Source organism: Aeromonas sp. 603607 (genome assembly GCF_049171595.1).
Lineage (GTDB): Bacteria > Pseudomonadota > Gammaproteobacteria > Enterobacterales > Aeromonadaceae > Aeromonas > Aeromonas veronii.
The window spans coordinates 1-57,671 of record NZ_JAAKOV010000019.1; the positions used below are offsets into that span (position 1 = coordinate 1).

44 protein-coding genes and 3 tRNA genes (1 of these 47 running past the window's edge) are annotated in these 57,671 nt (G+C 57.2%); 19 read left to right on the top strand and 28 right to left on the bottom strand.

Features of this window, described 5'->3' with window-relative positions; translation table 11 throughout:
• The 7 genes from G5315_RS16895 to G5315_RS16925 form a co-directional block, all read right to left on the bottom strand.
• A partial coding sequence (locus G5315_RS16895; RefSeq protein ID WP_421333496.1) for a retention module-containing protein occupies positions 1 to 1,184 on the bottom strand: 1,184 nt, incomplete at its 3' end.
• 269 nt (positions 1,185 to 1,453) lie between these two features.
• Positions 1,454 to 3,379 (bottom strand): EAL domain-containing protein, encoded by a 1,926-nt coding sequence (locus G5315_RS16900; RefSeq protein ID WP_216953336.1) that lies wholly within the window; start codon positions 3,377 to 3,379, stop codon positions 1,454 to 1,456.
• A 3-nt stretch (positions 3,380 to 3,382) separates the two neighbouring features.
• Positions 3,383 to 4,135, bottom strand: coding sequence for a transglutaminase-like cysteine peptidase (locus tag G5315_RS16905; RefSeq protein WP_421262937.1), 753 nt, complete (start codon positions 4,133 to 4,135; stop codon positions 3,383 to 3,385).
• Between the two features lie 138 nt (positions 4,136 to 4,273).
• Positions 4,274 to 5,599, bottom strand: coding sequence for a TolC family outer membrane protein (locus G5315_RS16910; protein ID WP_216953335.1), 1,326 nt, complete (start codon positions 5,597 to 5,599; stop codon positions 4,274 to 4,276).
• A 37-nt stretch (positions 5,600 to 5,636) separates the two neighbouring features.
• Positions 5,637 to 7,070, bottom strand: a complete 1,434-nt coding sequence (locus G5315_RS16915; protein WP_266135587.1) for an HlyD family type I secretion periplasmic adaptor subunit — start codon at positions 7,068 to 7,070, stop codon at positions 5,637 to 5,639.
• Positions 7,063 to 9,207 (bottom strand): type I secretion system permease/ATPase, encoded by a 2,145-nt coding sequence (locus tag G5315_RS16920; protein ID WP_266135586.1) that lies wholly within the window; start codon positions 9,205 to 9,207, stop codon positions 7,063 to 7,065. The genes G5315_RS16915 and G5315_RS16920 overlap by 8 nt, the downstream gene beginning before the upstream one ends.
• A gap of 351 nt (positions 9,208 to 9,558) precedes the next feature.
• Positions 9,559 to 10,488, bottom strand: a complete 930-nt coding sequence (locus G5315_RS16925; protein WP_421262819.1) for a TIGR01212 family radical SAM protein — start codon at positions 10,486 to 10,488, stop codon at positions 9,559 to 9,561.
• A 611-nt stretch (positions 10,489 to 11,099) separates the two neighbouring features.
• Between G5315_RS16925 and gltB the strand changes: the two genes are divergently transcribed.
• The 4 genes from gltB to G5315_RS16945 all read left to right on the top strand — a co-directional run bounded on the left by gltB (position 11,100) and on the right by G5315_RS16945 (position 19,372).
• The gene (gene gltB, locus G5315_RS16930; RefSeq protein ID WP_421333498.1) at positions 11,100 to 15,557 is read left to right on the top strand and encodes a glutamate synthase large subunit; all 4,458 of its coding nucleotides are present in this window, start codon (positions 11,100 to 11,102) and stop codon (positions 15,555 to 15,557) included.
• A 12-nt stretch (positions 15,558 to 15,569) separates the two neighbouring features.
• On the top strand, positions 15,570 to 16,985 hold the full coding sequence (locus G5315_RS16935) for an FAD-dependent oxidoreductase (RefSeq protein WP_042056188.1): 1,416 nt from the start codon (positions 15,570 to 15,572) through the stop codon (positions 16,983 to 16,985).
• 342 nt (positions 16,986 to 17,327) lie between these two features.
• The gene (locus tag G5315_RS16940) at positions 17,328 to 18,623 is read left to right on the top strand and encodes a DEAD/DEAH box helicase (RefSeq protein WP_005337380.1); all 1,296 of its coding nucleotides are present in this window, start codon (positions 17,328 to 17,330) and stop codon (positions 18,621 to 18,623) included.
• Between the two features lie 98 nt (positions 18,624 to 18,721).
• Positions 18,722 to 19,372, top strand: coding sequence for a DUF2913 family protein (locus tag G5315_RS16945; RefSeq protein ID WP_100646143.1), 651 nt, complete (start codon positions 18,722 to 18,724; stop codon positions 19,370 to 19,372).
• A gap of 94 nt (positions 19,373 to 19,466) precedes the next feature.
• Here G5315_RS16945 and G5315_RS16950 read toward each other — a convergent pair whose 3' ends face one another.
• The 3 genes from G5315_RS16950 to G5315_RS16960 form a co-directional block, all read right to left on the bottom strand.
• A complete protein-coding gene (locus G5315_RS16950) occupies positions 19,467 to 19,706 on the bottom strand; it encodes a FeoC-like transcriptional regulator (RefSeq protein ID WP_064339967.1) in 240 nt (79 codons plus the stop codon).
• Entirely contained in the window at positions 19,703 to 21,976 is a 2,274-nt protein-coding gene (feoB, locus tag G5315_RS16955) for a Fe(2+) transporter permease subunit FeoB (protein ID WP_421333501.1), read from the bottom strand. The genes G5315_RS16950 and feoB overlap by 4 nt, the downstream gene beginning before the upstream one ends.
• A 128-nt stretch (positions 21,977 to 22,104) precedes the next feature.
• Positions 22,105 to 22,332 carry a FeoA family protein gene (locus G5315_RS16960; protein ID WP_005337384.1) on the bottom strand — a complete coding sequence of 76 codons (228 nt, stop codon included), beginning with the start codon at positions 22,330 to 22,332 and terminating at the stop codon, positions 22,105 to 22,107.
• Positions 22,333 to 22,451: 119 nt separating this feature from the next.
• Here G5315_RS16960 and G5315_RS16965 point away from each other — a divergent pair, with 119 nt between their 5' ends.
• The 8 genes from G5315_RS16965 (at position 22,452) to G5315_RS17000 (ending at position 28,791) form a co-directional block, all read left to right on the top strand.
• A complete protein-coding gene (locus tag G5315_RS16965; protein ID WP_139428489.1) occupies positions 22,452 to 22,781 on the top strand; it encodes a translation initiation factor in 330 nt (109 codons plus the stop codon).
• Between the two features lie 259 nt (positions 22,782 to 23,040).
• On the top strand, positions 23,041 to 23,598 hold the full coding sequence (locus tag G5315_RS16970) for a TMEM165/GDT1 family protein (protein ID WP_421258514.1): 558 nt from the start codon (positions 23,041 to 23,043) through the stop codon (positions 23,596 to 23,598).
• A 163-nt stretch (positions 23,599 to 23,761) separates the two neighbouring features.
• The gene (locus G5315_RS16975) at positions 23,762 to 24,700 is read left to right on the top strand and encodes a DUF2157 domain-containing protein (protein ID WP_421333503.1); all 939 of its coding nucleotides are present in this window, start codon (positions 23,762 to 23,764) and stop codon (positions 24,698 to 24,700) included.
• Positions 24,693 to 25,697 (top strand): DUF4401 domain-containing protein, encoded by a 1,005-nt coding sequence (locus tag G5315_RS16980; RefSeq protein ID WP_421333505.1) that lies wholly within the window; start codon positions 24,693 to 24,695, stop codon positions 25,695 to 25,697. Before G5315_RS16975 ends, G5315_RS16980 begins: the two co-directional genes overlap by 8 nt.
• Positions 25,694 to 26,212, top strand: coding sequence for a GDYXXLXY domain-containing protein (locus tag G5315_RS16985; RefSeq protein ID WP_421333507.1), 519 nt, complete (start codon positions 25,694 to 25,696; stop codon positions 26,210 to 26,212). Before G5315_RS16980 ends, G5315_RS16985 begins: the two co-directional genes overlap by 4 nt.
• A gap of 71 nt (positions 26,213 to 26,283) precedes the next feature.
• On the top strand, positions 26,284 to 27,030 hold the full coding sequence (locus G5315_RS16990; RefSeq protein ID WP_005359739.1) for a substrate-binding periplasmic protein: 747 nt from the start codon (positions 26,284 to 26,286) through the stop codon (positions 27,028 to 27,030).
• Positions 27,031 to 27,152: 122 nt separating this feature from the next.
• Positions 27,153 to 27,908: a substrate-binding periplasmic protein gene (locus G5315_RS16995; RefSeq protein ID WP_421252354.1), complete on the top strand. Its 756-nt coding sequence runs from the start codon at positions 27,153 to 27,155 to the stop codon at positions 27,906 to 27,908.
• A 127-nt stretch (positions 27,909 to 28,035) separates the two neighbouring features.
• On the top strand, positions 28,036 to 28,791 hold the full coding sequence (locus tag G5315_RS17000; protein ID WP_421333509.1) for a substrate-binding periplasmic protein: 756 nt from the start codon (positions 28,036 to 28,038) through the stop codon (positions 28,789 to 28,791).
• Positions 28,792 to 29,182: 391 nt separating this feature from the next.
• Here G5315_RS17000 and G5315_RS17005 read toward each other — a convergent pair whose 3' ends face one another.
• Genes G5315_RS17005 through G5315_RS17015 form a run of 3 tightly spaced genes read right to left on the bottom strand, consistent with a single transcriptional unit; the run spans position 29,183 to position 34,294 of the window.
• Positions 29,183 to 31,168, bottom strand: coding sequence for an MtrB/PioB family decaheme-associated outer membrane protein (locus tag G5315_RS17005; protein ID WP_421333510.1), 1,986 nt, complete (start codon positions 31,166 to 31,168; stop codon positions 29,183 to 29,185).
• 11 nt (positions 31,169 to 31,179) lie between these two features.
• A complete protein-coding gene (locus G5315_RS17010) occupies positions 31,180 to 32,154 on the bottom strand; it encodes a DmsE family decaheme c-type cytochrome (RefSeq protein WP_421206407.1) in 975 nt (324 codons plus the stop codon).
• Positions 32,155 to 32,209: 55 nt separating this feature from the next.
• On the bottom strand, positions 32,210 to 34,294 hold the full coding sequence (locus G5315_RS17015) for an OmcA/MtrC family decaheme c-type cytochrome (RefSeq protein WP_421206409.1): 2,085 nt from the start codon (positions 34,292 to 34,294) through the stop codon (positions 32,210 to 32,212).
• 246 nt (positions 34,295 to 34,540) lie between these two features.
• Here G5315_RS17015 and pdsA point away from each other — a divergent pair, with 246 nt between their 5' ends.
• The 4 genes from pdsA to nrfD all read left to right on the top strand — a co-directional run bounded on the left by pdsA (position 34,541) and on the right by nrfD (position 37,614).
• Positions 34,541 to 35,152 (top strand): periplasmic diheme shuttle PdsA, encoded by a 612-nt coding sequence (gene pdsA, locus G5315_RS17020; protein WP_421206411.1) that lies wholly within the window; start codon positions 34,541 to 34,543, stop codon positions 35,150 to 35,152.
• A gap of 153 nt (positions 35,153 to 35,305) precedes the next feature.
• Positions 35,306 to 35,926, top strand: a complete 621-nt coding sequence (gene nrfB / locus G5315_RS17025) for a cytochrome c nitrite reductase pentaheme subunit (protein WP_005346804.1) — start codon at positions 35,306 to 35,308, stop codon at positions 35,924 to 35,926.
• Positions 35,923 to 36,591 carry an Nrf-like electron transfer protein NetC gene (netC, locus tag G5315_RS17030; protein ID WP_421206413.1) on the top strand — a complete coding sequence of 223 codons (669 nt, stop codon included), beginning with the start codon at positions 35,923 to 35,925 and terminating at the stop codon, positions 36,589 to 36,591. The genes nrfB and netC overlap by 4 nt, the downstream gene beginning before the upstream one ends.
• Before the next feature lie 69 nt (positions 36,592 to 36,660).
• The gene (nrfD, locus tag G5315_RS17035) at positions 36,661 to 37,614 is read left to right on the top strand and encodes a cytochrome c nitrite reductase subunit NrfD (protein WP_421333513.1); all 954 of its coding nucleotides are present in this window, start codon (positions 36,661 to 36,663) and stop codon (positions 37,612 to 37,614) included.
• A gap of 177 nt (positions 37,615 to 37,791) precedes the next feature.
• Here the strand turns inward: nrfD and G5315_RS17040 are convergent, their stop codons facing one another.
• The 4 genes from G5315_RS17040 to G5315_RS17055 form a co-directional block, all read right to left on the bottom strand.
• Positions 37,792 to 41,226: an ImpA family metalloprotease gene (locus G5315_RS17040; protein ID WP_421333515.1), complete on the bottom strand. Its 3,435-nt coding sequence runs from the start codon at positions 41,224 to 41,226 to the stop codon at positions 37,792 to 37,794.
• A 297-nt stretch (positions 41,227 to 41,523) separates the two neighbouring features.
• Positions 41,524 to 42,279, bottom strand: coding sequence for a UDP-2,3-diacylglucosamine diphosphatase (lpxH, locus tag G5315_RS17045; RefSeq protein ID WP_421333516.1), 756 nt, complete (start codon positions 42,277 to 42,279; stop codon positions 41,524 to 41,526).
• Positions 42,276 to 43,085, bottom strand: a complete 810-nt coding sequence (locus tag G5315_RS17050) for a DUF4269 domain-containing protein (protein ID WP_421333518.1) — start codon at positions 43,083 to 43,085, stop codon at positions 42,276 to 42,278. The genes lpxH and G5315_RS17050 overlap by 4 nt, the downstream gene beginning before the upstream one ends.
• The gene (locus tag G5315_RS17055; protein WP_005337417.1) at positions 43,075 to 43,572 is read right to left on the bottom strand and encodes a peptidylprolyl isomerase; all 498 of its coding nucleotides are present in this window, start codon (positions 43,570 to 43,572) and stop codon (positions 43,075 to 43,077) included. Before G5315_RS17055 ends, G5315_RS17050 begins: the two co-directional genes overlap by 11 nt.
• Positions 43,573 to 43,784: 212 nt before the next feature.
• Here G5315_RS17055 and cysS point away from each other — a divergent pair, with 212 nt between their 5' ends.
• Positions 43,785 to 45,161 (top strand): cysteine--tRNA ligase, encoded by a 1,377-nt coding sequence (cysS, locus tag G5315_RS17060; RefSeq protein ID WP_041208491.1) that lies wholly within the window; start codon positions 43,785 to 43,787, stop codon positions 45,159 to 45,161.
• Positions 45,162 to 45,280: 119 nt separating this feature from the next.
• A complete protein-coding gene (locus tag G5315_RS17065; protein ID WP_421333520.1) occupies positions 45,281 to 45,922 on the top strand; it encodes a hypothetical protein in 642 nt (213 codons plus the stop codon).
• A gap of 184 nt (positions 45,923 to 46,106) precedes the next feature.
• On the opposite strand, the gene G5315_RS17070 is transcribed toward G5315_RS17065, so the two are convergent.
• Both G5315_RS17070 and G5315_RS17075 read right to left on the bottom strand, forming a co-directional pair.
• Positions 46,107 to 47,804: an ATP-dependent DNA helicase gene (locus G5315_RS17070; protein WP_421333522.1), complete on the bottom strand. Its 1,698-nt coding sequence runs from the start codon at positions 47,802 to 47,804 to the stop codon at positions 46,107 to 46,109.
• 236 nt (positions 47,805 to 48,040) lie between these two features.
• Positions 48,041 to 48,808 (bottom strand): hypothetical protein, encoded by a 768-nt coding sequence (locus tag G5315_RS17075; RefSeq protein ID WP_421333523.1) that lies wholly within the window; start codon positions 48,806 to 48,808, stop codon positions 48,041 to 48,043.
• Between the two features lie 1,290 nt (positions 48,809 to 50,098).
• Between G5315_RS17075 and G5315_RS17080 the strand changes: the two genes are divergently transcribed.
• On the top strand, positions 50,099 to 51,454 hold the full coding sequence (locus G5315_RS17080) for an 8-oxoguanine deaminase (RefSeq protein WP_227342422.1): 1,356 nt from the start codon (positions 50,099 to 50,101) through the stop codon (positions 51,452 to 51,454).
• A gap of 538 nt (positions 51,455 to 51,992) precedes the next feature.
• Here G5315_RS17080 and G5315_RS17085 read toward each other — a convergent pair.
• The 9 genes from G5315_RS17085 to lpxK form a co-directional block, all read right to left on the bottom strand.
• Positions 51,993 to 52,079: transfer RNA gene (locus G5315_RS17085), tRNA-Leu, on the bottom strand.
• Positions 52,080 to 52,120: 41 nt separating this feature from the next.
• Positions 52,121 to 52,194: transfer RNA gene (locus tag G5315_RS17090), tRNA-Cys, on the bottom strand.
• A gap of 35 nt (positions 52,195 to 52,229) precedes the next feature.
• Positions 52,230 to 52,305: transfer RNA gene (locus G5315_RS17095), tRNA-Gly, on the bottom strand.
• 181 nt (positions 52,306 to 52,486) lie between these two features.
• A complete protein-coding gene (pgsA, locus tag G5315_RS17100; protein ID WP_031227442.1) occupies positions 52,487 to 53,041 on the bottom strand; it encodes a CDP-diacylglycerol--glycerol-3-phosphate 3-phosphatidyltransferase in 555 nt (184 codons plus the stop codon).
• A 199-nt stretch (positions 53,042 to 53,240) separates the two neighbouring features.
• Complete coding sequence (gene uvrC, locus G5315_RS17105; protein ID WP_042081980.1) at positions 53,241 to 55,094, bottom strand: excinuclease ABC subunit UvrC; 1,854 nt, start codon at positions 55,092 to 55,094, stop codon at positions 53,241 to 53,243.
• Between the two features lie 127 nt (positions 55,095 to 55,221).
• Positions 55,222 to 55,866, bottom strand: a complete 645-nt coding sequence (gene uvrY, locus G5315_RS17110) for a UvrY/SirA/GacA family response regulator transcription factor (RefSeq protein WP_005337448.1) — start codon at positions 55,864 to 55,866, stop codon at positions 55,222 to 55,224.
• A gap of 212 nt (positions 55,867 to 56,078) precedes the next feature.
• Positions 56,079 to 56,828, bottom strand: a complete 750-nt coding sequence (gene kdsB, locus G5315_RS17115; RefSeq protein WP_058058109.1) for a 3-deoxy-manno-octulosonate cytidylyltransferase — start codon at positions 56,826 to 56,828, stop codon at positions 56,079 to 56,081.
• A complete protein-coding gene (locus G5315_RS17120) occupies positions 56,825 to 57,013 on the bottom strand; it encodes a Trm112 family protein (protein WP_005347033.1) in 189 nt (62 codons plus the stop codon). Before G5315_RS17120 ends, kdsB begins: the two co-directional genes overlap by 4 nt.
• A 121-nt stretch (positions 57,014 to 57,134) precedes the next feature.
• A protein-coding gene (gene lpxK, locus G5315_RS17125; RefSeq protein WP_421206435.1) for a tetraacyldisaccharide 4'-kinase crosses the window boundary here: on the bottom strand, positions 57,135 to 57,671 show its 3' portion. The gene runs 459 nt beyond the window's last position; the window shows 537 of its 996 coding nt (coding positions 460-996); its start codon lies off the right edge, out of view; it ends in the stop codon at positions 57,135 to 57,137.

The following is a 57,671-nucleotide window of genomic DNA, read 5'->3' on the forward strand; positions in this document are numbered from 1 at the left end:
GTGGTCGCCACCACGGTGTAACTGATGGGCGCACCGGTGTTGTTCGCACTGCCCGACACCCCGGCCGTCGAATAGTCCGCCGGGAACACCAGCCCGAATGCCGGCGGCAATGCCCCCGCCACCACGTTCACTGTCAGGACGTTACCCACCAGGGTGCCACCCACTGCAGTGGTATTCGCAGGCAAATTGTTGAAGGTATACACCAGGCTGGTCCAGGTCTCTGACCCGTCGCCATCGCTGATACTCACCGTGTTGGTCAGCAGCACCTGTACCGTGCCATCCGTTTCGGTCGCACCCGCATTCAGGGTCTCGACGTTGAAGTCGATGTCACCTTGTGGCGTCACTATCAGCGTCAAGGTCGAAGTAACAACATCAGAACTATCGGTGACCAGATAACTTACTGTAGGAACTGCACCAGAATAGTCAGGAGCGGGGGTAAAGGTGAAAGAGCCATCACTGTTGATGATCAGCGTACCAATGCCAGTAAGGGTCGATGTAACACCTGCGGGAACATCAATATTACTACCCCAGCTATAGCTGATGATGGATTGAGCCAAGGGACCATCCGGGTTGGAGCTATTGGCCAAAAGATCACCACTGACAGGGTTATCTTCATCCATCGAAAATACTTCACTCTCATCCAACAAGAGATTAGTTAGTGGCTCCGGTTCTAACAGTGGTTCAGCCGCTTGCTCAGTGTTGATAATGGGTTCAGCCTGATAATTGGTATCAAAACCGGCCTCGGCAATGGTCGCATCACCGGTTCTATCAATGGTGACAAAGCCACCATTGCCGCTTGCTCCTGCTACCCCGCCAATACCACCGCCACCACCGGCAGCAGGTGCACCACCTGCTGCTGAAGCCTCAAAGTTTTGCGTCGGGTCAACGCCTTGCAAAATTGACTCTTGCAATGCAGCAATGTCAGAAGGAGTGCCCTCCGTGCTGGCACCACCTTGCGGTTGTCCCGGTTCTGCTAATTCGGAACCGGTGGGTACATTCTGCGCTGGTGTATCGTCATAGGGGGAAAGAACAAGCTTGGCATCATCCGCTATGGTCAATTTGGCACCGGGCTGGAGTATTTCCCCCTTTTGCAGGGGGCGACTGCTGCCATCAGCCAGCACAATCTCCACATTCCCTTCGATAGCTGAGACAACCACGGACTTGTCGATGATTTGGGTACGCATATCCATTGCTCCAACGTGACAGATCTTGATGTCTACACCGTAGAGGGAGATAACGTGCTTTTCCGTTGCAATAATCTATAGGTTTGACTGCCCTCAAACCGATATAGAGAATAAAATCGAAAGGTTATTTTTTCTTCATTAAAATCATAACGATATAAATGGAACCAAATAACACCCATATTAATTTGATAATAAAAAAATCAAAAAATATATTGTATTGATATAAAAAATGACCCCATTCGGGGCCATTTCTACACTGCACATATCAATCAAGACAAGGGGAAAGCAGGATGCACAAATCCCTGATAACCATCGATATGCAACTTGGAAAGCAGTTCCACTTGATGTTGATCTTCGACGCGGGTTGCAATGGTGGTCACACCGGCATTGTGTGCAGCTCGGCACACTGCAGCCAAGAATGAGGTGTCAGCACCCGGCTCCATGACCTGACTGGTATAACCGTGATCCACCTTGACATAGGCAGGCGCTAACTCCTCCAGATAGCCCAGTGACTGGAAGTGACGGCCGTAGTGGTCAACCCCCCACTGGAAACCATGGACCTGCAATGCGCCTACCAAAGCGGCCACATGATCTTTGTGCTTCATAATGGCTGCCTCGGGTATCTCGAATAACAGCCGTTCTTTCAATTCGCCATGTTCGACCAGATAGTGCGTCAGCCAGGTCAAAAACTCATCCGAACAAAGCGAACCTGCCGTTATATTAATTGCCAGCACTAGATCCGCTTGTTTGTGCAGTAAGGGAACACATGCATCAAGTATTGCCTGATCAAAATCGCCCCCCAATTTGAACTGTTCGATGGCAGGCAAAAACTGACCGGCAAAATAGTCCGTGCCATCGCGAGAGATAGATGCAAACAACTCGGCATGCAACCTGGCCCCGTTATCAAATCGGCAAGCTGGCTGAGCCTTGAATCGCCAGAGGTGATGCGAAATAGCATCCTGAACCAAATCACGCCATGCCAAGCGCCCCATCAACCCCTGCTCGGCTCCCCCTTCCATGACAACAGCACCACGGCGTTCATTACGCGCCTTGCCGAGTGCATTATCCGCTTTAGTCAACAGGACTGAGAGATCATCATTACCATCACGACCTGCAATACCAATGACGGAGAGAGGATTACCCTCCGCCATTGGGTTCACGACCAGATCAGCAATACGAGAATTGATAATTTCTGCCAACTCCTTAAGCTGACCCAAATCATCTGTCGGGCAGAGCAGAGCATATTCGGTCGCTGATATCCGCGCCACAGCTGCACCATCCCATCCCTTAAGCTGTTCGCGTAAGATTTGTGCTATAGATTTGACCATATTATCACGGGCAGCAAAACCTTCATCACGGTAGATATCATCGAGCATATCTACCGCAACCAACATGATGCCCCCTTGGCCAGATTCTGCAATCCAGGCATTAACCTGACCAACAAAATAGGCTCGATTACCCAAGCCAGAAACGGCATCCACATAAACTCGTTCACGCAGTTTCTCCGCCTCGTCGGCCTGCTCTTTGAATTGCACCGCCAACTTTCCGGATAAGATGTTGATCGCTTGTACAACCTGCTTCAATTCATAGGTCTTGGGCTCTGGAATGGTATGCCCAAAATGATGCAATTCAATCTCGACGGCCTGCTCACAAATCTGCTTGAGCGGTTTTAACAGGAAATTAAGTGCACGCATAAGCAAGATCGTGGTTACCAAAAATCCAATCACAAACCAGGTCGCCAGTTCGCTCATCCCTGCCCACAGTTCGTGATAGGCTTGTCCTGGGTGGCCCACCACCTTGAGCTTGCCAAGTTGCAGCCAGCCAGACGTCAGAATTGACTCATTGGATACTTCCGGAAACAAGCCAAGTTCAATAAACCAGTCAGGTACACCTTGAATACGGCTGCTGTTTTCTTCTTCAATCACATCTTTCGACGCAAGCAGGTCAAGACGAACCATACGGTAATAACCACCATCAAATATGGCCTTAATCACCGACTCAGCTCCCACCTTGTCGCCATTTTCAAGATAAGGAGTTAATGCCAGTCCCAGTGACGTAGCGGTGTTGATTACCGTTGTCTCCTGCTGTTGTGCCAGATAAGTTCGTGTCGAATTGAATTGCACCCAATACGTAGCTGCAAACAACAGTCCAAACAACAGCAACATGGTGGCCAATAACTGTCTATAAAGCGTCATAGGTTAATCATCCAAATTCACCACAGGCCTAGCCAATCGCCCCGATGTCATGCGATTGCGTAAATCATTCCATAATCCCAAGCGAGATGATTGGCCAGCCAGCTCCCCTTGGCCTCGCGCCTTCATCAACCACAAGTGACTACCGTTAAAACTATAGATAGGTACCAAATCTCGCCGTTGGGTAGCTGGTCGAATAGAGCCTATCAAATTATCCAAAATAACCGGAACAGAAGAGGGGGTCTCATAATATGCCACCACCATGTGGAACTGGTTGTAATCAAGGGCCTTGACATAAACCATCCGCATTTTTTCATCCGGGATCCCCAATTCCAGTAGTGTGGAATATTTGGCAATACTGAAATCTTCGCAATCTCCTCCGGCAGCCCCCAGAAACTCGAGCGGGGTTGCCCAGTAATCTTTCTTGCGCCACAACTTGATGTCATCAACAAAGCGCATTTGATTAAAAAAGTTGTTCACTCTTTCGAGCTTTTTCGCCTCGCTCAGTGCCTTTCCCTTCGTTTCCATCACCAGCATGCGCCAACTGGTTACACGCTTGCCGGCTCTGGCACCATAGGTCTGCTCCGCCCGCTTGATCAAGTTGAGATCTTCCTGTGGCAGAGGCTGGCTGGCACAGAGCAAAAGTGAGAAGGGTAACAGCAGGATCCATAAGGAGTGGCGCAGAGTACGTAGAGATCGGTATCTCCATTTATTGAGGAGATCACACCATCTGCTTCCGGTACCACGCAGGAGTGTCACGTCATATGCCTGCTGCATGATTGCTACTGCACTCCTCAAAAACCGTGCAACCACCTACTTTAGCCAAACATGGTGACTGCCAGCAGCAGTCACCATGTTGGCGTTCATCATCATCCCGGCGGGATCATTGGCAAACGGTTATTGCCTGGGCTGCCATTCAGCGGGTTGCTTGACGCTAAATGCATTGAGCAGACTTCCTGTCGCATTGAGGATGCGATAGTCCGCCAGCAATGCATCATACTCAGCAGTGATATAACTGCGACGCGCTTCGAACAATTCGTTTTCGGTGTTCAATACGTCCAGCAAGGTTCGCTGACCCAAGCCAAACTGCTTCTTGTATGCCTGAACGGTATCGTAGCTTGCATCCACATGCTCTTTAAGGAAGGTTTTCTGTTTGGCCAGCGACTCTTTCGCATTCCATGCCAAACGGGTTCCCTCTTCTACCTGACGAAATGCATTCAGATGAATGTCTTTCGCCTGAGAGTACAGTGCCGAAGTTGCATTGCTCTCGGCTACGTCAGAACCACCTCGGAACAGGTTGTAACGCATCCGCACCATAGCTGTCAGATCGTCATTGCGACCTTTAACGGCATCAATATCCTCATTCCAGTTTTGGTCCACTTCAAAAGTGACGTTAGGGTAGAAACCGGATTTGGCACCTTCATGCTGATACTTGGCCGCTTCAATATCTTGCAGGGATGAGAGCAGGGTCGGGTGAACTTCTGTCGCCGTTTTCAGGGCAGTATCGAGACTAGCCGGGACCAACTCGGCATTAGGTACCGGTTGAACGAGATCTTTTGGTACCTCGTTAACCACCCGAATAAACTCGCTTTCCGCATCACGGTAGTTGTTTTCAGCGGCGGCTTGGTTGGCGTAGGCCCTGGCAACACGACCATCAATCTGGGTCTGATCAGCAGTAGAACCAAGCCCTGAATCAGTCCGTTTCTGAATGTCGCTACGGATCTGTTCGTGGGTTTCCAGGTTCTGTTTGGAGAGTTCCAGGATCTCCTGCTGGCGCAGCATATTGAGGTAGACCTCAGCCACTCGCAGCGCGGTATTCTCTGCTTCGGAGATCATCGCCAGACGCTGGGCGTTGGCTTCAGCTTCAGTTCGGGAGACGTTGTTGCTGACATCAAAGCCATCAAACAACATCTGCCGCAAACTGAGTCCAGCCTCTTTGCGAGTCATGGAGTCATCAATATTGCTGTTTGAACCAGCAGCCCGGGTAGAAGGGCTGTCAGTCTTTTCATAGCCTACGCCGCCACGCAGATCGATCGTAGGATAATAGCCACCCTTGGCGCCATCATGCTGATAGAGGCGTGCCTGGTAGAGATCAAACGCTTCCTTGATCTTGGGATGCGTAGCGAGTGTCTGTGCCACCGACTCTTCCAGAGTCTGGGCCTGACCCAAACTAGGGATCAGGGTGATGCCACTGACCAGCATGGCAACAATCGTTTTTTTCATGTTATCTCCAGTCATGTTTTGTTTTTAGATTGTTGGCTTATCGTTCTCTCAGTGCCGACTGCTTAGCCCGTAAAATCGGCTTAAGTAAATAGTCTAGGACACTTTTTTTACCAGTAATGATATCAGCACTGGCTAACATACCGGGGATGATGGGAAGTGCGTTAAGCTCATCGCCCAAGTAACTCTTCTCGGTACGCACCCGAACCAGATAAAAGGAGTTCCCCTCCTCATCCTGGATCGAGTCCGCACTTATCTGTTCAACCTTGCCATGCAATCCTCCATAGATTGTAAAGTCGTAGGCAGTGATCTTGACGATGGCATCCAGCCCCGGTCGCAGGAAGGCGATATCTTTCGGCGACACCTTGGCTTCAACCAACAAGGTGTCCTCCAGCGGCACTATCTCCATCAAATCCATGCCGGGCTGCACCACGCCGCCCAGGGTGTTGATCTTGAGTTTCTTGATGGTGCCCTTGAGCGGAGCAATCACGCTGGTCCGATCAACCCTATCTCGCAAGCCAACCTGCCCTTCTGACAACTGGCCAAGTCGCCCCTGCTTCTCATTCAGTTCCGTCTGGGAGTCAGCACGGAATTTCAGCGCTATGTCATTGCGCTTGGAAATAGTCTCACGCAACACCGAATTGAGTTTTGGTATCAGCAGACGGTTGCTCTCCAGCTCCCCCTGCATCTCGTTGACCTGCCGCTCCAGCTTAATTAGCTCCACTTGAGGCACTATACCCTCTTTTGCCAGTGGACGGCTAATATTGAGCTCTTGTCTGGCCAGATCCACACTGCGATTTACTGTGCGAATTTTGGCATTCAGTTCAATCAGTTCCTGCTCTTTCTGCTCGATCTGTTGACCAAGAATATAGAGCTGGTTCTTCAGGTTATTAAGGCGATCCCGTTGTACCGAGCGTTCACGGTTGGCATATTCGGGAAAGACGGTTTCATAGCCATCCGGGAACTGAATTGGCGCTTCTCCCACCACTACCTGTTCACGCCACCCCAGTGCGGGATCATTTTTAACCTCAACACTGGCCATTTCGGCCCGTAACCGTGCAATATCTCCTTTCAGAGTGACCAGCTCCTGCTCACGCTCTCGAAAATCGGAGCGGAAACGGGTGTCATCGATGCGCAGCAGCGGCTGTCCCTTCTCGACGATATCCCCCTCTTTGACGAAGATCTCTTTGACTATCCCCCCTTCCAGATTCTGGATCACCTGTAGTTGGCGGGATGGGATCACCTTGCCCTGACCCACGGTGACTTCATCCAGCTCGGCCCAGGCAGCCCAGACGATGGCACTCATGAAAAAGAGGAAACAGCACCATAACAGGATGCGGGCACCGGTTGGGGTAGTAAGCAACACAGCTGCCGCGCCGTCATCGACAAACTCCAGATGCTCGGGTGCCGGCAATACATCACCGGAAGGCGCATTTTTGCTGCGTTTTAACCAGTTCATGAGCCCCTTAACCATGGGACACCTCCTGCACGCGCACCTTGCCTTCCTTCAACTGCTGCAACACCACCTCTTTGGGACCATCTGCCACAATCTGTCCCTGCTCGATGACGATAACTCGCGAGGCCACATCCAGCATTGAGGTCTTGTGGGTGATGAGGATCAAGGTGGTTTCCGGGCCCAGTCTGGCGAGCTCCTGTTTGACCTGCATCTCGGACTGGTTGTCCATGTTGGAGGTAGGCTCATCCATCACCAGAATGGGGGGATCATTGAGCAGGGCGCGTGCCAGCAGGATCGACTGACGCTGGCCACCGGAAAGCTGACGGCCACCCTCACCTATCTGCCGATCCAATCCGTTGGGATCACGGTTGGTAAAATTGGTGACGCCCGCCCGCTTGGCAGCACGCAAGACTCTCACGTCATCCACCAGCGGATTACCCAGCATGATGTTGTCTCGCACCGAACCAAAAAAGAGAATGACATCTTGGGGAACACAACCGATATTGCGACGAATCACCGAGGGAGGCAACTGGTCTATTTCGAAACCATCGATCCGGACCGAACCGTCAGTCGGCCGATACAGCCCCATCAACAACTTCTCGAGGGTCGTTTTACCCGCCCCAATCCGGCCGATAATTGCCACCTTTTCACCCGGCTGAATACGCAAATTGATATGGTGCAGGGTGCTGGTTTCCATTCCTGGATATTTGAACGAAACATTTTCGAATTCAATTCGACCGGCAATCACCGGATGATGGATATATTGCTTGCCTTCCTCCTGCTCACCCGGGGTTTGCATGATTTTTTCCAGAATATCCAGTGCAGACTTGGCCTGGTTATAACGGGTCGACAACACTGAGAGTTGCACCATGGGCGCAATGGCACGACTGGAGAGCATCACGGCAGCAATCATCCCCCCCATGGTGACTAAGCCTTCGGAGATCTGGTAAACACCGACAATCACCAGACCGACCGTCACCACCTGCTGGATATAACTGGCCAGTGACGACATGGAGTTGGTAATTCGCCGTGTTTGTACACCCCAGGTGGAAATATGGGAAACAGCCTGCTCCCAACGGTGCTGGAACAGACTCTCGGCGCCAAAAATTTTGACCGTTTCCAGCCCGGAAATACTTTCGATCAGGTTGGCATTTTTCTGAGAGGCCAGCCGGGAACCCTCTTCGATGGACTTTTTGAGCGGCTCTTGAATATAGAAGCTGTAGGCGATCAGGATCAGCATGGCGACGATGGGGACCACCACCATCACACCGGCAAACATCCAGATAATAAAAAGGAAGAAGACGGCAAAAGGCAGATCGATAAGAGTAGAAACCGTCGCGGAAGTGAAAAACTCCCGCACCGATTCAAATTCCTGCAGATGTTTGGCGAAAGCGCCGGTGGAAGCGGGACGAGACTCCATCCGCATGCCCATCACCTTGGCGAAAATCTTGGCGGACAGCAGCACATCAGACTTTTTGCCAGCGATATCGATAAAGTAACTGCGCAACTGCCGCATCACAAAATCGAAGGTAAAGACCACCATGGCCCCGACCGCCAGCACCCAGAGCGAATCAAATGCCAGATTGGGCACAATCTTGTCATAGACGTTCATGGTAAAGAGGGGGCTGGCGATGGCAAACAGGTTGATCAGAATGGAGGCGATCAGCACATCGCGATAGATTCCGCGAGATTCAAACAAAGTGCTCCAGAACCAGTGGCCATCACGGGTCTCCAGCACCTTGGGAGAGCGCTCGTCAAATTTGAACTGCTTCTTAACGTAAAAGAGACGCCCCAAATACTCATCACCCAGCTGGGCAGCAGTCAGCCATTGGGCGGCATCACCTGCCTGCGGGAAAATCACTTTCCCCTGGCTGCGATCTTCGTTCCACTCCAGCAAAATACAGGCGCCACCGTTACGCATCTGCAATACGCAGGGCAGCAGCAAGGGAGAGATCTGATCAAGCGGCTGGATCACTTCACGGGCAGATAGCCCGCCCCGCTCGGCAGCACGACAAAAGAGTGCTGTAGTCAGTCGTCCGGAGACCAGTGGCAACCCGGTCGTCAGGGCATCCTGGCTGTTGGGCACACCATAAAAGCGGGTCAAGAAGACCAGACACTCCAATAACTCATCGATACGACTTGTTTCTGCTTGCATAGCATCCCGTCACTGCATTAATAAGGTCGATACGAGAGGGGTATCACTCATATTTTCCTGCTATAGCGACTCTAAAAACGAGCCCCCTCCCACAGATGAGCCTGATCAGGGAATAAACCTATCCGGATACATCGTGACACTCACCACCAATTTTCCTTGCATGATGATTGGTAAAACCAGCCTGTGAGCATCATGCCGACGCCTCCCTCAGGTAAATGGAGGTGTTAATTGATAATGGCATTTATTGTGGCGCATCACTATATCAACCTGCAGGTACCAAAACTATAGTTTATGGTATGAACTTTTTATATAACCCTATGTTTTACGTGAAAATAATAATTACGAACTCAATTATAGGTCAGGAAGTATGAAGGGTCTTCCCAGTGCATGACCCTGAGGGCCACTCAAGGAGAGTGCTCGTGCAATGTCCGCCATCGCAGTCCAGCGATTCTCGCACCAGGCGGGAGCAAGCAGGGTTGGGCGGCGCGCGGAGGCCGAAATCCGGTGATACACCACCTCGGGCGGCGTGTGCTGGATCATGGCGACAGCGGCTTCCACATACTGCTCCAGCGTCAATACCTCAAGCCGCCCCGCCTGCCACGCTTTGCCGAGAGTACTGCCTTCAACCACATGAAGCGGATGCAGCTTGATCCCCTCAACACCGGTCTCAACGATACGATGCAGGGTATCGAGGCTGTCCATCGGCACTTCGCCCGGCAGGCCAACGATCAGATGAGCACATACCTTGATGCCGCGCTGATGGGCACGTCTTACCGCATCCTCATAGGCGGCATAACCGTGGCCGCGGTTGATCCGTTGCAAGGTATTGTCGTTGGCACTTTGCAGCCCGAGCTCCAGCCACACCTCGTAACCCCGGGCCTGATAGCCCGCCAACAGATCCAGCACCGCATCCGGCACGCAATCGGGGCGAGTGCCCACGCAGAGCCCCACCATATCGCTCACCGACAGTGCCTCTTCATACATCCGCTGCAGATACTCGACCTCGGCATAGGTACTGGTATAGGCCTGAAAGTAGGCAAGATAGCGCTTGGCACGGGTGACTTCGTCTCGGCGAGCCAGCAGTTGTTGCACCACTGAGAGTTGCTGAGCCGATTCGTCAGCAAAAGAGGATACATTGCAGAAGGTGCAGCCACCACGGCCCAGGGTGCCGTCCCGGTTCGGGCAAGTGAAGGCCCCGTGGATGGAGAGTTTGTGGATCTTCTGACCGTGACGTTGCTTGAGATCCTGACCGAATGTATTGACGAGTTCGTGTAACTGCATGACACCTCCGCTAAAGGAGCGCCATTGTACGAGCTTGCGCAAAACAGGGGCTGAGCTGGATCAAGCTAGCGGAGAGGGTAAAACATATAAATACCCGACCAATTTTGAATAAATATAGAGAAAAAGCGCAAAAAAAGGATTTTTACAGTTCTTTGACGATTCAAACAGTAAACATCCATATGAAAATGAGACCTGATAACCCACTGTTGAACAATGAAAAATTCAAAGAGACCCGACAGCACACAATTGCAAGCATGGGATATTGAAAATGTGATCCCTTCCGCTGTCGGCCACATCGGGTTGGTAAAATTACTACATTCGCCCATCGTCGCCGAGCGCACCATTGAGCCCGTCAATGGCGATATATTTCACCAACAAAATCAAGCCACACAGAATAAACACTCCATAACTGCGAGCTAATCCCCCTAACCCGACATTTTGTTATGCGAATGTAACCATGAAGACAAACCTGACCTGCGATTGACCTCGCCAGAAAATCCCATTAGTTTGGAGATTCGCCACGTCAGGCAGACGGAACCACAAGAGCCAATCGCAATTTATGCAGTCAGGTGATGACTGTGCGATACAAGGCCGAGCAAGGGAGAAATGCAATGTCACTATATGATCCAAAGCTGGAGAGGGATAACTGTGGCTTCGGCCTGTTGGCCCACATGGAAGGGGAAGCCAGCCACAAGCTTGTCCGTCTCGCGATGTCAGCATTGGCTCGCATGCAGCACCGCGGCGGGATCTCCGCCGATGGCAAGACCGGCGATGGTTGCGGTCTGCTGCTGCAAAAACCGGACAGCTTCTTCAGAGCTGTCGCCGAGGAGAAGGGATGGCACCTTGGCCGCAACTATGCGGTCGGCATGCTGTTTCTCAACCCTGACCCCGTATTGGCCCAGCAGACCCGCGACATCATCGACGAAGAGCTGGAAAAAGAGACCCTGAGTCTGGTCGGCTGGCGCAAGGTGCCCGTCGATACCAACGTACTGGGTACCATCGCCAAAGCCTCCCTGCCCAGCATTGAACAGGTCTTTGTCAACGCCCCGCCCGGCTGGGTCGACAAGGATCTCGAGCGCCGTCTCTATATCGTGCGTCGCCGCATCGAAAAGCGCGTCAACGACGACTACTTCTACGTGGTCAGCCTCTCCAACCTGGTCACCGTCTATAAAGGGCTGTGCATGCCGGTGGACTTGCCGCGCTTCTATCTGGATCTCGCCGACATCCGTATGCAGGCGGCCATCTGCGTCTTCCACCAGCGTTTCTCCACCAACACCAGCCCGCGCTGGCCGCTGGCCCAGCCGTTCCGCTATCTGGCCCACAACGGCGAGATCAACACCATCGCCGGCAACCGCCAGTGGGCCAAGGCACGCAGCTACAAGTTTGCGACGCCGCTCATTCCCGATTTGCAGGAAGCGGCTCCCTTCGTCAACACCACCGGCTCAGACTCCTCCAGCCTCGACAACATGCTGGATCTCTTCCTCGCCGGTGGTATGGACCTGTTCCGTGCCATGCGCCTGTTGATCCCGCCTGCATGGCAAAAGCACCCGAACATGGATGACGACCTGCGCGCCTTCTACGACTTCAACTCCATGCACATGGAGCCGTGGGATGGCCCCGCCGGTATCGTCATGACCGACGGTCGCTACGCCACCTGCGCACTTGATCGCAACGGTCTGCGTCCGGCCCGCTACGTCATCACCAAGGACAAGTTCATCACCCTCGCCTCAGAAGTCGGTACCTGGGACTACACCCCGGACGAAGTGCTGGAGAAGGGCCGGGTGGGCCCGGGTGAGCTGTTCGTTGTGGATACCAGCAACGGCAAGGTGTGGACCAGCTTCGAGATCGATGACGATCTCAAAAACCGCCACACCTACAAGCAGTGGATGGACAAACATTGCCGCCGCTTGGTCCCCTTCGAGCAGATGGACGACAGCCAGACCGGTAGCCGCGAGTTCTCCGATGAGCAGCTGAAAATCTATCAGAAGCTGTTTGGCTACTCCTTCGAGGAGCTGGATCAGATCATCCGGGTTCTCGGTGAAAACGGTCAGGAAGCGGTGGGTTCCATGGGGGATGACACCCCGATGGCGGTGCTCTCCTCCGGCCCGCGTACCCTCTATGACTACTTCCGCCAGATGTTTGCCCAGGTGACCAACCCGCCCATCGATCCGCTGCGGGAAAACCACGTCATGTCGCTGGCCACCTGTATCGGTCGCGAGCAGAACGTCTTCAACGAGACCTTCGGCCACGCCCACCGGGTGCTGTTCCAGTCGCCGATCCTGCTCTACTCCGACTTCCACCAGCTGCTGGCACTGGAAGGTGAGTACTACCGTCATCAGGTGATCAGCCTCAACTTCAAGCCCGAAGAGGGACTGGAAGCAGCCATCGTGCGTATCTGCGAGGAGGCAAAAACTGCTGCCAAGAGTGGCACCGTGCTGCTGGTGCTGTCGGACCGCGACATCAGCGCCGACACCCTGCCGATCCCGGCCGCCATGGCGGTGGGTGCAGTGCAGCGCACCCTGGTGGACAACAACCTGCGCTGCGACGCCAACATTCTGGTGGAAACTGCAAGTTGCCGCGACCCGCACCACTTCTCGGTGCTGCTGGGCTTTGGCGCGACCGCCATCTACCCCTATCTGGCCTACGAAACCCTGGCCAAGCAGGTTGAAGAGGGGGTGCTCGCCATGCCCCTGCGCCAGGCCATGGTCAACTACCGCAACGGCATCAACAAGGGGCTCTACAAGGTGATGTCCAAGATGGGCATCAGCACCGTCGCCAGCTACCGCTGCTCCCAACTGTTTGAAGCGGTGGGTCTGGCCAAATCGGTGGTCGATACCTGCTTCCGCGGCGTATCGAGCCGTATTCAGGGTGCCGATTTTGCCGACATCCAGCAGGATCAGCACAATCTGGCCCGTCAGGCCTGGCTGGTGCGCAAGCCCCTCCCCCATGGCGGCCTGCTCAAGTTCGTTCACGGCGGCGAGTACCACACCTACAACCCGGATGTGGTGCAGACCCTGCAAACCGCGGTGCGCTCCGGCAACTATGCCGATTACAAGGAGTACGCCCGTCTGGTCAACGAACGCCCGGTCTCTACCTTGCGTGACCTGTTGGCCCTGAAGAAGGTCGACAATCCGGTCGCACTGGATCAGGTTGAGCCAGCCGACAAGCTGTTCCCCCGCTTCGACTCCGCGGCCATGTCCATCGGCGCCCTCGGCCCTGAGGCCCACGAGGCACTGGCTGTTGCCATGAACCGCCTCGGTGGTCAGAGCAACTCCGGCGAAGGTGGCGAAGATCCCAAGCGCTTCGGTACCGAGAAGAACTCCCGCATCAAGCAGGTGGCTTCCGGCCGCTTTGGCGTCACCCCCCACTACCTGATGAACGCCGATGTAGTGCAGATCAAGGTGGCTCAGGGGGCCAAGCCCGGCGAAGGGGGCCAGCTGCCCGGTGACAAGGTCACCGCCCAAATCGCCCAGCTGCGCTATTCCGTGCCCGGCGTGACCCTGATCTCACCGCCGCCGCACCACGATATCTACTCCATCGAGGATCTGGCCCAGCTCATCTTCGACATCAAGCAGATCAACCCAAGCTGTCTGGTGTCGGTGAAACTGGTCTCCGAACCCGGCGTTGGCACCATTGCCTGCGGCGTGGCCAAGGCCTATGCCGACTTCATCACCATCTCCGGTTATGACGGTGGCACTGGCGCGAGCCCCCTCACCTCGGTCAAATATGCCGGCTCCCCGTGGGAGCTGGGTCTGGCTGAAACCCAACAGGCGCTGGTCGCCAACGGTCTGCGCCACAAGGTACGACTGCAGGTGGATGGCGGTCTCAAAACCGGCCTCGACATCATCAAGGCGGCCATCCTCGGCGCCGAGAGCTTCGGTTTTGGCACCGGCCCCATGGTGGCACTCGGTTGCAAATACCTGCGTATTTGCCACCTGAACAACTGCGCCACCGGCGTTGCCACTCAGGATGAGAAGCTGCGTCGCGAGCACTTCACCGGCCTGCCGGAGATGGTGATGAACTACTTCAAGTTCATCGCCGAGGAGACCCGCGAGCTGATGGCTCAGCTCGGCGTCACCCAGCTGACCGACCTGATTGGCCGCACCGATCTGCTGGAAGCCCTGCCCGGCCTCACCGCCCGTCAGGCCAAGCTGGATCTCTCCGGCATTCTGGCCCGTCCGGTAGCACCGGCAGGCTCCAGCCTGTTCAGTCAGCAGCACAACCCCACCTTCGACAAGGGGCCGCTCAACCTCAAGATGGTGGAAGATCTGCTGGAAGCGGTGGAAACCTCAAGCGGCGGCGAGTTCCGCTACGACATTCGCAACACCGACCGCTCGGTGGGCGCGCGTCTCTCGGGCGAGATCGTCAAGCGGCACGGCAACCAGGGTATGGCGGCGGATCCGGTCAAGGTGCACTTCAACGGCACCGCAGGCCAGAGCTTCGGCGTCTGGAACGCTGGCGGCCTTGAGATGATCCTCACCGGTGACGCCAACGACTATGTGGGCAAGGGGATGACCGGCGGCAAGCTGGTGATCAAACCCCATGTCGGTGTGGCGTTCAAATCCCACGAAGCAGCCATCATCGGTAACACCTGCCTCTACGGCGCCACCGGCGGCAAACTCTACGCCGCAGGCACTGCTGGCGAGCGTTTCGCGGTGCGCAACTCAGGTGCGCTCGCGGTGGTCGAGGGGATTGGCGACAACGGCTGTGAATATATGACCGGCGGCATCGTCACCGTGCTCGGTCAGACCGGCGTCAACTTCGCGGCGGGCATGACCGGCGGCTTTGCCTACGTGCTCGACGAGTGCGGCAACTTCGCCAAGCGCACCAACCCCGAGCTGGTGGAACTGCTGGACGTGGCGGATCTCGCCATCCATCAGGAGCACCTGCGCGGCATCATCACGGCGCACCTCAATGAGACCGGCAGCTCGCGCGCCGAGGAGATCCTGGCCAACTTCGACTCCTATGTGCCCAAGTTCAGGCTGATCAAACCCAAGTCCAGCGACGTGAAATCGCTGCTGGGTCACACCAGCCGTTCCAGTGCAGAACTCAGAATCCAGGCGCAATAAGGAGGGAACCCTATGAGCCAGAACGTATTTCAGTTTATCGATGTCCAGCGGGTCGACCCGCCCAAGAAGCCGCTCAAGATCCGCAAAATCCAGTTTGTGGAGATCTACGAGTCCTTCAATCAGCCGCAGGTACAGATGCAGGCGGATCGCTGCCTCGAGTGCGGCAACCCCTACTGCGAGTGGAAGTGCCCGGTTCACAACTACATCCCCAACTGGCTGAAACTGGCCAAAGAGGGGCGCATTCTGGAGGCGGTGGAGCTCTCCCACCAGACCAACAGCCTGCCGGAAGTGTGCGGTCGGGTCTGCCCGCAGGATCGCCTCTGTGAGGGATCCTGCACCCTCAACGATCGCTTCGGCGCGGTGACCATCGGCAACATCGAAAAATACATCACCGACAAGGCGTTCGAGATGGGCTGGAAGCCCGATCTCTCGAACGTGGTCAAGACCGGCAAGCGGGTCGCCGTCATCGGCGCCGGCCCTGCTGGCCTTGCCTGTGCCGATGTGCTGGCACGCAATGGCGTCACCCCGGTGGTGTTTGACAAATATCCGGAGATCGGCGGCCTGCTCACCTTCGGCATCCCCTCCTTCAAGCTGGAAAAAGAGGTGATGCAGCGTCGCCGCGAGATCTTCCAGGGGATGGGCGTGGAGTTTCGTCTCGAGACCGAAGTTGGCAAGGATATCACCTTCGCCGATCTGCTCGGCGAGTTCGACGCGGTCTTCCTCGGGGTCGGTACCTACAAGTACATGAAGGGCGGCTTTGCCAACGAAGAGGCGCCGGGCGTCTATGACGCCCTGCCCTACCTCATCGCCAACGCCAACCGCTTGCTGGGGTTCGAGAAGGCACAAGCCGACTACATCGACTTCGCCGGCAAGCAGGTGGTAGTGCTGGGCGGTGGCGATACCGCCATGGACTGCGTGCGTACCGCCATCCGTCAGGGGGCTGACAAGGTGATCTGCGCCTATCGCCGCGACGAGGAGAACATGCCGGGCTCCAAGCGGGAGGTGAAAAACGCCCGCGAAGAGGGGGTTGAATTCATGTTCAACCTGCAGCCGGTGGCGGTCGAGCTGGATGCCAACGGTCGCACCGTCGGCATCAAGGTGGTGAGCACCGAGCTGGGTGAACCCGATGCCAATGGCCGCCGCAATCCGGTGGTTATCGAAGGCTCCGAGCAGGTGCTGGCTGCCGATGCGGTGGTGATGGCATTTGGCTTCCAACCCAACCCCCAACCCTGGATGGCGGAGTTCGGCATCGAGCTCGACAACCGGGATCGCATCAAGGCGCGCGAGCAGGCGGAATATGCCTTCCAGACCAGCAACCCCAAGGTGTTCGCCGGTGGCGACGCGGTACGCGGCTCCGATCTGGTGGTGACCGCCATCTACGAAGGGCGCAAAGCGGCCGAAGGGATCATGGACTATCTGGCGGTCTGATCTGACCGGCCACAGCCGTGATGTTCCCTAACAGTCAGCCCTGCCAATGCGGGGCTGATTTTCTATGCGCGCTCACCAACCGCTCATACGCTCCTGGCAGCCGTGAAGATAACTAGATGCAGTGCCTTGCGATGGCTCCTACACTGGGCAACTGCCACGGGAAAAACTCCAACCATTTGAGGCAGAATTTGTGACGTCTATCTGTTACACTTCGCGCCCGCCATTTTCCGGCTCACTCTCTGACTTGATGTCAGGCGCAGCCGTCGGTGGTTACAACCTCCGTCTCGCTCATGCCGAGCTAACCAAGCCAAACACAGCCCAGCTGGAACACAGGAACCCATTATGAGATTTGAATCGTTCGATTTTGCCCCCGAGATTTTGCGTGCTGTCTCAGATTGCGGTTATCAGGAGATGACCCCTGTGCAGCAACAGGCGATCCCGGCCATTCGCCGTGGCCGCGATGTGCTGGCCAGCGCCCAGACCGGTACCGGCAAGACCGCCGCCTTCGCCCTGCCCATCTTGCAACGTCTGGTAGACAATCCGGCTCCGGTCCAGCCTTCCAACGCCCGTGTGCTGATCCTGACCCCGACCCGCGAGCTGGCGGCTCAGGTGGCGAGCAACATCAATGACTTCGCCAAGTATCTCGATATCACCACCATCACCATCGTCGGCGGTGGCAAGCAGGACGTGCAGGCCAAGAAGCTCAAAGCGGGCGCTCACATCATTGTGGCCACCCCGGGCCGTCTACTGGAGCACCTCACCGCCTGCAACCTCAGCCTCTCCGGCGTCGAGTGTCTGGTGATGGATGAAGCGGATCGCATCCTCGACATGGGCTTCAGTGCCGATGTGCAAAAGATCCTGCAAGCGGTCAACAAGACCCGTCAGAACCTGCTCTTCTCCGCCACCTTCTCCGACGCGGTGAAGAAGCTGGCCAACCTGATGCTGGATCGCCCGCAGATCGTCAGCGTCAACAAGCAGAACTCCACTGCCGACACCGTCAGCCACACCGTCTATCCGGTCGAGCAGAAGCGCAAGCGCGAGCTGCTCTCAGAGCTGATTGGCAAGCAGAACTGGCAGCAGGTGCTGGTGTTCGCTAGTACCCGCGAGAGCTGTGATGTGCTGGTCGAGGAGCTGAACCTTGACGGCATCAAGTCCGCCGTTGTCCATGGCGAGAAGGCCCAGGGCAACCGTCGCCGCGCCCTGCGCGAATTCATGGAAGGCAAGGTACGGGTACTGGTCGCCACCGAAGTGGCCGCCCGTGGTCTGGACATTCCGGATCTGGAATACGTGGTCAACTATGATCTGCCGTTCCTGGCGGAAGATTACGTGCACCGCATCGGCCGTACCGGTCGTGCCGGCAAGCGCGGCATGGCCATCTCCTTCGTCAGCCGTGAAGAGGAGCGTACCCTGCTGGAGATCGAGGCCCTGATCGGCCAGAAGATCCGTCGCATCATGGTGCCTGGCTATGAGGTGAGCAGCCGTGACGAGCTGATCAAACAGCTGCAAGAGCGTCGTCGCTTTGGCAAGCGCCCGCAGCGTGAAGATAACGCCGTGGCCCAGGTGATGGCCGAAGCCAAGCTGCAGGGTCAGCGCCTCAAGCGTCTGGCCGCCGCCAAGAAGCCCCGCCAGCCGAAATAAGGCGGGCAGTTGCTCTATTAAACCGCAAAGGCGCCACTGGCGCCTTTGCCATCTCTGTCATCGGTGTTGGCCCCTGGTGGTCAACTCAAGGATTGCTTATGACCTCTCCGACCTACAATCAGGCCCTGCTCGAGATGGCCACCCAGAGTCTGGCCGAACTGGCCCGTACCGCCGAGCAAAAGGCGGGCAAGCGCACTCCGGCCCAAGAGAGCCACTTTCTCTGCACCTGGATGGCCGACTCCCTCAAGGAGAAGCGCTTCTCCCGTCTGGTGATGGAAGATTTGAAAGCTTGGGTGCAGCTTGGCCGCACTCTGGGTGCGGGCGCCGATCTCAAGGGATTGCTGGAGCGAATCGCCTTCCAATACCAGTGCGCCATGACCAATCCGCAGCAATTGGGAGCCAAGCTGGCTGCCCTGCTGGAGGAGCTCTCAGCGGCAGGCTGGCTGGTGCTGACCGAGAGCGAGGTGAACGCCAAGCTGCGCCTGCAATCGGGCGGTCAGGCGAGTCTGGTGGTAAGCCATAGCGAATATGAAGGCCATATCGAGGACGGTGAGCTTGTCAAACCCCTCACCCTCTATGTGCGCGGTGACGAGAAGGTGCTGGCCGAGGCGGCCTTCAAGCACGGCCTGCTGCTGAGCCAGGGCAACAAGAAAGCCACCCTGGTCAAACACCACAAAGCCTACCGGCTGATGCCGGACAACGCCCAACCGGCGCTGGCACTGCTGAGCGAGGCTCGCCAGAGCGCCTGAGCCCGCCTGTCTTCAGCAATAAAAACGGCAGACCCTTGAGCAGGATCTGCCGTTTTTTATTGTTCGATGTTTGGTGATGAGGTTGAGTAGTCGTTTAGCGGATCTTGATGCCAATCTGGCCCGCGTCACACCACTCGAACATCACCTCCTCGCTCTTGCCGCAGCAACTGCCACCACAGATACGGCTTTCACGCTTGATGACCCGCCCCTTGCGCATCCAGACGCCGAGCATGGCCTCCACCGCATCTTCCGAGGTGTGGAAGTGGCGAGCCAGATCACGCCGGCTCACCTTCTGCTGCGCGGCGAGGTAATCCCCCAGCTCGCGCAGGATCATAAGGTCACCACCTTGCGGGCAACGATGTCACCGTGACGGCGACCGGCCCACCAGAGCAGTACCAGAGAGAGGCCATAGCTGACGATCCAGAACAGGCTCTGCTCCGGGTGAGCGGCGAAGGTCGCGACCTGATAGAAGAGGGTGGCGCACATAAAGGCCATATAGTTGCACCATACCGCCGTCATCAGCGCCCACTGGCGACCGGTTTCCCGCACCAGCGCGCCCATGGCTGCGGCGCAAGGCATGTAGAGCAACACGAACAGCAAGTAGGAGAAGGCACCGGCCGCCCCGTCGAAGTGGGTCTGCATATTGCCGTAGGTGGAGACATCCACCTCCTGCGCCTCGGCGGCAGCTTTCTGGTCGTCGAGGTTGCCAACATCAAGCCCCATGGGGTCGCTCGGGTTGATCTCCGCCAGATTGGCCGCCACGGTATCGATCGCTTCGTGGAAACTGGCCACCAGCGAGAACTCGCTCGCCTCCTCTTCATCTGCGCCACCACCGGCGTAGAGGCTGTTGAGGGTACCGACCACCGCCTCTTTGGCGAAGATACCGGTGACGATACCGACCGTAGCCTGCCAGTTGTCATCGCGCACACCGATGGGGTGCAGCACCGGGGTCACCGCCTGGCTGATCTTGCTCAGGACCGAGCTCTCCTGCTCCTGATGGCCAAAGCTGCCATCGGTACCCAGGGAGTTAAGCACGCTCAGCACGGCAACCACCAGCACGATGGTTTTACCGGCGCCAAAGACGAAGGATTTGAGCTTCTGCCAGGTCTTGATGGCAACGTTGACAGGACGCGGCCACTCGTAATCCGGCATCTCCATCACCATGGAGTCGCTCTTGCCCGGCAGCAGGGTATTGCGCAGCAGCAGGCCAGTGAGCACCGCCACCAGAATACCGATGAGGTAGAGACCGAACACCAGGTTCTGGCCTGATTCAGGGAAGAAGGCCACCGCAAACAGGGCGTAAACCGGCAGACGGGCACCGCACGACATGAAGGGGGCCATGGCGGAGGTCATCAGCCGCTCCCGCTCGGAGTTGAGGGTACGGGTCGCCATCACCGAGGGGACGGTACAGCCAAAGCCCATCAGCATCGGCACGAACGCCTTGCCCGGCAGGCCGAGGCGGCGCATCAGGGCATCTACCACGAAGGCGGCGCGGGCCAGATAGCCGGAGCTCTCCAGTACCGCGAGGAACAGATAGAGGCAACCAATCACCGGAATAAAGGTGGCCACGGTCTGCAAACCAACCCCGAAGCCGTCAGCCAGAATGGCGCCCAACCATTCGGGGGCATTGATTAGCCCCAGCAGGTGGTGCACCCCATCGACAAACAGGGCGCCGCCCATGATGTCGAAGAAGTCGATAAAGGCGCTGCCCACCTTGATGGCGAACATGAACATCAGGTACATGACAAACAGGAAGAAGGGGATGCCAATCCAGCGATTGAGCAGCACCCGATCCAGCCACTCACTCTGGGCCTCGGTGAGCTTGCCCTTCTGCTGGCGAGCCTGTTGTACCCACTGGTGGATATGTCCGTAGCGGATATCTGCCAGTTGCAGGTCGATATCCTGCCCTTGATGAGCGCGAGCTACCACATTGGCGGCGGCCGCCTGCTGACCGGGCAGCAGAGTCTCCTGCATCACCGCATCCTCTTCCAGCAGGCGCAGGGCGCGGCCACGGGTAGTGAGGTGATGCGGGGCGAGCAGGGTCTCCAGCTCCGCCAGATCGGTTTCAAGCTCTTGGCCGTAATCGAGTTGCAAGGCTGTTTGCGGCTGACCGATAAACTGCCGGATCTGCTGCTTGAAGGCGGCAACCTGCTTGCTGTTGTGGGCAGAGAGGGCCACTACAGGGCAACCGAGGGATTTGCCGAGCTTGCTATCGTCGATGACGATGCGGCGCTTTTGCAGGATATCCAGCTTGTTGAGCACCACCACCATGGGCAGGCCCAGTTCGCGCAGTTGCAGCGTGAGGTAGAGGGAGCGCTCCAGATTGGCGGCGTCGATGACGTTGAGCAGCAGGTCGGGTTGTTGGCCCTGGGCAAAGCGGCTGGCGATCTGCTCGTCCAGACTGCCATCCTGACCCGCCAGGCTATAGATGCCGGGCAGATCCATCAGCTTGAAGTGATGCTCACCCGCGCTGAACTCACCCATCTTCTTGTCGACGGTGACGCCACTCCAGTTGCCTACCTGCTGGCGGGCGCCGGTCAGGGCGTTGAACAGGGAGGTCTTACCGCTATTGGGGTTACCTACCGTTACCAGGGAATAATTCATACCAGCTCTACCTCTATTTTCTTCTGAACCCGCCGCGTGCGAGTGGCAAGCTGCTTTGCAGGTTCGACTTCTTGTCTCTGAACCGCTCCCGGTGACTTTCTTGACCGAAGCGGTAGCCGAACAGGGGGTTATACCGGCTCGACTTCTATTTGCTGGGCCAGACTCTTTTGCATGGAGAGACAGATCCCCTGGCACTGGATCTGGAGCGGGTCCCCCAGGGGGGCGGAGCGCAGATAAATGACTTCAGTCTGGGGCAACAGGCCCATCACCATCAGTTTGCGGCGCAGCGGCCGGGCGAGCTGATTCATATTCTTGATGCGAGCACTCTGTCCCGGTGACAACTGCGTGAGTACCATGACTGACTCCTGAAGTTAAACAATAATAATTCTCTTTTACTTGGGGCATTATAAGCTGTGTCTTCAACTTTTATTTGAGTAAAATCAAACTCCGCTTAGCTAACCCATAAAGTAATGCCATGAATCACGACAACAACAGCCGCCTCGTTTACAGCACAGATGGCGGCATGATCAAGGAGCAGAGCGCTCCCCAATCCGCCTCCCCCTTCCCCACTGACGGCACCGTGCGCATTCGCCGCGAGACCAAAGGGCGCAAGGGCGCCGGGGTGATCACCATTCATGGCGTACCCGCCGATCAGCAAAAATCCCTGGCCACCCTGCTCAAGAAAAAGTGCGGCACCGGAGGCGGTATCAAGGAGGGAGTGATCGAGATCCAGGGGGATAAACGGGACCTGATCAAAACCGAGCTGGAGAAAGCCGGTTTCAGCGTCAAGCTGGTGGGTGGCTGATCCCCTTGTCACTCATGCGGTTTTTCCCTAGAATGCCCGCTCCCATCGAGGGGGAGTAGTCTCGCACGCCGGTGCCATCCATTTCATGAATACCGGTTTGCGACCCTGATCAACATACTTGGTGCCAAATCACCATGGTCAGGGTGATCCATGCCAGCCATGGATTTGACAAGACCTTTGACGGGCCAGTGCCAATACCGGGGACGGATGGCGCAGGCTTGTCTTTGGTTTATAACAATTCCGTCCCCCGGTCATTTTTATGGAAGCCTTGTTAACCTCAACCCTCAGCGTCGCTATTGCCGAGATCGGCGATAAAACCCAGCTGTTGGCGTTGCTGCTCATCTGCCGTTTTCGCAAGCCCTGGCCCATCATCGCCGGCATGCTGGCGGCTACCTTGCTCAACCATGCGGGCGCTGCCTGGATTGGTGAGTTCATCAGCCGCTGGCTCGATCCCAAGATAATGACCTGGCTGGTCGCCATCGCCTTTATCGCCATGGCTATCTGGATTTTGGTGCCGGACAAGGTGGATGACGAGGAGAGCTCGCTGGATAAATACGGCCCCTTTATGGCCACCTTCGTGCTCTTCTTCATCGCCGAGATTGGCGACAAGACCCAGATCGCCACCGTGCTGCTGGCCGCCAAATATGATTCGCTGGTACAGGTCATTACCGGCACCACCCTCGGCATGATGCTGGCCAACGTGCCGGTGGTGCTGATCGGCAAGCTGGGGGCAGACAAGCTGCCGCTCAAGGGGATCCGCATCGCCTGCGCCATCCTCTTCGTCGGCCTCGGGGTGAGCACTCTGATCTTTGCCTGATCGCCTTTTCCGCTGCTCAAGCCCTCCCCTGTGGAGGGCTTTTTTGTTTGCTGCTGTGTCTATTGCGTAATCCGCTGTCGCACCACCAGCCGTAGAGCTAAGGGGCAGTGCACGGTTGCGGGTGCCTCATGCCATAATGGGGCAAACCTCGTGGAGTCCCCCCATGCACAACGTATCAAGAGAGACGCTTCTCGAATGGGTCAAACAGGGACGGCTGGCGCCAGAGAAGCTGGTAGACGCCCTGACCCTCGCCGATCTTCCCCCCCATCCGGCGCGCTGGCAGTGGCTGTTTGACCGGCTGCTGCTCTGGCTCGGCGCCATCTGTATCGGGGCTGGCCTCATCTTCTTCGTCGCCTTCAACTGGCAGGAGCTGGGCCGGGTCTCCCGCCTCGCCCTGCTGGAGGCGCCGCTGCTCGCCATGCTGCTTCTGCTGTGGCGCAAACCGCTGGGGGATACCCCCCGTCAGGCGCTGCTGCTCGCTATCGCCCTCAATATCGGCGCCCTGCTGGCGCTGGTGGGTCAGACCTACCAGACCGGCGCCGATCCCTGGCAGCTGTTCGCCACCTGGGCGCTGATGCTGGTGCCGCTGGCGGTATTTGGCCAAAGCCCCCTGCTCTGGACCTTAAGCTGGCTGCTCGGTCAGCTGGCGCTGGTGCTCTACTGGCGGCTCGGTTTGTTCACGTTCTTTTTTACCTTCGATGAAGAGGGATTGGGCTGGTGCCTGACCCTGCTCAACGCCGCCCTCTGGGGTCTGCTTCTGCTGGCACCAAACCGCTGGCGCCTGATGCCAAGCTGGCTGGCGGGCCTTGCCGCCGGTCTGGGAGCCACCCTGCTCACCCTGCTGGCGCTGTTTGATGCCGCCTCCCCGCTGGTGTGGCCGCTCTGGCTTGGCTGGCTCGCCACCGCCTATGCCTTGTGGCATCACAGATTTATCGCCGGACTCGCCATGGGGAGCCTCAGTCTGATTGCCGTCATCCTCGCGGCGCTGGGCAAGTGGATGGAGCCCGACATCAACGGCTTCTTGCTGCTGAGCCTGATTGCCATCGGCCTTTCTGTCACCGCCGCCCGCTGGCTGCAACAACAACGGAGGTCTCATGAGTGATCTGACCCTTTGGCAAGCACTGCAACAGGCCAATCTGGTGGAAGGGGATCAGCCCCGTGATACCCAACCCCACTGGTCGAGCCGCTTTCTGCTCGGGCTGGTGGGCTGGATTGCCGCCCTGTTCCTGCTCTTTTTCCTGTTTCTCACCTTCGAGCAGCTGACCCGCGAGGCCAACAGTGCCCTGCTGCTCGGGGCCGTGCTGCTGGCGGGGGCCTACGCCCTCAATCGCAGCCAAAGCGGCGATCTCTGGGATCAGTTCGTGCTGGCCCTCACCCTGGCGGCTGATGCCTGGCTGCTCTATGGCCTGCTCGATCAGCTTGATCTTCATCACGCCCTGCTCTGGTTTGGGTTGTGCCTGCTCTCCCTTGCCATCGCCATGCTGTTCGATCACTGGCTGGTGCGGCTGTTTCACAGCGTGGCGGCGGCACTGCTGCTCACTCTTGGCCTCGCCTGCCTCGGGCTGCAACTGCTGGCCCTGCCGCTGGTGATGGCGGCCATCACCTTCTGCTGGCTGCGGGCAGATAGGGATCCAGAGCGCCACCAGCTCTACCACTCCATCACGCTGGGGCTGGCCCTCTCCCTGCTGGTGCTGGGCCGTCTGCACCATCCGCTGTGGGATGGCGGCAGCAGCGTGCTGGACGAACTGGGGCTGTCCCGCCTGCCGCTCTGGCTCAATCCCCTGCTCTGCGCCGCCCTGCTGCTGGCGGTGATGGTGAAGCTCAAGCTCCCTCTGCTGTTTGGCCTGCCGCTGGTGCTGATCAGCGCCGTTATCCCCGGCATGGGGGCAGGCGCACTGGTGCTGATCCTCGGGTTTTATGCCGGCAGTCTGGGGCTGATGACCCTCTCGGCCCTGCTGCTGCTCGGCTATGGCTCGCTCTATTACTACGATCTGGGGCTCACCCTGATGACCAAATCCTGGCTGCTGCTTGGCTCCGGCATCCTGCTGCTGGGGGCCCGCCAGCTGCTCACCACCTTCGCGGCAAGGAGCGATTCATGAAACCTGTGACCCGACAGCTCGCCCTGTTGCTGAGCGGCCTCGCCATCCTGGCGGGCATCAATGCCACAGTCTGGCGCTATGAGTACGCCATGAGCAGCGGCGAAGTGGTGCTGCTGCGGCTCGCTCCGGTCGATCCCCGCTCCCTGATGCAGGGGGATTACATGCGGCTCAACTATGAAATTGCCCGCGAGCTGACCAGCCGCGACGCCAGAGCTAATCAAGACAAGGGCAGCGACACCCTGGTGATCCGCCTCGATGCCCATCAGGTAGCCACTCTGGTGGTCGATGGCAAACCGGATCGACTCGCCAGCGATGAGCGGCTATTGCAGGTGCACCAGAGCGAGCGGCAGTGGCAGATTGGCCCCGATGCCTACTTCTTTGAAGAGGGCACGGGGGAGCAATACGAAACGGCCCGCTACGGCGAGTTCCGGCTGCAAGCGGATGGCAAGACCCTGCTGGTAGGGCTGCGGGATGAGGCCTACCAACCCATCGGGCAGATCCGCGCCCGCTGGTAACGGCAGTGAGTGGCTATTTACTCTGTTCATGGTCACACTCAAGGGAAGGTTGATCGCTAAGGATGTTCCCAATGAGGATATGGCTGATCTGTCATCTGTTGCTGCTCTGCTGGGCCTCGACGGCCCGGGCTGATCTGGGCAAGCTCGAGTACCTCACCGAAGAGTACCCCCCCTACAACTTCAGCGATCCGCAAGGCCAGCCCACCGGCCTTGCGGTCGATCTGCTGCAGATGATCTGGCAACACAGCGGCGTGACACCCCAGCCGGTGCGTATCCTGCCCTGGGCGCGAGGTTATTACTTGCTAACCCAGAAGCCCAACGTGGTGCTCTTCTCCACCGCCCGCACCCAGGCGCGGGAGGATCTCTTCAAGTGGGTCTGCCCCATCGGCTACTCGGAGTACATACTGCTCGGCCGCAAAGCGCAGAACATCACCCTGACCGCCTTCGATCAGATGAGCCAATACAAGATCAGCGCGGTGCGCTCGGATGCCGCCGAACAGCTGCTGCTCAACAACGGCATGGATGACAACAACATCATCCCGGCCAACCGCCTGTCGCAGGGGTTGAAGATGCTGCTCTCCGGCCGCGCCGACCTGCTCGCCACCAGCAAGCTGGCGGGATATGACGCCATTCGCGAACTGAAGCTGAGCAGCGACGACTTCAACGTGGCCATGGTGCTGAGCGCCGAGCAGCTCTGCTACGCCTTCAGCCGTCAAGTACCAGACAGCGAAATCACCCTCTTTCAGCAGGGCCTGACCCGCGCCCTCGCCTCGGAGGAGTTTCGCAAATTGCAGGCCAAATACCTGCCGGTGCGCTGACTCTCGGCTGCAGCTGGAATGGCCCCCTCAGTCGCACTATGGTTGCCCGTCAAGGAGCTGGCTATTGCGAACTCGAGCCGTCACACTGTTTGGCATCGTCGATATAGTGAAGGATCTCTTCCATGCGGACATGGCATCTCTCCCACATCCTACTCCTTCTGTGGGCCAGCTTTGCCCGTGCAGATCTGGACAAGCTCGAATACTGCACCGAAATCTCCCCGCCTTTTAACTTCAGTGACGCAGAGGGTCAGCCCACCGGCCTTGCCGTCGAACTGCTGCAGATGATCTGGCAATATAGTGACCTTTCTCCCCAACCAATACGCATTCTGCCGTGGGCCCGCGGCTACAAAGAACTAAGCAGCAAGCACAATGTGGTGCTGTTTGCCACCGCACGGACACCCGAACGGGAAGCGCTTTTCAAGTGGGCCTGCCCCATCGACAACTCGGACTTTGTGCTGCTTGGCCGCGCAGCTGACAAGCTGACCCTTGTCTCTGCCGAACAAATGAAACAATACAAGATTGCGGTGGTGCGCTCGACCGTATCGAGTCAGCTGTTGCAGGAGCGGGGTCTGGATGAAAGCAACCTTGTCGAGGCAAACCGTCTCAGCCAGGCGGCAAAAATGCTCGCCTCGGGCCGTACCCATCTCTTTGCTACCAACAAGCTGGTCGGCTATCAAACCCTCAAGGACCTCAACATGGATCTGAATGACTTCAATGTGGCCTTTGTGCTCGACAGCAAGCCACTCTGCTATGCCTTTAGCCGTCAGGTGCCAGACAGGGATATAAGCCGCTTTCAACAAGCTCTGGATCGTGCCCGGGCCTCCCCTCAATTTTCGCAACTGCAAGCCAAATACCTGCCACTGCGCCAGTCTCTCTGACCCTCGCAACACAGCACAACATGCCGGCGGCCTCCTGCACTTTTTGCCAAACTGCAAACCCGCCTTGGCGAAATCATCCGGCTTGGTCACAATTGAGCATAGGTATTCCCTTGAGCAGGATAGAGAAATGAAACCATGGATCGGGTTGGCCACACTGCTTGTTACCTCCTTTGCCAACGCCAGCCCCGAGCTGGCAAAGCTTCACTACATTACCGAAGAGTACAAACCCTACAACTACGCCGATGCCAGTGGCGCCCCCACCGGCCTCGCAGTCGAGCTGCTGCAACTGGTATGGAAAAAGACCAATACACCGGCGCAGCCCATCACCATCATGCCCTGGGCACGTGGTTACTACCTGCTGACCCAAAAACCCAATGCGGTGCTCTTCTCCACCGCCCGCACCCAGGCGCGGGATCCCCTGTTCAAGTGGGCCTGCCCCATCGGGTATGCCGAGATCGTGCTGGTGGGGCTGGCCGATCGCAATATCACCATCACCAAGCTCGACGATGCCAAGGCGTTCAATATCGGGGCGGTGCGGGCCGATGTGGGAGAGCAACTGCTGCTCAACAACGGCTTTGACGAGACCAAACTGATGGCCGCCAATCGGCTGGCACAGGCGCTCAAGATGCTCACCTCCGGCCGGGTCGATCTGGTCTCCACCAACAAGACCACCATGGAGCAGCTGATCGTCGAACAAAAACTCGATCCCGCCCGCTTCAAGGAGCAGTGGGTGCTGAGCTCGGAGCAGTTCTGCTTCGCCTTCAGCCATCCGGTAAGCGACGAACTGGTCAAAGAGTTCCAGACCGGCTTGACCCAGGTGCTGGCGAGCAGTGAATACCCGCTGCTGCACAGCAAATACTTCCCTGCCCCCGCCGCCAAATAGCGGCGCAGCGAAAAGCGCCAACAACAAGGGGTTCGCTGCGGGCCCCTTCGCTTTTTACCGTTTGCTCTCACCTGGCCACGTACCAGCACAGCAGCAGCCACCTTGTGAAGGGCGATAAGCTGTTCGATATCGAGCCCCACGACGGCGCCATTCACACCCGCCACTTGTCGCCCACCATCAACCGATCGGCCCGTTCGGCGCCACACAAGATCAGCGGCCTAACGTCGCAGTGCCGCCACGCAACCCAGCTGCTGGGAAGATCTGAAATATAGAAAATCAATTAGATAGCAACATGCCTCGCGGCATCCAGGCATCAATTGCTATCCGCATTCGGGTGTCTGTGCCGGGCATGAAAAAGGGGAGCCAGGCTCCCCTTGTGGCACTTGCGGCGTTAGAACTTGTAGAGCCAGGAGATAGCGGTGAAGTAACCGTTATAGTTCTGGTTAACATGACCCATGCTGTACTCCTCACCGGTGTAGAGGTAGTCCACATCGTGGTAGAACTCGTAGCGCATATCCCAGCGCAGTGACTGCTTCTCGTCGAGCTGATAGAGGGCATAGCCTTCCAGACGGTGTTGCTTGCTGGTCAGGTCGGGGTAGTCATAACCCTTGCTGGCATCTGTCTGGCCACGGCCATAGGAGAAGCTGTAATCCACCCCCAGTTCCAGCGCCAAATCAAACGCCTTCTTCTGGCTTAGACCCACTCCCAGAGTAGTGATTTGGTCACGAACCCGGGTCGAATAGGGATCCCAGTCCGGGGCACCTGTGTAGGCATGGTTCTGGCTTGAGGTGATCCACTGTACGTTGCTGAAGAGATGGCCACTGAGGTTCTCATCAAACTGCTGGTTAAGGGTCAGATCGATACCGTAATCCTCCCCTTCACTGAGTCCGATGTCGGGCTCTGGGTAGTTGGCCCGTGCCCACCACCCTTCCAGCGAGGAGCTTAACTGCTCGCTGAAGGCATACTGCAGATCGCCGCGCAGTTCGAACCTGTCACGATTGGCCAGATAGAACTGGCGCAAGGTCGGGCTGACATTGGGGTTGTTATTTTTCCACTCAGAGCCATCCCGGGTGCTCCAGGAGAGTTTGCCCCCCAGTTGCAGATCGCCCACCGGGCGATAGCGACTCTTGAGGAACAATGTCTGCTCATCCGTCTTGCGACGATCCGCGTACTCCCGTTCATCGGCACGATACTGGTAACCCCCGGTTACCTTGACCGATCGACTCAGGCGGTAATCCGCTTCCAGATTGGCTTTACTGTGAGAACGATCCCCCGGCTGCCGTTGTTTGCCAATAACAACCTGCTTGTCCGAGTTGTCCTGCCGATCCCGGTATTCGCCCCCGGCCCGCAGAGTCAAATCCCGGCCAAAACGCCCCACCCATTTGGCATTGGTCTGGATGGTATCGATCTCACCGTGGAAATCGCTCCGGGTGATCGGCACCTGCCGGAAGGCGGCTAGATTGCCATCCGACGTTGTTCGGCTGCTGAGAATGCGACCGCTCAGACTCTGCCTGTCCCAGTTGTACTGGCCGGACAAACTGACCTGATGGAAGCTGTTGTCGGGTTCGTAAGCCCGCTCATTGGCATAGGGGTCGCTGGCCGAACCGAAATAGAATGCGGTCTCCTCGTTGCGATAGAGTGAGCCGTTGTAGGCCAGATCAACCAGCCAGCCTTCACCCAGGTAGCTGATGCCACTCTTGACCAGGGTGGTACTGCTGCCATCGACCAGCTTGGGTACAAAGCCCGGCATGCTGCCTATCCCCGGGATGCTGGACTGATAAGTGGCCAGCGTTGCCTCTTTTTTCTCATAAGAGAAATCGGCATAAGGGCGCCATGGGCTCTTGGGGGTATAGGCAAGCCCCATGGTCAGCTTCTTGCGGACCACCTCCTTGTCAAATTCGGCCAGAGCGCCAGCCGTCATCGGTGTATCGTCAGGGCGATAGACGCTCTTGCCATGGCTGTTCCAGTAGAAGGGGGTTTCGGAGTAGCCAATTTTGGCGCGCGCGCCATCATAGTACCCTTGCTCCAGTGCCATGCTGAAACGGCGCATTCCGAGATCCCTGGCCTCGAGTGCCCCATAACGGGATCCCTCCCCCCGATACTGCAGGTCAGCGTTGAAGATCCCCAGCATGCCGGTATCGTTGACGGCGGGCACCCAGTTGCGAAAACGGGTCGCGCCATCATCGTTGATGTAGCCTGTGCCCAGCCCCACCTCACCAAACCAGCCACTCTCGCTTTCACAGGATGCACAGCGCCAGCGTGCGGTTTTGGCCTCCTTGGCCGATTGCAGAGAGTAATCCTCGACAGCCAGCGACTCCTCGGCGGCATGGGCCGAGAAGATGGTCAGCAAGGAGAGCCAAAGTGTTGATTGTTTCATGACATCTCTCCTCAACGTCGCAGGGACTGCCCATTCGGATGGTTGGTCCCGTGGATCTGGTTATGACAATTCAGGCAACTGCCGCCACGTACCTTGAGATCCCCCTCTGGGATGGACACGTTGGCATGGGGGGCGCTGTGACACTCCTGACACAGCTGGGGAACGCGCTTGTTGAGCAGCGCCTGATTGATGGAGCCGTGGGGGCTGTGACACAGGGAGCAATCCTCGGTCACCGGCTCGTGCTCCCACAGGAAGGGGCCCCGCTTCTCGGCATGGCACTCGTAGCAGCTCTCGTTGACGGTCGGCTGTTTCAGACTGGCCTCATTTTGTGACTGGTGCGGGTTGTGGCAACTGGAGCAGGGCATTTCGCCATTCAGGATGGGATGACTGGTGCGCTTGTGCAGATCCGATTTCTCTGCGGCATGGCAGCTGGCACAGGTCTCGACCTGTTTCTTGCTGTCCATCACCGGATCCTTGGCCTGGTGCAATGTGTGGCAGCTGGTACAGGAGAGATCCTCCACCGCATGAACACTGGCATGCCAGCCCATCCGGTTGGTATCGGTGTGACAGGAGAGACAGACGCTGTTCTGCTTCTCGACCGGCACAGGTGAATCGGGACCAAAGGTGATCATCGGCTCCCGTTTCTCTCCTTTGCGAGGATTGCGCGTGTGGTTACCTGCCGGACCATGACAAGCTTCACACTGCCGGTCGGCCATGGGGCCATTCTGGTTGCCCAGATTGCCGTGCACACTGTGGAATATGCCGGTCGCGGGTTTGCGTGAATCTGAATCGTGGCACTTGAGGCAGGTATCTGCTCCCTTCGGGGAGTATTTCCCCTGATCAAATTTCTTGTCCAGAGCCAATTCCACCCGGAGGCGCGGATCTGCATCGCCAGCGGGTTGCGCGGCATCGCTCCCGGCCCAGGCTGACAGGCAGCTCAGGGCCAGTATGCCAGCCAATAACCACTGCGAGATGGTCTTTTTCATCTTGTTTCCTTCAACGGCGAAGGGCCAGGGGTTACCCCCTGACCGCAGGATTTCATCAACGGAAGTCGTAGACCTTGTGAACCTTGTCGACCCCCTGCTCCTGCCCGACGGCATGGCAAGAGGCACACTGTTCAACACCGGTTGCGGCTTCGATCGTCTCTGCACCAAAGACGGCGCCGTTATTCTTCATGTGGGTAGCCCACTCATCCCCTGCCACCGGGCTATCCGGCTTGACCAACCCCAGCGGTGATTTGAGGTGACAGCTGGAGCAGACCACCAGCACCGGGCTGAAGTATTTGGGCTGTTTGTTGTCAGCCGTGGTGGCGACCAGAGAGGGGCGCGCGTTCTGCTGGTTGGGCAGGTTGTATTGCCCCTGGGTATGACAGGACTCGCAGTTGCCGATATCGCCCGGGAAGGTAGCACTTCCCCCATGTTTGGCGCCCAGCGCGTGGAAGGAGTGGACGTGATATTTCAGGTCCCCCGGAACCCCCGCATAGAACGAGGTACGGGTCGCGTTGTGGCAACTGGTGCACTGGCTCATATCCTTGGCCGCATGATTGCTCATGTGGACTGCCAGATCCTTGTGACAACTGTTGCAGGAAGCGAGATCGGCTCCGGCCTTGAGCAGATAGCTGCTGTCGATGCCCCCTTCGGCACGGAAGTAGGCGTTGACCGGATTGATGGCGATCAGGGAGAGTGCGCTGGCAGTGCCGCTGCAAGGCAGCAGATCCCCTGCGGCAAACGCCCCGTTGCGATCGGCTTTACGCGCCACACAGACTCTCAGATCGGCGATGGTCGCGGCCAGGGTGCCGTTGACCTCGTTGCCTGTCTCTTTGCTGCACAGGAAGCGACCTGTGCCCTGGCTGACACACTTGCTGAACTCGATCTTGTTGCCAGTGGCGAAAGTCTGCGGGTTGGTGGTGGCCAGCTCGAATCCCTGGCCCTGATCCCAATTGACCAGAATGGCCGGATTGCCATCTTTGACATATTTAAGCACGTCATTAACGCTCTCGGCCGGCGTACCGTCGACGGTGACGGTCAGTTCGATCTCGATATTGGGAGCGGCATAGCGAACGTCATCGAACGTGAACTGCAGCTTGTCGCGTCCAATCGCCTCGTTGGCCATGTAACCCAGGTGGACCATGTAGGGGGACTTGCTGCTGGCCGGATCAGCGCCATGGCACTGGGTGCAGACTGCGCCACTGTTTATCTTGCCAGTGATGTGAGCATCAAAACCTGTGGAGCTGGTTGAATCGGCATGACAGGCACCACACGCTTTTTCCTGGGCCTGTTGCCAGTTACCGGCATTGAGGGTGGCTGGCGTGGCGTCCTTGTGACAGGTATCGCAGTTGCGCGAGTCTTGCGGGAAGTGGCTGACCGTCTTGGTATCCGTACTATCCAGATTGCCATGGTACTTGTGCACTATGGTCGTCAGAGAGCGGCGGGTAGCAATGGCCGGATTGCTCTCGTTGTGACAGGTGACACAGAGTTTGGGGTCAGCGCGATCCACGTGTTTGATCGCTTGCTTCATGTGACAACTGTTACAACTGCTCTGATCCACGATATCCCGGGTCAAAGCGGCGCGCGTCCCAGCCGGCACCCAGTCCAGCACATAGTTGGTGACGGGGACATTGTTACTGCCACCAAAAAAGATACCCACACGATGAGTCGCCGTTTCATCCCAACTAATCACGCCATTGTTGCTCTGTGAATCAGCAGGATAGGGATCCGACACGGTGGTGGGGTTAATAGCAAAGGTGTAGCGATATTGCCCATTGCCCAGTGACTCCAGCTTGCCGCTGTTTTCACTGGTGGCTTTGCCGGAACGGTAGATAAAACTCTTCCAGATGGCCGGGTCTTCACGTGTGGCATCGCGGCCGGGGATCACCTTGTTGAGGGTGAATGAGGGGATCGTAGCGCCCAGGTCGTAACCCGAGCCCTGTTTGTCCGTCACGTTGAACTGTACCGAGAGCTGACCATCCGGGGTGAGAACCGGTGTCGACGCCGAGATAATCAGAGATCCAGGGGTTCCTGGAGGAGGGGTGGGTGGCTCACTCTTGTCACTGCCATCCCCCCCGCCACCACAGGCCGAGAGGGTGAGCACCATTGCAGCTGCCACCAGCGCTTTCCAGTATTTCATCTTGTTTATCCTTTTTTATCGGATTTTTTATTTCATGTATGAGCTGTGTCAGAAAAGTCCCAAAAACATGCAACATTGAAGCCTTTTGAGCCCCGCTTTGGTCAAAAACCATTTCCATCCGAATTATAAGGTTTATGTGGCTCTCGACGTTGACAGAAGTCTCAAAAGCGGGACTAAGCCCACTTTTTCGAATAAAAAAACGGTATAAGCTGTCTTTTGCGATTTTTATGTCAAAAGGAGTGCAAAATGAAGCGAAGCATGAAATGGAAAGTGGTGGGGTTATCTCTGTTGATTGGTTCAATTGGGCCAGCCTTTGCCGGGGTCGACGAGATGGCCAAAACATGTAACGCATGTCACGGTAATCAGGGGATCAGCTCACATACAAATATTCCGACAATCGCCGGAATAGCAGAATCTAATCTTGCGGAGCAGATGCGAAGTTACCTGGATGGCCGCCCTGCTAAGACCGTTAATCATGTCACCGGTGACACCAGCAAACAGGGAAACATGACCGACATTGTTAAGGGTCTTAGCGACGATCAGATCGACGAATTGGCAGCTTACTATGCCGAACTGCCCTACCAGCCGATGAAGCAGCCGTTCGATGCCGCACTGGCCAAAGCCGGGCAAAAACTGCATGAAGAGTCTGGTTGCAAGAAGTGTCACTCCGAAGGTGGCTCCGTTGCCGACGATGAAGCCTCCATCCTCTCCGGTCAGCCAAAAGGTTACATACTGATGGCCCTGCAAGAGTTCAAGGCCGGCAAGCGCAGCAATGACGAGAAGATGAATAACGCCATCATTGCCATGAGTGATGCCGATCTCCAGGCGTTGGCCGAGTACTACGCCAGCCAGCAATAACCAAAGCGGTCAGGTTTATCCATTGATCAAGCCCCCACTCTGTCGTGGGTGGGGGACTCTTGCCCGTTTCTGGCATTTTGGGAGGTATTTGTCGCTCTTTTTCTTGTCAGGGGGTGGATAACGCCGCTGAACCTCTTTGATCCGGAGTCCAGTATGAAAAAAATAATGCAGTGGGCCTTGCTTGCCACGATCTGTCTGGGTGCAAGCGAGTTTGCCCTCGCAGCGACCGCCGTCGAACCAGCGTCTGCTGCCGTCAGCACTGTGGCCGATAGCAGTGCCGCCGATGCACTGGCCGCACGCCAGGCCAAAGCCGCGAAGAAAGCCGCAGCCGAGAAAAAAGCGGCCGCCCGTTTCGCCAAGTGTGACAAGTGCCACGACGGAAACGAGGGGATGCATGGCAAGCATGCCAGCGTCACCAACCCCAATACCAATGAAGCGGTGACCTGTACCAACTGTCACGGCAACCCGTCAGCCCAGCACCGCAAACAGCGTGGCGGCATTGTCGACGTGATGCGCTTTGGCGACGATGCCTTCCCGCTCAGCCAGCAAAACGGCGTCTGCATGAGCTGCCATGAGCCCGATGATCTGCGCAAGGCGCTGTGGGCTCACGACGTGCATGCGACTCGCGTGACCTGCACCAGCTGCCATCAGTTGCACCCGGCCAAAGAGCCCATGGTCGGCATCCCCGAGAAGGCCCGCATCAAGCTGTGCGTCGACTGCCACAGCAAGCAGCATGAGGCCAGGCAGCAAGCCGCGGCCAAGGAGGGCGCATGAGCACGACCCGTCGCGAGTTTATGGTGGGGATGAGTGCCAGCGCCTTGATCCTGATGACGGGGTCGCCCCGCGCCCTGGCCAACAGCATGACCATCGGGGGGGGGCGCTACGGCATGATCCACGATGAGACAGCCTGCATCGGTTGTACCGCCTGCATGGATGCCTGCCGGGAAGTCAATCAGGTGCCACAAGGGGTAGCCCGCCTGCAGATCCTGCGCTCCGGCCCTGTGGGTGAATATCCGGATCAGGAGTACCGGTTTTTCCGCAAGTCCTGCCAGCACTGTGATAACGCCCCCTGTGTGCATGTCTGCCCGACGGGTGCATCCCATATCCGGGCCGAGGATGGCATCGTCGACATTAACCCCGATCTCTGTGTCGGCTGCCGCTACTGTCTGGCGGCCTGCCCTTATCAGGTACGCTTTATCAACCCGGTCACCCGCATTGCCGACAAGTGCGACTTTTGCCGCAAAACCAATCTGGCCAACGGCAAGCAACCCGCCTGTGTCGAAGCCTGCCCTACCAAGGCGCTGGTGTTCGGCAATCTGGATGATCCTCACAGCCCGATCGCCAGACGGCTGGTGCATGAAACCACCTATCGCTACAAACAGTTCCTCGGCACCTCGCCCAAGATGTATCGGGTACCGAAAGGGGAGGTAAAATCATGAGTCCTCATAACCCGCATCATGACGGTATCCCTCTGCAGATGGTGAGTAGCGAAACGGGAGGTATGTACCATGTGGCATAACGCATTTCACTTCGACTCACTGGTCTGGGATGGTCCCATCGCCATCTACCTCTTTCTGCTGGGGATCTCCGCCGGTTCAGTCACCCTCTCGGTGCTGTTGCGCCAGCGCGGGGCCGGCAGCGAGAGCGGCATCATCAGGGCGACCGCCATTCTGGCCCCGCTCAGCGTGATACAGGGGCTGCTGATCCTCATCTTCCACCTGGCGCGACCCTGGACTTTCTGGAAGCTGATGTTCCACTATCAGTTCGATTCCGTGATGTCGATGGGGGTCATGCTGTTTCAGGTCTATATGACGGTGTTGTTTGCCTGGCTGGCGGTGGTCTTCAGAGCCGAGATCGAGGGGTTGCGGCGGCACCTGCTGGCGGATAGGTTCGCCTTCATCGATACCCTGATAGGCAAGATGGCACAGATCGAGCGACTGCTTACTCCCCTGCTGTTGTTGCTGGCCGTACTGCTGGGGGCCTATACCGGCTTCCTGCTCTCGGCGCTCAAGACCTACCCCATGCTCAACAACCCGATCCTGCCGGCGCTGTTTCTGGTATCCGGTATCAGCTCGGGGGTCGCCTCCACCATCTTGCTGGCGGTGACTCTGTTCAAGGAGAGCGGCCATAGCAAGGGGGTGAGCTTTGTGCACCGCTTCGAGCGTCCCATCGTGGCTATCGAGATCTTCTTGCTGGTCTGCTTCTTCACCGGCCTCTACTTCGGTGGCGGCCAGCGGGAGGCAGCGATGTGGGCGGCCATAGGCGGCGGCTTCTGGTCGCAGGTCTTCTGGTTTGGCGTGATTGGCATAGGCATCCTGCTTCCCCAACTGTTGGGGCTGTTCAGCTCGCCAGCTCGCCAGCACCAGCACTCCCACCTGGTGCTGGTCTGCAGCCTGAGCCTGGTGGGGATCTTGCTGCTGCGCTACTTCATCCTCTATGCCGGTCAGATGACGGTGCTGTAACATTGCTGCGTGGATGGGCCAGAGATGTGTTTAGTCCTTACACAGGCTTACACATTTTCGGCTCGTTCTTCTCCACGCAGACTCCCCAACCTTCTCGGCATCCACCATGGGGCCAAAGGCCGGATAAACAACAAGCGCCCAGCCGGGCGCTTGTTGTGGTTATCGTGATGACCGGATTCAGGGTGTTGGGCAGGCGCTTGGCGAGCCACTGTTGCGGGGCCAGAGGGTGGATCCGTCGCTTTCAGAGAGCGGCAGGAATGTGACGCCTTCGCTCATGTTGGCTGGGGGCAGGTCATCCTCCAGCACATACATCCCCATCGGCAGGCTGCCATAACGCTGGTTGGCCTGCACCTGAGCGACCGCGAGGCTTGAGTAACGCAGGCCGAGCAGATCGAAATGATTGCGCCAGTCCCAACCGGTGAGCCGACTGAGTGCAACCAGCATAAAGTCATTGCCCGGTATGTCGCGCACCCGTTTGCCGCCATAGACCGCATGCCCCGAGTAGGGGAACAGGCTAAAGCCGAGCCTATCCTTGCTGGCATTCCACTGCACTTCACTGTCGGCTGCCGCGCCGAAGATCCGTGAATGCTGATAGAGCAGGGTGAAGAGAGTGAAGCCATCGTTCAGCCGGGTGCCATCAGTCAGGATCATACCGTGGGCGCGCAATGCCATCTGGATATAAAACGCCATGCGATAGCCGTTGTGGACGGCGTAGGCATTGCTCTTCCAGGGGGCTTCGTAGCGACTCTCGCCGGTATCGAGCACCTTGCAGTTGGCCCCGAGCACGAGGCGGTTGCCACTCCTGTCCCTTACCTGCGCCGCATCAGACATGAACACATAGAAGAGATCCTTGTGATTCATGTGCCCATCCTTGATGGGCGCCGTGTTGCCATCCCTCAGATAATGGGCGCGCCACTTCACCACATAAGGGAAGATGTTGTTGGAGTTTTCCCCCGCCCGGCTCCCGTAGCCACTCCAGTTGTCGGCATCGCCTGCCGCAGCGTACTGCACGTTCAACCGGTTGGTCTGCAGGTTGTGGCCCAGCTCGTGATTGTCGAGCCAGCCGGTCGGGCTGATGCTGCCGGAAGAGTCCCACGGGTTGCCGCTGCAACCGCTGCCGCAATGGGCATTCTGGTCATAGTTGGCATGCTGGATGATGGTGCGGGTATGGAGCGATTCATCGAGACACCCCTCCCCCAACAGTGCCACGCAGGCGTTTTTAACATCCGCAGGCAGCGACTCATCGAGCCCCTTGCCCTGAATTTTCAGGCCCGCCAGGGTGTAGACACCATTGATGTGATCCCGGGCGATGCTGTCGAGCAGGGCATTGGTGTCGGGGATGACGCCACCCACCGCCTTGGTGAAGCGATCCCGGCGCAGATGCTGTTCGGCGCCATCGGCCCGCAGATCGATATGGGGCAGCTCGGTTTGTTCCAGCCGCTCGTTGAACTCTCGTATCTGCTGCTCATCACTGAAATCCATGATGGCCGGATGACGGGTGACGCCCGTGGCGCTCACCTGGACGGCCAGCGATGCAGCCGCCCCTTCCAGATAGAGGTAGATAGGGCCGCCATAGGGCGAGGTGAAGGTGACACTGCCCCCCTTGGCCAAGATCAGCCGCCCGGTGGCCAGCTCCAGCGGGGCTCGATAGATCTTCTGCTCATAGGCGCGATTGGTATTGGGCCTGTGGTAGTTGAGTCGGACGGTAGCGGACACATCGGCGTTATCGGTGCGTCTCAGGGTGATGGTTTGTCCCGGCAGGGCATACCAGCCGGTGGTGGTCCACTGCCCGCTGTAGGGAACCGCAATGCGCCGACTGTCGGTGAGCGTTGCGGGATAGGCGTAGTGAGCCGCTTGTCCCTTCACCACCTTGTTGCGATCGGTGACGTACTCCCCCAGATCGGGCTGGGCCGGGGTACGGGTGCGGGCATAGCTCACCAGCCAGTCGGCAAACATCGCCTGCTGCCAGGATTGATGCTCATCCCAGGCAATCGGGTAGTCGATGGCGGCACGGTATTTGTCGGCCAGCAGCAGGGTGGCGGGCAACAGTGTCACGCCGTCACGGGCAAAGGGACTGATCCCGGCCTTGTCGAGGGTGATGGCCCCATTTCTCAGCCAGTCGGCACCCAGCTTGAACTGCTGGTTGAAGCTCTCCGAGCCACCGCAATTGATAAAGTTGCCGCCGCAGCTATCGAGCCACTGGGTAGTGAAGTTGCGATCCAGAAGGTTGCCAAGCAGGGTATCGACCGCCATCAGCTGGGCGTCGGGTGCCATGATGGTGTTCACTGCCAGATCGCTGGCTCTGAGTTTTGACCAGTAGTTGCCCCAGGTAACCAGCCCCATATCGAGATAGAGGGGGCTTAGCAGCGGGCTGGCATCGCGCCGATAGTTGGAGAGCAGCAGCGGGATCCCGGCCGCTTTGGCCTTGGCAATCCCCTGTGCGATCCCCTGATACCCCAGCCCCTGGCGGTCGATATCGCTGATCACGATAAGCTCCGGCGCCATGGTATCGATGCAGTCACTCAACGCCTGATAATCGCAGGTATTGGCCGGGTTGATGCTGTGCTTGTCGGGATAGATCGCCTTGAGCCAGTCCCGCACGCCTTCGTTATGGGGAAAATACCAGCTATCGGTGCGGCTTGGCATCTGGGCGGTGAGGATGCGCAGGCCATCGCTATCCTTGCCCCGGGTCAGCCAGCCAATCAGCCCCTTGAGCAGCGCCTCGCTCTGCGCTGTGCGGTCAACGGAAAACAGGTTCGCCCCCATGGCTGCCTGACGGTAATCGGCTTGCTCTGAGACCATCACCAGCCCCCGGATCTCGCTCTCCCCCTTGCCATTGATGTTGGAGGGGAGCAGGGTCACCGTGCTCTCCGGTTGGAAGCTGGAAAAGGTGATGGAGTCGTGGCTCGGGTTCCAGCTGATCTGTGCCATTCCGTGATAGAGGCTGCGAACCAGCTCAGTGCGGTGCGTCTCACTGTCGGCAATCGCCGCACGGGCATGGGCGATCAGGGATTGCTCGCTGGCAAGGGTATGATCTTCCCGGGCAATCGCATTGGCGGCATCGCTGATAAAGCGAGCCGAGATCTGACAATCGGCGCGCATGGGTGCTGTGGTATAGGTGTTGCCCGTCAGTGTGCCCTCACACCCAGCGATCTGCGCCAGCACGAAGCCACTCTCGGGCTGCACGGTGAAACGGCCCTGTTCACCGGCGTTCAGACGCAGGGCGTCGGGGCTGAGTGCGCCCCCCTGAGAAGCTTGGGTGGTGGCGTTGAAATAGACGGCGGCACTCTCCTGCGTGAAGCTGGCCGAGATCTGGCAATCGCTGCTCATGGGGCCAGTGGTATAGGTGAGGCCGTCCAGGGTGCCATCACATCCGCTTATCCCGGTCAGGAGGTAACCGCTGTCAGCCTGTACCGAGAAGCTCCCCTGTTCACCCGCCGCCAACCGCAGGCTGGTGGGGTTCAACTGTCCGCCCGCGCTGCTCTGGCTGGATGCCTCGAAATAGTTGGGGGTGACAGGGGGGCGGATAGGGGTCTCTTCCTGTTCGCCATCACCGCCGCCACAGCCTGTGATCAACAGCGCCAGTAAGGGAGTGAGAACCGTCTTTTTCATTGTCTGATACGTTCCTTGTGTTACGACGGGTAGGGGAGTCGGTAGTCTAATGAGCTGCCTTGCTTATTTCAACGCTGATTGAATGGTCATTTTGCTTTATTTTCAGCATCTTGGATGTTTTTTTGGCCGGCTTTTGCCGTATTTGGTGTTGCTGGTGCAGCAGAACCGATAGGGATGGGGCGAGCCCCCCATCAGCACAGGCCATACCAGCCTGAGCTCACCGTAATGAGTCGCTTCACCGGGTTAACAGGGGATGCTGGGCCGCAGGTTTTGCCTGCAACCCTCGCAGGGGGGATGTCAGAGGGATGGATGAGCGGCGGGGTCGATCGTTGCCAGCGCCCGCATCTCCAGCTGCTGCTCGCCGGGGCGACAGACCAGCACCGAGCCTTGCTCGAACCAGTCCCCCAGCACGATACGCCGCGCGGGGTGGCCATCGAGGATGAAGTCGTGGATGGCGGGTCTGTGGGTGTGGCCGTGGATCATCATCCGGCAGTCGTGGGCGCGCAGGGTGTCGTCCACCGCCGCGGGCGTTACATCCATGATGATCTGGCTCTTGTGGGCATTTTCCATCTGGCTTTGGCCGCGCATCTTGCAGGCGATGGCCTGACGGCGGGCAAGCGGCAGCCGTAAAAAGAGCCAGCGCAGCCATTTCAGCTGGGTGATGCGGCGAAACTTCTGATACCCCTCATCCAGGGTGCAGAGCAGATCGCCGTGGCTGAGCACTACCCGCTCCCCATAGAGGTCGATGACGCAGGGGTCACCCAGCAATGTCATCCCCGCGCGCTTGGCAAACTGCTGCCCCAGCAGAAAGTCACGGTTGCCGTGGATAAAGTAGATGGGCACGTTCTGCTGGCTCAGGGCCAAGAAGGCATCGGCCATCTGTTGATGGAGCGGATTGGGGTCATCATCGCCAACCCAGAATTCGAAGAGATCCCCCAGCACATAGAGGGCATCGGCGCCGGGGGCGTCGTGCTCGAGAAAGCGCACCAGTGCCGCGGTCATATCGGGCCGCTGGGCAGAGAGGTGAATGTCACTGATAAAGAGGGTGCTCATGATGTGGGGGTCGGGCTCTCGGTCGAAACAGGGCAAACAGGGGTGGCAGAGGTAGTAGACACAACAGGGGACGAATAGTGCGCTGCGGGCGCCATCGCGCCAGTTGAGGTATGGATATCGTCACGGGATGGCGGCTGCCATGCCAGCTCGGCAAGATTGCGTCCCTCCAGCGTCAGCAGCGCTTCATAAGGATCTCCCGCCAGCCCAAGCAACCGGCACATGGCCGCCTCCCCTTTTAGTCCCTCTTCAAGGCGCAGACGTAGCACGTCCCGGTAGAAGGCATCACCAAAACGCTCTAGCAGGGCCGCCATCAAGGTGAGGTGGCGCCAGCCGTTCTGCATCTCGATGGGAGCTGGGGTGACATAGAGCTCCAGCGGCCAGCTGGTGGTGCGGTTATCACAACCGTTATCGGCACTACTATCGGCAAAGTGCTGGTCGAGGCAGGAAAAGGTGCGCTCCAGCAGCCAGATATTGTCGCTCTTGTGGCTCGCCAGCCAACCTTGAGCTTCGAGCGTCGCGGCAAACTCGGCGGGATCAGCATGCTGGCAGAGAATATCGAGATCGCTGCCGGGCCGATCGAGGCCGATGGCCAGCGTGCTCACCAGCGCCAGATCGGCGCACTGCGCTGCCAGCTCATCCCACACACCGGCGGTGAGCAGGACATGGGCCGAGCGCTGGCGCGGGTTTCCGTGGGCCAGATAGTCGAGGCGGCGCCAGTTTGGGCTGGCAGTGGAGGAGGCAGATGGAAAAACTGCGGCCGGGGCCGCAGTTTTGTCAGTGCCGAGTCGGCAGAGATCAGTCAGCAAGGGTCACCTTGGTGATCACCACGTCTTCTACCGGCACGTCCTGGTGGATGCGGCCGTAGTTACCGGTCTTGACGCCCTTGATCTTGTTGACCACGTCCATACCGGCAGTCACTTCACCGAATACGCAGTAGCCGAAACCCTGGGTGGTAGCGGATTTGAAGTCGAGGAAGTCGTTGTTGTTCACGTTGATGAAGAACTGGGCGCTGGCAGAGTGCGGCTCCATGGTGCGGGCCATGGCGATGGTGCCGATCTTGTTGGAGAGACCGTTGGCCGCTTCGTTCTTGATGGGAGCGCGAGTGTCTTTCTCTTCAAAGCCCGGGGCATAGCCGCCGCCCTGGATCATGAAGCCGTCGATGACGCGGTGGAAAATGGTGTTGTCGTAGTGACCGTCACGGCAGTATTGCAGGAAGTTGGCCACGGTTTCCGGGGCTTTTTCAGCGTTCAGGGTGAGGGTGATGTCGCCGTGATTGGTGTGCAGAGTGACCATGATATGTCCTTTCATTTGATGCGGACGACGAAGTGCCCGCAGGTGTATGGCATAAAGTGGTGGCAATTCTAGCCCATCAGGGGCTGGCGGCATAGTCTCTCTGGCGCCGTAACCGTGCTGGCTGGCGGGATTGGCCACGTTTTCTGCCTCGTTTTCTGCCCCTGAACGGGGTATTATGACCAACCATTTTACTCACAGGCAGTGGTTAGAAGATGCTGAAGATATACAACACACTCACTCGTCAAAAAGAAGAATTCAAACCTATCCACCCGGGCAAGGTGGGCATGTATGTGTGTGGTGTCACCATCTACGATCACTGTCATATCGGCCACGGCCGCACCTTCGTCGCCTTTGATGTGGTGGCTCGCTACCTGCGTTACGCCGGTTACGACCTCACCTACGTGCGCAACATCACCGACGTGGATGACAAGATCATCAAGCGTGCCGCCGAGACCCAAGTGACCTGCGACGAGCTGACCGAGCGTCTGATCGGCGACATGCACGCCGATTTCGACGCCCTCGGCATGGTGCGCCCGGATATCGAACCGCGCGCCACCCAGCACATCGAAGAGATCATCGAGCTGGTGCAATCCCTGCTGGAAAAAGAGCACGCCTACGTGGCGGATAACGGCGATGTGATGTTTATCGTCGAATCCTACGCCGACTACGGCAAGCTCTCCGGGCAGGATCTGGAGCAGCTGCAAGCCGGTGCCCGCGTTGACGTGGTCGATGCCAAGCGCAACCCGCTCGACTTCGTGCTGTGGAAGATGTCCAAGCCGGGCGAACCGACCTGGGAAAGCCCCTGGGGCCCGGGCCGTCCTGGCTGGCACATCGAGTGCTCCGCCATGAACTCCAAGCACCTTGGCAACCACTTCGACATCCACGGCGGTGGCTCCGATCTGCAGTTCCCGCACCACGAGAACGAGATCGCCCAATCCTGCTGCGCCCACGGTGGCGACTACGTCAACACCTGGATGCACAGCGGCATGGTGATGGTGGATAAAGAGAAGATGTCCAAATCCCTTGGCAACTTCTTCACCATCCGCGATGTGCTGGCTCACTACGACGCCGAAACCGTCCGTTACTTCCTGATGTCTGGCCACTACCGCAGCCAGCTCAACTACTCGGAAGATAACTTGAAGCAAGCCCGCGCCGCGCTGGAGCGGATGTACACCGCCCTGCGCGATCTGCCGGTGGCCGCTGCTGCCGGTGGTGACGAGCAGGTGGCGCGCTTCAAGGAAGCGATGGACGACGACTTCAACACCCCGGAAGCCTACTCCGCCCTGTTCGATCTGGTGCGCGAGATCAACCGCCAGAAGGGTGAAGACATGGCCGTTGCCGCCGCGCTGGGCGCCCGTCTGCGCGAGCTGGGCGCCGTGCTCGGCATCCTGCAGCAAGATCCCGAGGCCTTCCTCAAGGGTGACGAAGCGGATGAAGAGGTTGCCGAAATCGAGCGCCTGATCGCCGAGCGCAATCAGGCCCGTGCCGACAAGAACTGGGCCGCTGCCGATGCCGCCCGCAACCGTCTCACCGAAATGGGCATCGTGCTGGAAGACAGCGCCGGCAAGACCAGCTGGCGCCGTGCCTAAGGGCTGCCGGTTGACGACCTGACGCAGAGCGCAGCCCTTGGGCTGCGCTCTTTTTTTTCAGGGCCCGGCGCGTTGTTCAAGGTAGGGCCCATGCAAGCGAACATAAGGAAGATGGCACCATGAAGATATCCAGCTGGCCCGTGCTGGCACTGGCCCTCTCTGCGGCGGCCCTGAGCGCCCCGGCCCATGCGGGCACCACCACCAGCGGCAAACTCGATCCGGCCGCCAGTGCCCGCGCCAAGGCCAAGGTGGCCCAGTTTCTCGACTGGGAGCGCCAAGTCAAACCGAGTGGCCTCTATCAGAGCGATCTCGGCGGCGCGCTGCCCACTATCGTCTCCCCCGAGCTGCTCTGCCTGCTCAATGCCGCCTCCAAGGCGCGCGAAATAGCCACCCGCGAGGCCCCCGACGAGAAGCCCCCCTTTGTCGAGGGCAACCCCTTCCTGCCCAACGCCTGGGATAACCTGCTGGGCTCGGAGATCCTCTCGTCGCGCGCCATCGCCGGCAGTCGGGATCGCAGCGAGGTCAAGGTGCGCTTCACCTTTGGCGAGCCGGGCACCCCGCTCGACGCCCCCAGCGGCACCTACCGTTTTGTCAGCACCTATCTGGTACAGGACGGGCCGCAAGGCGCCCGCATCACCGATATCGACGCCGGCGGCAGTTGCGACTTCTGCCAATCCGGCAGCCTGCGCGCCGCCCTCTATGAGACGCTCACCGCCTATCCCGCCGCAGGAGGAGAGCAGTGCAAGGGGTTGGGGAAATAGTTTTTTAGTTGGGATAGCAGTGTGTTTGGGGAATAGAAATAAAAACCGCAGCTTAAGGCTGCGGTTTTTTTGTGGTTTGCAGGGGGAACCAATACCGTGCCCGCCCGTGTTTTCATTTATCAGCAGTGCAAGGCGCTGACAAAAATATGTTTATAGAAAATATGACGAAATCATGCTGATTCAGTCAATTTATGATAGCAAGACCGCGGCGAATATTAAGTAAATAGACATCTTTTGTATTCGTTTTATGGCTTAGTTTACTAAGTATTTTTTGCTGTGTTTCGGGCGTCCAAAATATTTTAAGGCAACATCTCGTTCTAGTTATCGCAGTATAAAATATATTGTGTGAAATGTATTCCTCATTTGAGTCAGTAATTACTATTTTCACAGAATTGTATTCCAGTCCTTGGGCTTTGTGGATTGAAACAGCATAGGCCACTTGAAAAGGAACGGTTGTATTCAATGAATCATCGTCATCATCAATACTATTGGGGAAATCATAAACCTTGAATCGTACTGTCGACTCAGAAACCCATTTAAGATCATTGACTTTCAATACATCAAATGCACTTAGTGACCTGTCTAGTTTCACATCAAACTGAATCCAGCCAAGATCTTGAGCAATGCCTACGATCCATCCTTTTAGGTTGTTGAAAATTACTGGACGAAATCTCTCTGTGTCAGAAAATAGTATAGGGTCTCCTACTTTATAAGTGGACTCTTGCCAAATATGTGCTGTATTAATATTTCTGCTTTGAAGAAATCTGTTAACATTATTTATGCCATATAAACCATCATAATTAAGGCACAAGATAATTTCATCATCAGATTGTTTTTCAAATAGAGAATTGTTTAATAATGCTGAATACCCATTCTTAGCTATTACTTCTGCTATATCATCTTCATTTTTCCTGACCTCTTCCCAAAAGTATAGTAATTCTTTGTTTTTTGTTCTATATGGCGTGGTGAGCTCAAATATCGAACTTCTATTTATAAAGTGTCTAATAATCCCGAACCAATTTCCGAATTGTATAGACTCAATCTGAAAAACGTCACCTACTAATACTATTAACTTGAAAGAAGTTTTTTCTAGAACTTGTAAAAAATCGGAGTTACTGACCGTACTACACTCATCAATTATCAGTAGGTCATACTCTTTGTTAATTCTGCTTTTTGATATCTGACTGTTAATTGTGCGAAAATCGGAATTTTGCGCTGTTATTTTTCGCTGCAAGTTATCTATTGCTGGGTTGGTGTGTGCTAGAAATAATTTTTCGTTACTATTAAAGCAGCGAGCAATATGATCTAACATTGTTGATTTACCTGTGCCTGCTGCACCATAAATCAGAGCTACACATGAGAATTCAAATAGTTTCTTGAGTGCATCAGATTTCATTGGATCATCTATTCCTCGAGGTGCTTCATTGATCCATGCCTCGACATACTTCGTATAACCATCAATTCCATTAGCGGCTTTATTTTGGAGGAAATTAATTATTGACACAGTGTCATCTTCATACCCTCGGAAAAATATATTTTTTTTATCAAGTACCATGTGGCGTTCTTGGTGTTTGAAATAAACTTTTTTGTTATGTATTTTTATTAGCTCATCTAAATCTCCGAATATGGAACATTCACTTTCTGGTGTGTATAAAATTCCATTATTTTCTACATTGTTTCTGACCTGTCTTGCTAAAAGCTCATGTTTTCTGTCAGATGTATCTAAACTCTCAACTAGATCCCAATAACGAGGGTTGTGCCCGGGAAGGGAGGAGCAAAATGGCATGTCATCAAATGGGATACAACCAAACTTAAGTTTTAAGTTAGATAAACGATAGCATCTATCTCGGTGCGACTGTAACTTTATTATATTGTTGTTCATGCGGTACATAAGATAGCGGATGACACAATGTCCGGCAGATAAAGACGTTATTATTTTCCGCGAAACATCCAATATTTTGAATATATGAGGGGTTGGAGTGTTCTGAGTAACTATGTTTTTTATTGTGGTATAGACGTGATCTGGCAGAGTTACAATATCAAGTAAGCTATCACCCCTACTTGTTAGAACATTCATTAAGAGTTTGTATTCATCAGAGCTAGGTTTAACATGTGAATCTATACCAAAAATAGCTGAAAATTATTGATTTCACATGGTCTAATAGATACTTCCCAATGCCTAATGATTGTTATTGGCATTGTTTGATCAATTACATTTATTGAGTCGCGCTGCAATTTCAACATCACCGCGTGATTATCGGAAAGTTCTAGTTCTGTAAATGCAATAATTCTCTCGGATTTATTTGCTCTGTTAATTGCTCTATAAAATGTAACTTCATAAAGGACAATGCCATTACAAAAAAATGGCACTATTTTATGAATGTAATAACGACCAGAGATGAGTTTAATATTGTCATTTACAGGTTTAAAATGGATTCTTTCCGCTATTTTATCATGATACTCACGTAGTGAGGGGTCAAGGTTGATTGGGAATTTTTCTAGATTTGTTAAGGTGTTGATCCCTAAGCTAGTTTTGATGATATGTCTAGTTTTATGAAGGTATTCATAATACTTGATCATTAAACGTTCTGAATTATCGCTATCTAGTGTATAGTGGGATGCAACCTTTTGAATAAGTTTATGGAATTTACCAAGGAAATTTAACTTTCCTTGGCTTTTAATAAATTCTAGGGCAGGGGTGATGCTGTCATAATTAAACTGGGTGTCTAGTGAGTTTTTGTGTAATCCTACTGCTACTCCCTCAATTAAATTGCGTAATTGAGATAGTATATTTTGTGATAAAAGCCCTCTTTGCTCTGCAAGTAGGTCAATATTAGTGCATATAGCTTGGTTTGTGCTAGTTATTTGATCGCGAACGGTAGTCATGCTAAAAACACTCCTTGTTAAAGCTGTAGGTTCGATTAGCGAAGCGTAATCGGACGTTCGAGAAATAAGATGTTATTACGGTGAAGTACTCACAGTCGGGCATTCGATATAAAGCCGTTTCCCGATAGAGATGTCTGCCACTTGCAGCTGTACCCGCCATGATTTTTTCACCTATGCAATCATCCTGATGAAGTCTGTTGCATAGGTGCGACAATCTGCTCTCGCCATGGGATGGGCGAGGGGTTGGCTGTGAGCTAACAACCCGTCCGATCTTTGCCCCGAATAGGCTGGGGAGTGTTACCGCGGTGCAATGCGCTGCGCTTGGTGCACCCTACGCCTGTTAACCGGCCTCGGTGTCGCGGGTTGGGTGTTGCCCCCTGTTGTTCGCCGGGGTGAGCCTGTTTTTCCCATACCGTAGGGTGCAATGAACGAAGTGAATTGCACCTCAATTCGACGCGTGTTTGCTTGCGGCAACAGGCTTGGCGGATTGCGCCATGGGCTTCACCTGCAAGGGGTGCGGTACGCTGCGCTGCGCTAATCGACCCTACCGACCCTGCTGGCGAAGTCATGCCAACGGGGTTAGTGACCCCTCACCCTGGCCCTCTCCCGCAAGGGGAGAGGGGACGGTTACCGTGGTGCAATGCGCTGCGCTTATTGCACCCTACGCTTCTCCCGCAAGGAGAGAGTTACCGCGGACGATTACGCTTCGCTAATCGACCCTACCGACCCTGCTGGTGAAGTCATGCCAACGGGGTTGATGATCCCTCACCCTCTCCCGCAGAGAGAAGGGACGGTTACCTTGGTGCAATGCGCTGCGCTTATTGCACCCTACCGCTCACCCGCAGGGTAGAGGGGACGGTTACCTTGGCGCAGGGGCGGGAGACCGGCTGGTCTTCGCGAAAGACGCTACCGCCCCTGACTGTCGCTGCCACAATGCGCCGTTGACCTTGGTTTGGGAAAAGGGGCCAACAGGCGCCGCCAGATATCTTACGGATTCATTGAGCGCTTAACTATGGCGGCCATCACGCAACTATCAGAAACCAGAGGTTTTTTTGCGCTGGCACAAGCTTTCGTTAATTACTGATTGATTAATTGCGGGGCAAACCTTGTGCGGTTGGTCGCCTTGGGTAATCCGTCGCTATCACCTTGATTCAAAACGGCGATCACAGACTTTTTGCGCCGTGTGTCTAGACTGGGTTGGCCGCGGTCGCTGACCGCCGCCTCTGGATCAGCAGACAGGGTATAACTGAGCTGGCTCACCCCTATGTGTCACTGATGGAGGAGTCGGCCATGTCCGCTACCCGTATCTGGATCAAAAACCCCCTTGCCACCTTTACCCCCGAAGCGGTCGATGGCCGCGGCGGGCTGGTGATTGAAAACGGCCTGATAAGTGAAGTGCTGGCGGCAGGCCAGCAGCCTGCCCGGCCGTGCGATCAGCTGTTCGATGCCCGCGACCATGTGGTGCTGCCGGGCCTTATCAATACCCACCACCACTTCTACCAGACCCTGACCCGCGCCTGGGGGCCGGTGGTCAATCAGCCGCTCTTTCCCTGGCTCAAGACCCTCTATCCGGTCTGGGCCAGATTGACGCCGGACGCGCTGGCGCTGGCGAGCAAGGTGGCGATGGCGGAGCTGCTGCTCTCGGGTTGCACCACGGCTGCGGATCACCACTACCTCTTCCCGCGCGGGATGGAGGAGTCCATCGATATTCAGGTGGCGGCGGTGCGTGAGCTGGGGATGCGCGCCATGCTGACCCGCGGCTCCATGAGCCTTGGCGAAGATGAGGGGGGCTTACCGCCGCGCCACACGGTGCAGGGGCAGCAGCAGATCCTCGATGACAGTCTGCGGCTGGTGCGCCAGTACCATGAGCGCGGCGCCGGGGCGCAGATCCAGATTGCGCTGGCTCCATGCTCCCCCTTCTCGGTGACCGAGGAGATCATGGTGGAGAGCGCCAGACTCGCGGCCGAGCTCGATGTGCGGCTACACACCCATCTGGCGGAGACGCTGGATGAGGAGGCGTTCTGCCTTGCGCGCTTTGGCCTGCGCACCGTCGATTATCTGGAGAAGGTGGGCTGGCTGGGCGATCGCACCTGGCTGGCCCACGGCATCCACTTCAATCCGGACGAGATTGCGCGGCTGGGGGCGGCGGGCACCGGGGTGTGCCACTGTCCGGTCTCCAATATGCGGCTCGCCTCCGGCATCTGCCCGACCCTGGATCTGGAGGCGGCCGGTGCGCCGGTGGGGCTAGGGGTGGATGGCTCGGCCTCTAACGATGCCTCGAACCTGATGCAGGAGGCCCGTCAGGCGCTCTATCTGCAGCGGCTGCGCTACGGCGCCGAGCGCATCACTCCGCGCAAGGTGCTGGAGTGGGCGACCGTAGGCTCGGCCCGGCTGCTCGGGCGCGGCGATCTCGGTGAGCTGCTGCCCGGCAAGCAGGCAGATCTGGCGCTGTTCAAGCTCGACGACCTGCGCTTTAGCGGCAGTCACGATCCCATCGCGGCCCTCATCTTGTGCGGCGCCGAGCGGGCCGATCGGGTGATGGTGGGTGGCAAGTGGCGGGTGGTGGATGGCGCCATCGAGGGGCTGGATATCGAGCAGCTTATCGCCCGTCACAAGGTGGCCGCCGCGGCGCTGGTGCATGGCTAGCCGACTCTGGTGCCACTCTGCCAATAGCCGCAAAGCTGTTCTCACTGGTGAGCCGCGGACCACCTTGCTCTGCTTTCGGGCAAGACTTGGGCCGATAGCATCGGCCCGCAGCCTGCGGCTTCCTCTCTCTTGGCCCTTGCCTCTTTCAAGGAAACCTCTGGATAGACAACTGGTACCAGCCCCTCTCCTTTCTACCGGGGCAGAACCTGAGGCGCCTGTACTTCCCCCGATAGGGAGGGCCTATTTCATCAGGCAGCTGCTGCTGACCAGCGCCCCTTACTTGTGACCCCATGGAGTCGGATGGCGAAATGGAGGGATCTCCCGTTTCAATTGGGAGTAGATGACAAGTGCAGGGAGGATAATCCACCACCTCACAGCCAGGCATAGCAAGCATATGAGGGGCTTTTTTCCCCCTGCCGGAACATGCTTCCCCTAATCTCGGAGGAATATCACAAGGCCTGATTAGTCGACGAGAGACAACAAAAAACCCGCAAAGCCTTTGGCTATGCGGGTTTTGATATTTTTTAAGACTGTAATATGGTGCCCGAGGCCGGAATCGAACCGGCACGACGCGAACGTCGAGGGATTTTAAATCCCTTGTGTCTACCGATTTCACCACTCGGGCACCGCAATCGGTATCAAGCTCGCGTGGCGGGCTTGTCAATATGGAGGCACGTTCCGGAGTCGAACCGGACTAAACGGATTTGCAATCCGCTGCATAACCGCTTTGCTAACGCGCCATGCAAAAGAGAGTTGGCTCTCTATTGTCTGAATTTGGAGCGGGAAACGAGACTCGAACTCGCGACCCCGACCTTGGCAAGGTCGTGCTCTACCAACTGAGCTATTCCCGCATTGGTCTGGCTGACTGCCTGACTACGAGGACGCATTCTAGCGATGTTCCTCGCCCAGTCAACCAGAAATATTTAATTACCTGATCGTTCGGGCATTTTTTGCCCTTTTTGAACAGTTTTAGCGCCTTTGGCCGTTTCCTGCCTCAAATCAGCTGAAACCTAACCTTGCGGCGCAAGTGACTCACAGGTTGGCGTGGTGGGTCAAATCGCCCCAGGCGGCCTTCATGTACTGGAACATCGACCAGAAGGTGAGCACGGTAGCGACATAGAGCATCACATAGGCGAGCCACACCATCCAGACGTTGTATTGCCAGATAAGACCGGTGAGCGACACCATCTGGATCATGGTCTTCCACTTGCCAATCCAGCTGACAGCCACCGAGGAGCGTTTGCCGAGCTCGGCCATCCACTCACGCAGGGCGGAGATGATGATCTCGCGGCCAATCATGGTCATGGCGGGGATGGTCACCCAGATGGTGTTGTAGTGTTCGACGATGACCACCAGTGCGGCAGCGACCATGATCTTGTCGGCAACCGGGTCAAGGAAGGCGCCAAAGGCGGTGGACTGATTGAGCTTACGGGCCAGATAGCCATCAAACCAGTCGGTGGCAGCGGCCAGAATAAAGATGATGGCGGCAGCCAGATAGGACCATTGATAAGGCAGATAGAACAGGATGACGAAGACGGGAATGAGCAAAATCCGGAAAAACGTCAACAGGTTAGGTATGTTTGTCATTATTTTCAGCCACTTCTTGTACGTCGCTACATAGTGCGCCAAAGCCGATTTGCGATGCAACCGCACTGGCGCCCGTCTTGGTCTTTTTAATCCATCAATCTTCTCAAAATGCGAGGGCCATTATGGCATTTACGGCCCCCCCGCGTCACGGCTCTTGTGCATCAAGGAGTTAGCGATTTTGCCATACCGCTAACCCTGCTCAGGCGCTGTGCAAGCCATCGTGGATGGTCTGGGCCAGCTCCTGACTGATGCCGGGTACCTTGGCCAGTTCATCCACGCTCGCCTTTTTGACCTCCTGCAGGCCGCCCAGATATTTGAGCAGTGCCTGCCGGCGCTTTGGCCCCACCCCCGGAATATCCTCCAGACTGCTGCTGGTGCGGGCCTTGGCCCGTCTAGCCCGGTGGCCGGTAATGGCAAAACGGTGGGATTCATCGCGAATATGCTGAATCAGGTGCAAAGCGGGCATATCTGCCGGCAAATGCAGCTCTTCGTGGCTCTCCCCCATGATGAGCGTTTCCAACCCTGCCTTGCGGGTGACCCCCTTGGCAATCCCCACCAGCAGCGGATATTTGCCGCCGAGAAACTCCAGCTGACGGGCCAGGATCTCTTCGGCGCGGCGCAGCTGGCCGAGGCCACCGTCGATAAACAGCACGTCCGGTACCTTGTCCGGCTCCTGCTGCTTGCCAAAGCGGCGCTCCAGCGCCTGCTCCATCGCCGCGTAGTCATCACCGCCGGTGATACCGTCGATATTGAAACGGCGATATTCCGATGAGAGCGGCCCCTCCCGGTTGAACACCACGCAAGAGGCCACCGTGCGCTCCCCCATGGTGTGGGAGATATCGAAACACTCCATGCGGGCGATGGGGCGCTCCAGCTCCAGCAGCTCTTCCAGCTGGTCGTAGCGGGCGGTGATGGTGCTCTTGTGAGCCAGCCGCGAGCGCAGCGCCGTCTCGGCGTTGATGGAGGCGAGCTTGATAAAGCGGGCCCGTTCGGCGCGGGTACGGCTCACCACTCGCACCTTGTAGCCTGCGGTCTGGCTCAGGGTCTCAGCGATGACGCTTTCGTCCTCAAGGGCCACATCGAGCAGCACCTCGCTCGGGATCTGCCGTCCTCCCTGCCCCGACAGATAGAACTGCAGCAGGAAGGATTGCACCACCTCGTCAAGCGGGGTGTCAGCCGGCACTTTCGGGAAGTAGCTGCGCGAGCCGAGCACCTTGCCCTGACGGATAAAGAGCACGTGAATGCAGGCCGCACCTTGCTGGAAGGCGACCCCCACCACATCCAGCTCGTCCAGTACGTTGCCGCTCACCGACTGCTGCTCGGTGACCCGACGCAGCGCCAGGATCTGATCCCGATAGCGGGCCGCCTCTTCAAAGCGCAGATCGCCGCTGGCGGACTCCATCTTGCCCACCAGCTCGCCAATCACCTGCTGGTTCTTGCCCGCCAGAAACAGCTTGGCCAGCTCCACCTGCTGGGCATATTCGGCTTCGCTCACCAGTCCAGGAACACAAGGGCCAGCGCAACGCTTGAGCTGGTAGAGCAGGCAGGGACGGGTGCGGTTGGCGTAGACCGCATCTTCGCACTGACGCACCGGAAATATTTTCTGCATCAGATGCAAACTCTCGCGCACCGCGCCGCCAGAGGGGTACGGGCCGAAGTACTCACCCTTCACCTTGCGGGCACCGCGATGGACGCCGATGCGTGGATGCTGGTGCGCGGTGATGATGATCCAGGGGTAGGATTTGTCGTCCCGCAGCAGCACGTTGTAACGGGGCTGGTACTGCTTGATCAGGTTGTGCTCGAGGATCAGCGCCTCAGTCTCGGTGTGGGTGACGGTGACCTGGATATCGGCGATCTGGCGCACCAGAGTGCGAGTCTTGATGCTGTCGACGTTGGTGCGAAAGTAGGAGGCGAGCCGCTTTTTCAGATCCTTGGCCTTGCCCACGTAGATCACGGTGCCACCGCTGTCATACATGCGGTAAACGCCACTTTGATGGGTGACGGCGCTCAAAAACGCCTTGCTGTCGAAGAGAGGTTCGGGAGAGAGGGTCATCAGCTACTCGGCTCACACAAAGGCAAAAATTGACGGGCAGAGCATACTGCCCTCGCCGCCCGAAAAGCAAAGGGGCAGAAAAGCAAAAAGGCGGCACTCGCCGCCTTTGTGACCACACGCCACCCGATTAGAGGGTATCGGCATCCAGCATGCCATAGCGAATGGCCAGATGGGTCAGTTCCACGTCACCGTTGATCCCCAGCTTGCTGAACAGCCGATAGCGGTAGCTGTTGACCGTCTTCGGGCTCAGGTTGAGCTGCTCGGAGATATCGGTCACCTTCTGCCCCTTGGTGATCATCATCATGATCTGCAACTCGCGCTCGGAAAGGGACTTGAAGGGATTCTCGTCAGCGGAGGCAAACTGGCTGAGGGCCATCTGCTGGGCAATCTCCGGGGAGATGTAACGCTGACCGGAGTGCACCAACCGGATCGCCTGGATCATCTCGTCGGGGGCAGCCCCCTTGGTCAGGTAACCGGCGGCGCCAGCCTGCATCACCTTGGTGGGGAACGGATTTTCTGAATGAATGGTCAGCACTATGATGCGCACATCGGGGCGGATCCGCAGAATTTTGCGGGTCGCTTCCAGACCACCAATACCCGGCATGTTCATGTCCATCAGGATCACGTCCGGATGGTGTTGGCGACAGAACGTAACTGCGGTCTCGCCGCTCTGTGCCTCACCCACCACCTTGATCCCGCGCACATCTTCAAGAATGCGTCTTATCCCTGTACGCACCAGCTCATGATCATCGACCAGGAATACATTTATCACCCAAACACCCCGTTTTATCTCGTTTTAGCCGCCCGGTTAGGGTTAACAGGGCGTCTTGCATCATAACCAAACTCGTCGCTTTGGCAAACCATGCACGCCAAAAGTTTGAGAAAACCCATGTTTAGCGTTTAAAATCAAATAATTATATAAATTTTCAAAACAAAAAACGGTGCCTTGCGACACCGTTTTTCATGACGTTAGTGCTGTGGCCATCACTTGGCCAAAAAGGCGCGCACCTTCTCCAGATCGGCCTGGGTATCCACCCCGACCGGCGGCGCTTCAAGGGCCTGGGCGACGTGGATCTTCTCCCCGTACCAGAGTACCCGCAGTTGCTCCAGTGCCTCGACCTGCTCCAGCACGCTCGGTGCCCAGTCTACGTAACGCTGGATAAAGCCGGCGCGATAGGCATAGATGCCGATATGACGCTGGTAGTGGTCACCAATCTGCTCATGGCTCTTGGCAAAGCGATCCCGATCCCAGGGAATGCTGGCGCGACTGAAGTAGAGGGCGTAGCCATCCTTGTCTGTCACCACTTTCACTGCGTTCGGGTTGAACGCCTCTTCGGCATCCTTGATCGGCACAGACAGGGTCGCCATAGGCGCCGTGGCGGCGGCCAGATTGTCCGCCACCTGACGAATGATGGCGGGCGGAATGAGCGGCTCATCCCCCTGCACGTTGACGATGATGGTATCGGCGGCAAAGCCGTAGTGACGGCACACCTCGGCCAGACGCTCGGTGCCGGACTGGTGATCCGGTGAGGTCATGCACACCTCGACGCCGGTGCTCTGCAGCGCCTGCTGTACCCGCTCGTCATCGGTGGCAACGATCACCCGATCGGCCCCCGATTGCAGGGCTTTTTCCACCACGTGTTGCACCATGGGTTTGCCATGAATATCCGCCAGCGGCTTGCCCGGCAGGCGGGTTGACGCATAGCGGGCCGGAATGACGACGACGAAACTCATGACGGCAACTCATCGCTATTGAGCGGACGGGCACGGTTCTCCAGTAGTACCGGGATCCCCTCTTCCAGCGGATAGGCCAGCTTGTCAAAGCGGCAGACCAGCTCATGGACTGCTTTGTTGTAGTGCAGCTTACCCTTGCAGACCGGGCAGGCGATGATGTCGAGCAACTTGATGTCCAAAGCCAAAACGATACTCCTTCAACGATGTCGCGCTGGCGGCTTCATCACGCCAGCGATGGATGTCGAGCAACCAGATATTCCATACAGGGCATATCAAGCCCCTGCTCCCCCGCCGAGGCGAGAGCGATTAATCTTGCGCCCTGGCCGCGCCCTTCCCCTTCGTCCCCAGCTTGTGCAGCAGGGCATCGAGCAGGGAGGCGGGCAACTCGGCCCTGACCGGCAGATACCACCAGTTATCGGGGGCAAACGGACGACACTTGACCGCATCCTTCTCGGTCATCAGCAGCGGCTTGCTGGCAAAGCGGCCCACCAGCTCATCCCGATCGAAGGGGTGATGATCGCCGTAGGCGGCCTGCTGATCCAGCTGATAGCCGAGCCCTTCGAGGGTGGCAAAGAAGCGGGGCGGATGACCGATCCCCGCCAACGCATCAACCGGCCCCGACAAGGGGGCAGCAAGCGGTGCATCGTCGCGCACCCGGCGCGGGGTGTCGGCGACCAGTTGCATGGGGTACTCCCCCTTGCCCGGCTCGCCGCCGTTGCAGATGATGGCGTCCACCCGTTTGAGACGAGTGACCGGCTCGCGCAGCGGCCCCATGGGCAGCAGGCAGGCATTGCCGAAACGGCGCGCTCCGTCCACCACCACCAGCTCGATGTCGCGGGCCAA

What these genes read in the sequence shown, in the direction of transcription:
- G5315_RS16900 (WP_216953336.1), bottom strand. Translation starts at nt 3,379, where the DNA reads ATGACGCTTTATAGACAGTTATTGGCCACCATGTTGCTGTTGTTTGGA.
- G5315_RS16910 (WP_216953335.1), bottom strand. Translation starts at nt 5,599, where the DNA reads ATGAAAAAAACGATTGTTGCCATGCTGGTCAGTGGCATCACCCTGATC.
- G5315_RS16915 (WP_266135587.1), bottom strand. Translation starts at nt 7,070, where the DNA reads ATGGTTAAGGGGCTCATGAACTGGTTAAAACGCAGCAAAAATGCGCCT.
- G5315_RS16920 (WP_266135586.1), bottom strand. Translation starts at nt 9,207, where the DNA reads ATGCAAGCAGAAACAAGTCGTATCGATGAGTTATTGGAGTGTCTGGTC.
- G5315_RS16925 (WP_421262819.1), bottom strand. Translation starts at nt 10,488, where the DNA reads ATGCAGTTACACGAACTCGTCAATACATTCGGTCAGGATCTCAAGCAA.
- gltB (WP_421333498.1), top strand. Translation starts at nt 11,100, where the DNA reads ATGTCACTATATGATCCAAAGCTGGAGAGGGATAACTGTGGCTTCGGC.
- G5315_RS16935 (WP_042056188.1), top strand. Translation starts at nt 15,570, where the DNA reads ATGAGCCAGAACGTATTTCAGTTTATCGATGTCCAGCGGGTCGACCCG.
- G5315_RS16940 (WP_005337380.1), top strand. Translation starts at nt 17,328, where the DNA reads ATGAGATTTGAATCGTTCGATTTTGCCCCCGAGATTTTGCGTGCTGTC.
- G5315_RS16945 (WP_100646143.1), top strand. Translation starts at nt 18,722, where the DNA reads ATGACCTCTCCGACCTACAATCAGGCCCTGCTCGAGATGGCCACCCAG.
- G5315_RS16950 (WP_064339967.1), bottom strand. Translation starts at nt 19,706, where the DNA reads ATGATCCTGCGCGAGCTGGGGGATTACCTCGCCGCGCAGCAGAAGGTG.
- feoB (WP_421333501.1), bottom strand. Translation starts at nt 21,976, where the DNA reads ATGAATTATTCCCTGGTAACGGTAGGTAACCCCAATAGCGGTAAGACC.
- G5315_RS16960 (WP_005337384.1), bottom strand. Translation starts at nt 22,332, where the DNA reads ATGGTACTCACGCAGTTGTCACCGGGACAGAGTGCTCGCATCAAGAAT.
- G5315_RS16965 (WP_139428489.1), top strand. Translation starts at nt 22,452, where the DNA reads ATGAATCACGACAACAACAGCCGCCTCGTTTACAGCACAGATGGCGGC.
- G5315_RS16970 (WP_421258514.1), top strand. Translation starts at nt 23,041, where the DNA reads ATGGAAGCCTTGTTAACCTCAACCCTCAGCGTCGCTATTGCCGAGATC.
- G5315_RS16975 (WP_421333503.1), top strand. Translation starts at nt 23,762, where the DNA reads ATGCACAACGTATCAAGAGAGACGCTTCTCGAATGGGTCAAACAGGGA.
- G5315_RS16980 (WP_421333505.1), top strand. Translation starts at nt 24,693, where the DNA reads ATGAGTGATCTGACCCTTTGGCAAGCACTGCAACAGGCCAATCTGGTG.
- G5315_RS16985 (WP_421333507.1), top strand. Translation starts at nt 25,694, where the DNA reads ATGAAACCTGTGACCCGACAGCTCGCCCTGTTGCTGAGCGGCCTCGCC.
- G5315_RS16990 (WP_005359739.1), top strand. Translation starts at nt 26,284, where the DNA reads ATGAGGATATGGCTGATCTGTCATCTGTTGCTGCTCTGCTGGGCCTCG.
- G5315_RS16995 (WP_421252354.1), top strand. Translation starts at nt 27,153, where the DNA reads ATGCGGACATGGCATCTCTCCCACATCCTACTCCTTCTGTGGGCCAGC.
- G5315_RS17000 (WP_421333509.1), top strand. Translation starts at nt 28,036, where the DNA reads ATGAAACCATGGATCGGGTTGGCCACACTGCTTGTTACCTCCTTTGCC.
- G5315_RS17005 (WP_421333510.1), bottom strand. Translation starts at nt 31,168, where the DNA reads ATGAAACAATCAACACTTTGGCTCTCCTTGCTGACCATCTTCTCGGCC.
- G5315_RS17010 (WP_421206407.1), bottom strand. Translation starts at nt 32,154, where the DNA reads ATGAAAAAGACCATCTCGCAGTGGTTATTGGCTGGCATACTGGCCCTG.
- G5315_RS17015 (WP_421206409.1), bottom strand. Translation starts at nt 34,294, where the DNA reads ATGAAATACTGGAAAGCGCTGGTGGCAGCTGCAATGGTGCTCACCCTC.
- pdsA (WP_421206411.1), top strand. Translation starts at nt 34,541, where the DNA reads ATGAAGCGAAGCATGAAATGGAAAGTGGTGGGGTTATCTCTGTTGATT.
- nrfB (WP_005346804.1), top strand. Translation starts at nt 35,306, where the DNA reads ATGAAAAAAATAATGCAGTGGGCCTTGCTTGCCACGATCTGTCTGGGT.
- netC (WP_421206413.1), top strand. Translation starts at nt 35,923, where the DNA reads ATGAGCACGACCCGTCGCGAGTTTATGGTGGGGATGAGTGCCAGCGCC.
- nrfD (WP_421333513.1), top strand. Translation starts at nt 36,661, where the DNA reads ATGTGGCATAACGCATTTCACTTCGACTCACTGGTCTGGGATGGTCCC.
- G5315_RS17040 (WP_421333515.1), bottom strand. Translation starts at nt 41,226, where the DNA reads ATGAAAAAGACGGTTCTCACTCCCTTACTGGCGCTGTTGATCACAGGC.
- lpxH (WP_421333516.1), bottom strand. Translation starts at nt 42,279, where the DNA reads ATGAGCACCCTCTTTATCAGTGACATTCACCTCTCTGCCCAGCGGCCC.
- G5315_RS17055 (WP_005337417.1), bottom strand. Translation starts at nt 43,572, where the DNA reads ATGGTCACTCTGCACACCAATCACGGCGACATCACCCTCACCCTGAAC.
- cysS (WP_041208491.1), top strand. Translation starts at nt 43,785, where the DNA reads ATGCTGAAGATATACAACACACTCACTCGTCAAAAAGAAGAATTCAAA.
- G5315_RS17065 (WP_421333520.1), top strand. Translation starts at nt 45,281, where the DNA reads ATGAAGATATCCAGCTGGCCCGTGCTGGCACTGGCCCTCTCTGCGGCG.
- G5315_RS17070 (WP_421333522.1), bottom strand. Translation starts at nt 47,804, where the DNA reads ATGAACAACAATATAATAAAGTTACAGTCGCACCGAGATAGATGCTAT.
- G5315_RS17075 (WP_421333523.1), bottom strand. Translation starts at nt 48,808, where the DNA reads ATGACTACCGTTCGCGATCAAATAACTAGCACAAACCAAGCTATATGC.
- G5315_RS17080 (WP_227342422.1), top strand. Translation starts at nt 50,099, where the DNA reads ATGTCCGCTACCCGTATCTGGATCAAAAACCCCCTTGCCACCTTTACC.
- pgsA (WP_031227442.1), bottom strand. Translation starts at nt 53,041, where the DNA reads ATGACAAACATACCTAACCTGTTGACGTTTTTCCGGATTTTGCTCATT.
- uvrC (WP_042081980.1), bottom strand. Translation starts at nt 55,094, where the DNA reads ATGACCCTCTCTCCCGAACCTCTCTTCGACAGCAAGGCGTTTTTGAGC.
- kdsB (WP_058058109.1), bottom strand. Translation starts at nt 56,828, where the DNA reads ATGAGTTTCGTCGTCGTCATTCCGGCCCGCTATGCGTCAACCCGCCTG.